Raw genomic sequence first — 57,671 nt, 5'->3', positions numbered from 1 at the left:
TACCCCGGTTCAGCCAGATGCTGTTGCCGAGCCATACATGAAAGCTAAGGAAGAACCTAAGCAAACCGGTTTGTTCGATCTGTTCGCTGCCCGTAATGCCGAAGAAGCCGGAGCCCCTGTTGTTAGGCATCAGCTTACGCCGGAGGAGCCTAAAGCTGCCGCCGAGCCTGAAGCTACCGACTTTACCTTTAAGGTAACAGAATCGGTAATGCAATACCATGCCGTTGAGCCTGTACAACCCGAGCCGGAACCAACCCCGGAACCTGTTGCCGGTGCTGACGATGACAAGACCGAGGAATCAATGGAGGAGCAACTGCGTAAATCGCGCGAGCGAATTATGAGGTTGAAGGATCTGAGTATGAAACTACGCTCAGGCAACTTACAGGAGATGGAGAACGTACCGGCCTACAAACGCAAGGAGATAGCCTTACAGCAAACACCTGCATCAAACGAGAGCCAGATATCGCGTTTCTCGTTGTTACCTGATGATGAAGGTAAAACCGAGATCAGGAACAACAACTCGTTTTTACATGATAATGTAGATTAACAATTCCCAAAACATAATTCAGGCCTCTGCACCCCGCAGAGGCTTTTTTTTGTGACTAAAAATCGCCTCAAAAAAATATACCCAAAAGTGGGTATGTAAATAGCAGGTTAAACCCATGTTATGTTACCTATTTAGACAGAAACAGTCTAAATAACTGTCAATCAGCCAAAATGTGGAAAAAATAAGGCTTTTGATATTAGATTTTGATGTGTAAAATTTCTTTTTAAATAAAAACAATTTTAGATTAGCCTCAGTAAAACAATTAAACTCAATCAATTTTAAAAGGAGTAACCTAAAATGAAAAAATTTAGCGAACTGAAAGAGCTCGTGTCTTCGCTGGAGACTGATGCCGAAAAATTTTACAGTAAAGGCAATAGCGCGGCGGGCACCCGTTTACGCAAAGGTTTGCAGGATCTTAAAAACTTAGCCCAAACTATCCGTCTGGAAGTTCAGGACACCAAAAACAAAGAGTAAGTATTAGGATCTTCTAAAGCACTGACCAATTAAAAACCGGCCGAAGCCGGTTTTTCTGTTTTTTATGCTTTTATCTTTTTTATCTCGCTGATGATAGCCTGCTCCGTAGCGGGGCTAACAGGCACTAATGGCAGGCGCAGGGTATCGGCACAAACACCTAAATGTTTTAATGCGGCTTTTACACCGGCCGGGTTGCCTTCAACAAACATCAGGCGGGTAAACTCAATCAAATCAAAGTGTGCTTTGCGGGCGGTTTTAAAATCACCGGCAAGGCATTGGCGTACCATATCGGTAAGCTCACGTGGCAGGGCATTACCTACCACTGATATTAAACCTGCACCACCCAAAGCGATCAGCGGCAACGTTACCGGATCATCACCTGATATGAACAGGAAACCCTCGGGCATATCGCGCAGTATCTGGTTAAACTGATCAAAATTACCCGCAGCCTCTTTAATACCAATGATGTTCTTAAAATCATTAGCCAGGCGTATGGTTGTTTCGGCAGCTATGTTACTGCCGGTACGGCCCGGTACGTTATATAATATTATAGGTAGCGGCGCGGCTTCGGCAACAGCTTTATAGTGCTGATAGATGCCCTCCTGCGTAGGCTTGTTATAATAAGGGCTTACTGATAGTATAGCATCATAGCCGGTAGCGTCAAAAGCTTTTACCAGCTCAACAACCTCAAGGGTATCATTACCGCCAATACCGGCAACCAATGGCACAAGGCCGTTTGCTTTTTCGGCAACAAATTTAAATATCTTCTTCTTCTCGTCCTTGCTCAGTGTGGCGCTTTCGCCGGTTGTACCTAAAACAACAAGGTATTCTACCCCGCCGTCAATTAAATGCTCGATCAGGTTGTTTAACCCGTCGAAGTCCACCTGTCCGTCTGGCTGAAAAGGAGTGACCATTGCAACCCCTGTTCCGAAGAATTTGTTCATCATTATCTCTAAAGCCCGCTAAGATAGCAAAATTGAAAATTGTTGAGCAGTTTGGTAGAGATTTTATTTGGGTCGATGGTTCATGGTCCATAGTCGATAGTCGATGGTCGATAGACCATAGCCCATGGTTGATAGTGTATGGTATTTTTATAAACATATTATACATCATCACTCTTACCATGGACTATGGTCTATCGACCATAGACTAATCCCCCCACTACACACTCACTACACATTCTGCTAAGTGCCTGTAATCAACATCGAAAAATCTTATTAACACGGTATAAATATTTCGTTATAAATCATAACTTTGCGCTCCGAATAGTATACTGTTAAAGGGATGCTATACAACACACTATAATATTTTAATATCAGGTTATAATATGCCAAACACTGGAAAAATATCGCGGATCATCGGTCCCGTAGTTGACGTAAGCTTTAGCGAAGGCACTCTTCCTAAAATTTACAGCGCTTTAGAGATCACTAAACAAAACGGTCAGAAAATTGTGCTTGAGGTACAGCAACACCTTGGCGAAGACAGGGTACGTGCCATAGCTATGGACTCAACCGACGGTTTATTACGCGGTATGCCTGTTACAGATTTAGGCTCAGGTATTAAAATGCCTGTTGGCGAAGCTATCAAAGGCCGTGTATTTAACGTAGTAGGCGATCCAATCGACGGTATTGCCGCTCTTGACAAAACAAACGGTCGTGCTATACACAACCAGCCTCCTCGTTTTGAAGATCTATCAACCGAAAGCGAAGTACTGTTTACCGGTATCAAGGTTATCGATTTGCTGGAGCCTTACGCTAAAGGTGGTAAAATTGGTTTGTTTGGTGGTGCCGGTGTAGGTAAAACCGTATTGATCCAGGAGCTGATCAACAATATCGCGAAAGCGTATTCAGGTTTATCAGTATTTGCCGGTGTAGGCGAGCGTACCCGTGAAGGTAATGACCTTTTACGTGAGATGCTTGAATCGGGCATTATAAAATATGGTGATGAGTTTATGCACTCAATGGAAGAAGGTGGCTGGGACTTAACTAAAGTTGATGCCGAAGCTTTGAAGGATTCAAAAGCAACCTTCGTGTTCGGTCAGATGAACGAACCTCCGGGTGCACGTGCACGTGTGGCACTTTCAGGTTTAACTATTGCCGAATACTTCCGCGATGGTGACGAAGAAGGTGGTAAAGGTCGTGATATCCTGTTCTTTATTGATAACATCTTCCGTTTCACCCAGGCAGGCTCTGAGGTATCGGCACTATTAGGCCGTATGCCATCAGCGGTAGGTTACCAACCAACCCTTGCTACCGAGATGGGTTTGATGCAGGAGCGTATCACATCAACCAAACGTGGTTCAATTACATCAGTACAGGCAGTATATGTACCTGCGGATGACTTGACCGACCCTGCGCCGGCCACAACCTTCGCCCACTTGGATGCTACTACCGTACTTTCACGTAAAATTGCTGAGTTAGGTATCTACCCTGCGGTTGACCCTCTGGATTCAACCTCACGTATCCTTAGCCCGGCTATCCTTGGCGATGAGCATTACAACACTGCTCAACGCGTTAAAGAAACCCTGCAACGTTACAAAGAACTTCAGGATATCATCGCCATCTTAGGTATGGATGAGTTATCTGAAGAAGATAAACTGGTTGTATCACGCGCTCGTCGTGTTCAGCGTTTCCTTTCACAGCCATTCCACGTTGCCGAGCAGTTCACCGGCTTAAAAGGTGTACTGGTTGACATTAAAGAAACTATCAAAGGTTTCAACATGATCATGGATGGTGAAGTTGACGAATACCCTGAAGCAGCCTTCAACCTTGTAGGTAACATTGAAGACGCTATTGAAAAAGGTAAAAAACTGTTAGCTGAGGCTAACGCTTAATTATAATGTGCAGATGAGTAAATATGCCAATGTGCGGATAACTGTATATTGTATATTTACTCATTAGCAATTAACATCTGCATATTTGCACATCAGCATATCTGCACATCAATAAAAGAGATGACTTTAGAAATTCTTACACCAGATAAAACAGTATTTGAGGGCGAGGCTGCTTCGGTTACCGTACCTGGTATACTGGGTGCTTTTGAAATACTTAATAACCACGCTCCTATTATTTCTATCCTTCAGGATGGTAAACTGATAGTGCGCGGTGGTTCGGTACAAAAAGAAACCTTTATTATTAAAGGCGGGGTTGTTGAAGCCGCTAATAATAAAGTTACCGTACTGGCCGAAGGTATTTCACACTAAAAATTTAAAAGAATAAGCCAAAGCCCCGGTAATTGTTACCGGGGCTTTTTTTTGCACTTATTTTTCGGGTTTTAACCATTTCAGGCAGAATTTGAATAGTTTATTATGCAAGCATAGATTTTATACCGAATACCAATTTACACTTTGGTATAATATGCTAAATATATTATTCTTAATTTTATTAATTAATCAGAATTAAATTCTGAAATAAAATAATTAATAAAATATAATATCAAATTTAAATTTTCATAAAAGCTATTGCATTAAAAAAGAGGTCTTTCTACCTTAACAATATCGATTAATTATATCTACATCGGTAACAAATTATAAAAGATAATGAGCGATACTACAGATACTTTACAGGCTGTTGAATTAAACAAATACAGCAAAACCCTTACCCAGGACCCTACCCAACCGGCGGCACAAGCCATGCTATACGGCATTGGCCTTACCGACGATGATATGAAAAAAGCGCAGGTAGGCGTGGCAAGTATGGGTTACGATGGCAACCCATGTAACATGCACCTTAACGGTTTGGCACAGGTTGTTAAAAAAGGTATTTGGGATGAGGAGCTTGTTGGCCTGATATTTAACACCATTGGTGTGAGCGACGGCATGAGCAACGGTACCGAAGGTATGCGCTACTCGCTGGTTAGTCGTGATGTTATTGCTGACTCGATTGAGGCTGTTTGCGGCGCTCAGTATTATGATGGTTTGATCACCCTGCCGGGTTGCGATAAAAACATGCCCGGCTCACTGATAGCCATGGGCAGGTTGAACCGCCCATCAATCATGGTATACGGTGGCACCATTAAACCCGGCCACTGGAAGGGTGAGGACTTAAACATTGTATCGGCATTTGAGGCCCTTGGTAAAAAGATAGCCGGCCAGATAGATGATGTTGACTTTATGGGCGTAGTTAAAAATGCCTGCCCAAGCGCGGGTGCCTGCGGTGGTATCTATACAGCCAACACTATGGCCGCGGCTATCGAGGCTATGGGTATGAGCCTGCCTTACTCATCATCAAACCCGGCATTAAGTGAAGAAAAACAAGCGGAATGCCTTGCGGCCGGTAAAGCCATCAAAGTATTGCTTGAAAAAGATATTAAGCCAAGCGACATCATGACGCGTAAGGCTTTTGAGAACGCTATCATAACCATTATGGTAATGGGCGGCTCAACAAACGCTGTATTACACCTTATCGCGATAGCGAAAAGTGTGGGCGTAAAATTAACACAGGATGATTTTCAGGAACTGACCAACCGTACCCCGCTATTGGCCGATATGAAGCCAAGCGGTAAGTACATGATGGAGGATCTGCACAAGGTGGGTGGTATACCTGCCGTAATGAAATACCTGTTAAAACTGGGTTGGTTACATGGCGAATGCCTTACTGTAACCGGCAAAACCCTTGCCGAGAACCTTGCCGAAGTACCTGAACTGGATTTTGATACCCAAAAGGTGATGCTGCCGGTTGAGCAGGCTATAAAGGCTACCGGCCACTTACAAATATTGTACGGTAACATTGCCGAGGGTGGCAGCGTAGCCAAAATAACCGGTAAAGAAGGCGAGCGCTTTGTAGGCCCTGCCCGCGTGTTCGACGGTGAATTTGAATTGATAGATGGTATAATGTCAGGACGAGTCAAATCGGGTGATGTGGTGGTGATCCGCAACGTTGGGCCAAAGGGCGCACCCGGTATGCCTGAAATGCTGAAGCCTACATCGGCCATATTTGGCGCGGGCTTAGGCAGCTCGGTAGCATTGATAACCGACGGACGCTTCTCGGGCGGCACACATGGTTTTGTGGTTGGCCACATCACCCCCGAAGCTTTTGAAGGGGGCCTGATAGCTATGGTAAAAGATAATGACATTATTGAAATTGATGCCGTTAACAATACCATGAACGTAAAACTAAGCGACGAAGAAATTGCAGCCCGCAGGGCACAATGGCAACAACCCGCGCTTAAGGCAACAAAAGGGCTGCTATATAAATACGCAAAATCAGTAAGCACAGCCGCCGAAGGTTGTGTTACGGATGAGTAAGGGTCTGAACCATTTTTCTGAACCAGAATTTTCAGAATTTGAGAATCGGCAGAATTTAATTTGAAATAAAAACATTCATTCTGTTTATTCTTAAATTCTGAAAATTCTGGTTCAAGACTGAAAATTCCGGTTCAAGACAAATTCAATACAAAAAACAAAGAGAATCACATTCGAAATTGAACATTCGAAATTCGAAATAAAACAAAATACCATGGAAGTTGCACAACAGGAAATACCTGCACCAGCCAAAACCAAAGAAACTGTAGAGGTTTCGGGTTCAGTAGCATTGCTTGAGGCTTTGATAGCTGAGGGTACCGATACCATTTTTGGGTATCCGGGCGGGGCTATCATGCCTATTTATGATGCTTTGTATGATTATAACGAGAAACTGAACCACGTACTGGTGCGCCATGAACAGGGCGGTATTCACGCCGGACAGGGTTATGCACGTACATCGGGCAAGGTTGGCGTAGTGTTCGCTACCAGCGGCCCGGGCGCTACCAACCTGGTTACCGGCCTGGCCGATGCGCAGATAGACAGCACACCATTGGTTTGCATTACCGGCCAGGTGTTCGCGCACCTGTTAGGTACCGATGCTTTCCAGGAAACCGACGTGATTAACATCACCACCCCGGTTACCAAATGGAACTACCAGGTAACTGACGCTAACGAAATTCCGGAAGTTATTGCCAAGGCATTTTACATTGCCCGCAGCGGTCGCCCAGGCCCGGTATTGATAGATATTACTAAGAATGCCCAAATACAAAAATTCAATTACGAAGGTTATACCGCCTGCAACCACATACGCAGCTACAGGCCAAAACCTATTGTGCGTAAACAATATGTTGAGCAAGCTGCCGAGCTGATCAATCAGGCTAAAAAACCATTTGTGTTGTTTGGTCAGGGTGTAATATTGGGCAGTGCCGAGCAGGAATTCAAGGCTTTTATTGAGAAAGCAGGCATTCCATCAGCATGGACCATTTTAGGTGTGGGCGCTATCCCTACCGATCACCCGCTGAACGTAGGTATGCTGGGTATGCACGGTAACTATGGCCCTAACGTATTAACCAACGAGTGTGATGTATTGATAGCCATAGGCATGCGTTTTGACGACCGCGTAACCGGCCGTTTAGATAAATACGCCAAACAAGCCAAGGTTATCCACCTGGATATTGACCCGGCCGAGATAGACAAGAACGTACAAACTACCGTACCGGTATGGGGCGACTGTAAGGAAACCCTGCCTTTGCTTACCGAACTGGTGGATGCAAAATCGCACACGGAATGGCTGGCAAAATTCAATGATTTTACCCAAAAGGAAGTTGAAGCCGTTATCCATAACGAACTTAACCCTACAACCGAAGAAATGACGATGGGCGAAGTGATCAGGGTACTGAATGAGCTTACCGGTGGCGATGCCGTTATTGTTACCGACGTTGGCCAGCACCAAATGGTAGGCTGCCGTTATGCTAAGTTCAACAAAACCCGCAGCAACGTTACCAGTGGTGGTTTGGGTACTATGGGCTTTGCCCTGCCAGCTGCCATAGGCGCTAAATTCGGCGCGCAGGATCGCCCGGTGGTAGCCATTATTGGCGATGGTGGTTTCCAGATGACCTTGCAGGAGCTGGGCACCATTATGCAAACCGGCGTTAACGTGAAGATCATCATCCTGAATAATCGCTTTTTAGGCATGGTACGCCAATGGCAGGAGTTGTTTAACGAGCGTCGTTACTCGTTTGTTGATATTCAAAGTCCTGATTTTGTACGCGTGGCCAGCGGTTACGGCATCGCGGGCAAATCTGTAAACGACCGCAGCGAGCTTACCCCGGCATTAGAGCAAATGCTGAACCACGATGGTTCATTCCTGCTGGAAGTGATGGTTACCAAAGAGAACAATGTATTCCCGATGGTACCACAAGGTTGCAGCGTATCTGAAATCAGGCTTAAATAATGCCCCTCCCGGCCTCCCCTGAAGGGGAGGTGAGATAAAACTTTCAAAAGAATTTAGATCATGACAAACACATCAAATGAAAATAAAGAAGTCCTCCCTACAGGGGAGGATTTAGGTGGGGCTAAACAGGAATTTAACATAACGGTATATACCGAAAACCAAATTGGTCTTTTAAACCGAATTGCTATTATATTTACACGCCGTAAGATCAATATCGACAGCCTGAACACTTCACCGTCAGAGATTGACAGTATACACCGCTTCACCATCGTGATAAACGAAACTGAAGATGTGGTACGTAAGCTGTGCCGCCAGATAGAGAAGCAGGTAGAAGTACTGAAAGTATACTATCATACCAATGCTGATGTGATTTGGCAGGAAATGGCGCTTTACAAGGTATCAACCAACGTAATTGCCGAGCAGGTTAGCGTTGAGCGCTTATTACGCGAAAATGGTGCCCGCGCGGTAGTGATCCGCAAGGATTATACGGTGTTTGAAACCACCGGTCACCGTGAGGAAACCGAGTCGCTGATAAAAATTCTACAGCCTTTCGGACTAATAGAGTTTGTACGCAGCGCTCGTGTAGCCATCATCAAGGATAGCGAAGGCTTTAACGCCAAGCTGCGCGAATTTGAACGCCTTGAACCAGGTGAAGAAGTGATAGAGAACGAATATTTAAACCAGGGGCAAAAGGTGTTTACGATGTAAACTATCTGTCCTTGATCAGAATTTACAAAATTTGAGAATTAACAGAATGAATATCAATCCAATAAATTCTGTTCATCCTTAAATTCTGAGAATTTTGGTTCAGAACAAAAGAATGACTGTCAGTTAATTAAAAAATTCTGTCCATTCTCAAATTCTAAAAATTCTGGTTCAAGAAATATTAAGAAATTATAAAAAATCAAACTAAACAATAAAAACGGTGATCGCTGAATAGTTGCGATCACAACAAAAACAAAAAACATGGCAAAATTAAATTTCGGCGGTACTGAAGAAAATGTAGTTACCCGCGAGGAGTTCCCTTTATCAAAAGCTCAGGACGTACTTAAAAACGAAACTGTAGCCGTTATTGGTTACGGTGTTCAAGGTCCGGGCCAGGCTTTAAACCAAAAAGACAATGGCATTAACGTAATTGTTGGTCAGCGTAAAAACTCAAAAACCTGGGATAAAGCAATTGCCGACGGCTTTGTACCCGGCGAAACTCTGTTTGAAATTGAAGAAGCCCTTGAAAAAGGTACTATCATTTGCTACCTGCTTAGCGATGCAGCACAAATTGAGCTTTGGCCAACTGTTAAAAAACACTTAACTCCGGGTAAGGCATTATATTTCTCTCACGGTTTCGGTATCACTTTTAACGAGCAAACTGGCATCATTCCTCCTGCTGATGTTGACGTATTCCTGGTTGCCCCTAAAGGTTCAGGCACTTCACTGCGCCGTATGTTCCTGCAAGGTCGTGGCTTAAACTCAAGCTTCGCTATCTTCCAGGATGCTACCGGTAAAGCATGGGATCGTGTTATCGCCCTTGGTATTGCCGTAGGTAGCGGTTACCTGTTCGAAACTGATTTCAAGAAAGAAGTATTCAGCGACCTTACCGGCGAGCGTGGTACTTTAATGGGTTGTATTCAGGGTATCTTCGCTGCACAGTACGATGTATTACGCAGCAATGGCCACACTCCATCTGAGGCATTTAACGAAACTGTTGAGGAGTTAACCCAATCATTAATGCCATTGGTTGCTGAAAATGGTATGGACTGGATGTACGCCAACTGTTCAACAACCGCTCAACGTGGCGCGCTTGACTGGTGGAAGAAATTCCGTGACGCTACTAAACCTGTTTTTGAAGAATTATACAACAGCGTTGCTACCGGCAAAGAGTCACAACGTTCTATCGACTCAAACAGCCAGCCTGATTACCGCGAAAAACTTAACGCCGAACTTGCCGAGCTACGCGACAGCGAACTATGGCAGGCAGGTAAAACTGTACGCAGCCTTCGCCCTGAAAACCAGGCAGTAGAAGCGTAACATTAGGCGAAAGCTTAAAGCATAAAGGCGAAAGCCAAAATAACTCATCCCCCTTTGCAATGCAAAGGGGGATATATTGCAAAAGCAATAACCGAGTTAACCATGTAATGCGCAACCTAACTGACTGATACCGCACATTACATATACAATAGGACAAAAAGAAAAATGGCAAAGACATTATTTGATAAGATCTGGGATGCGCACGTTGTTAGCAGCAAGGAGGGATTCCCGGATATTTTGTACATCGATACACACTTCATCCACGAGGTTACCAGTCCGCAGGCTTTTGACGGATTGCGTAAGCGTGGATTACCTGTTTTCAGGCCTAAGCAAACCGTTGCCACGGCCGATCATAACGTACCTACTTGGGATCAGCACCTGCCGATAAAGGAGGAGCTATCGCGCTACCAGGTGGATATGCTTACAAAAAACTGCGCCGAATTTGGCGTTGAGCTTTATGGCCTCGGCCATCCATACCAGGGCATTGTGCACGTAATAGGCCCTGAACTGGGCATAACCCGCCCGGGCAGCACTTATGTTTGCGGCGACAGCCATACCTCTACCCACGGCGCCTTCGGGTCGATAGCGTTTGGTATAGGTACCTCACAGGTTGAGCAGGTACTGGCCACCCAGTGCTTACTGCAATCGCGCCCTAAACGCATGAAAATTGAAGTTAACGGCACCCTGCAAAAAGGCGTGGGCGCAAAAGATATTATACTTTACATCATCAGCAAAATATCGGCTGCCGGCGGTACCGGTTATTTTGTTGAATATGCCGGCGATACCATCCGTTCGCTAAGCATGGAAGGCCGCATGACCATCTGTAACATGAGCATCGAAATGGGTGCGCGCGGTGGTTTAATAGCGCCCGACCAAACTACTATCGACTATGTAAAAGGCCGTGAATTTGCCCCTAAAGGCGAAGAATGGGATAAAGCCGTTGCCTACTGGCAAACACTTTACTCTGACGAGGATGCCAAGTTCGATTCGGTATTAACCTTTAAGGCCGAAGATATTGAGCCTATGATAACCTACGGTACCAACCCGGGTATGGGCATTGGTGTTACACAACACGTACCGGCTACTGAGGATTTTGAACCAAAGGAACAAGGCTCATACAAAAAAGCCCTTGACTATATGGGTCTGCATGATGATGAGCAGTTGTTAGGCAAACCTATCGACTACGTATTCATCGGCAGCTGTACCAACTCACGCATTGAGGATCTGCGCCAGGTGGCAGCCTTTGTAAAAGGCAAACACAAGGCAGATAACGTAGTGGTTTGGGTAGTACCCGGCTCAAAACAAGTGGAGCAGCAAGCCATAGCCGAAGGTTTGGATAAGATATTCGAATCGGCAGGTTTCCCGCTACGCGAACCGGGTTGCAGCGCATGCCTGGGCATGAACGAGGACAAGATACCGTCAGGCAAATATTGCGTATCAACCTCAAACCGCAACTTTGAAGGCCGCCAGGGACCAAACTCCCGCACCTTTTTAGCCAGCCCCCTAACCGCCGCAGCAGCAGCTATTACGGGTAGGGTTACTGATATTAGGGAGATGTTGTCGGCATCAGAATTTGCAGAATTAGTTGATTAACAGAATTCATGCAACGTGATGAACTTACATATAAGATAATTGGATGCGCAATGCAGGTGCATAATACTTTGGGCAACGGCTTTCAGGAAGTTATTTACCAAAGATGTTTAGCTATTGAGTTATTGAACGCAGGTATATCATTTGTAAGGGAGCAGGAACAAACAATTTATTATAAAGGTATTGATGTAGGTACCAGGAGAGCAGATTTTATAATTGAGGATAAACTAACGGTAGAATTAAAGGCGATAATAAATTTAGAAGATGTGCACTTAGCACAAGCAAAGAATTACACTATCGCTTACGATTTCCCGATCGGGTTGCTTATCAATTTCGGAAGCACCAGTCTTCAATATAAACTGATCTTCAATCCACGATATAATACCAACATACATTCAGCAAATTCTATAATTCAGTAAATTCTGATTTAAGATGACAAAAATTTTCAAACATATACAAACCAGCGTGGTGCCTCTGCCTATCGAGAATATTGATACGGATCAGATCATTCCCGCGCGTTTTTTGAAGGCCACTACCCGCGAGGGTTTTGGCAATAACCTGTTTCGCGATTGGCGCTTTGACGAGAACGATCAACCGAAAGAGGACTTTGTACTAAACCACCCTACCTACAGCGGTAAGGTGCTGGTAGCGGGCAAAAACTTTGGTTGCGGCAGTAGTCGAGAGCATGCGGCCTGGGCCATATCTGATTATGGTTTTGATGCCGTGGTAAGCAGCTTTTTTGCCGATATTTTTAAAGGTAACGCCCTTAACAACGGCTTGCTGCCGGTACAGGTGAGCGACGATTTCCTGAAAAAGATATTCGACGCCGTTTTTGCCGATCATACCACCGTGGTTGATATCGACCTTGAAAACCAGGTTATCAAAATATCATCAACCGGCGAGCAGGAAAGCTTCGAGATCAATCCGTACAAAAAAGCGTGTTTAATGAACGGCTACGATGATATTGACTATATACTGAGCAACAGGGCAGCAGTAGAGGAATTTGAAAAAGCCCCTAACCCCTAAAGGGGAACCGGAGAGCCGATTCAATAATTATAACATACATATTAAACACTTATTCCCCCTTTAGGGGGTTAGGGGGCAAATGAAAAAACACATTTTAGTAATACCAGGCGACGGCATTGGGCCGGAGGTTACAACCTGGGGTAAGGCGGTACTTGAAAAGGTTGGCGCGGCAGGCGGACATGAATTTACGTTTGACGAAGCCCTGATGGGCCATGCGGCCATTGAGGCTACCGGCAACCCGCTGCCTGATGAAACTTTAGAAAAAGCAAAAGCCAGTGATGCCATTTTGTTTGGTGCCATTGGCCATATAAAATATGATAACGATCCATCGGCAAAGGTACGCCCCGAGCAGGGGTTGTTGAAGATACGCAAGGAGCTTGGTCTGTATGCCAACCTGCGCCCCATCATGCTGTTTGATGAGTTGCTGGATGCATCGAGCCTGAAACCGGAGATATTAAGGGGAACGGATATCCTGTTCTTCCGCGAGTTGACCGGCGACGTTTACTTTGGCGAGAAAAAACGCAGCGACGACCGCAACACCGCGTCGGATTTGATGATCTATCACCGTTATGAGGTGGAGCGTATTGCCACCAAGGCTTACGAGGCTGCAAGTGCTCGTGGTAAACGCCTGTGCTCGGTTGATAAGGCCAACGTGTTAGAGGCTTCGCGCCTGTGGCGTGAGGTAGTGCAGGAAGTAGCCAAAAACTACCCCGATGTTGAAACAGAACACATGTTTATTGACAATGCCGCCATGCAACTGGTTAAAAACCCTAAAAAGTTTGATGTGGTACTTACCGCCAACCTTTTTGGTGATATCCTGACCGACGAGGCTTCGCAAATCGCGGGTTCAATGGGCATGCTGGCATCGGCATCTGTGGGTGATGGCACGGGCTTTTTTGAGCCTATCCACGGTTCGGCACATGACATTGCCGGGCAGGACAAGGCTAATCCGCTGGCCTCTATCCTATCCGTAGCGTTGATGTTCGAGATCAGCTTCGGCCTTAAAGAAGAAGCTAAAAAGATAACTGACGCTATCGATAAAGTATTAAAAGACGGCTACCGCACCGGCGACATTGCCGATGCCAATACCGACAAAGCCAAAATATTAGGCACCACCGCCATGGGACAAAAGGTGTTGGAATATTTGTAGGTATAGATGTGCAGATATGCAAATGTGCAGATGAGTACATGTGCCAGATAATAATTGAATTAAGAAATGATCAATGAAATCACCAAACAGCAATCGGTGAAATCATATAAAAAATCAGTGCAATCAGTAAACTATGAAGTGGAACGCTGAATTATACGACCAGAAACATGCCTTCGTATTTCAATACGGGGAGAATGTGCTTGAATTGTTGAATGCCCAACCCGGCGAGCATATACTCGATCTGGGTTGCGGTACCGGCTACCTCACGCAACAACTGCATGATATGGGCGTAATAGTTAAGGGTACCGATAGCTCGGCGGATATGATACGCCAGGCCAAGGCCAACTACCCCGGTGTTAACTTCGCTGTTGAGGATGCCACTAAATTCAAGTCTGCCGAAAAGTACGATGCTGTTTTTAGCAATGCCGTTTTGCACTGGATAAAAAATGCCGATGCCATGATGGATTGTGTGTACAAAAGCCTTAAACCCGGCGGCCGTTTTGTGGCCGAAATGGGTGGCAAAGGCAACGTACAGCACCTTATAGCGGCAACCAAACAGGTATTGCAACAGCACGGCTACCACAAGCAAGCTAAAAGCGAGATATGGTATTTCCCGTCTGTTGGCGAATATACCACCAAGCTGGAGGCACATGGTTTCAGGGTATCGTTCGCGGCGCATTTTGACCGTAAAACACCATTGCAGGATGGCGACCAGGGCGTAGCTAAATGGATCACCATGTTTGCGCCACTGTACCTGGTGGGTGTGCCCGAAGAAGAAAAACGACAAATGTTGCAGGAAGTTACCGCCCTGCTTGAACCGCACTACAACGAAGGCGGACAATGGTATGCCGACTATAAGCGTTTAAGGTTTATAGCCGTCAAGGAGATTTGAGTATTAAGATGTGAGATATGAGATGATCTATCTCACGGTAAATAAGATAAAAAAGAAATAAAATTGATATTGGTTTTTTGGTGTGGATGCAGCTATCTCATATCTAAAATCTAATATCTCACATCTAAAAAAAAGAACATGTTACACGATCCCAACCGAGTCTACATCTTTGATACCACGCTGCGCGATGGCGAGCAGGTACCGGGTTGCCAGTTAACAACCCCCGAAAAAATTGAGATAGCACGCGAACTGGAAGCGCTCGGCGTGGATGTTATTGAAGCGGGTTTCCCTATCTCGAGCCCCGGCGATTTTCAAAGTGTTGTTGAAATATCAAAAGCCGTAAAAGAACCTACCGTATGTGCACTTACCCGTGCCAACAAAGGCGATATAGATGCCGCGGTCGAATCGCTTAAATATGCCAAACGCCCACGTATACACACAGGCATCGGCTCGAGCGATATGCACATCAAGCATAAATTCAACAGCACCCGCGAAGAAATTCTGGAGCGTGCCGTTGAAGCCGTTAAATACGCCAAAAAATCTGTTGAAGATATTGAGTTTTACGCCGAGGATGCCGGTCGTGCCGATATTGAGTACCTGGCCAAAATGGTTGAGGCCGTTATTGGTGCCGGTGCTACGGTGGTAAATATACCCGATACCAACGGCTATTGCCTGCCCGACCAGTACGGCAGTAAGATCCGTTTCCTGAAAGAGAATGTGCGTAATATTGATCAGGCCATTATATCGGTACATTGCCATAACGACTTAGGTTTGGCAACAGCCAACTCTATTGCCGGTTTACAAAACGGTGCCCGCCAAATTGAGGGTACCATAAACGGCATTGGCGAGCGCGCGGGTAATACTTCTATTGAAGAAGTGGTAATGATCATGAAAACGCACCAAACTTTAGGCTTGCATACCAACATTAACAGCACTAAGTTTTATGAGATGAGCCGCATGGTGAGTACACAAATGCGCATGCCGGTACAGCCTAATAAAGCTATTGTTGGCGCTAACGCCTTTGCCCACAGCTCGGGTATACACCAGGATGGTTTCCTGAAAATGCGTGAGAATTACGAGATCATCCGCCCGGAAGATGTAGGCTTCCCGAGCGCGAGCATCGTGCTTACGGCCCGTAGTGGTCGCCATGCCTTGAAATTCCACCTGGAGCGTTTAGGCTTCCAGCTTAACAAAGAAGAACTGGCTGATACATACAAACGTTTTTTAACGCTGGCTGACAGCAAACTGGATATAAATGATATCGACCTGCAAGGTTTAATGGCTTATCGTTTAGTAAAATAATAAATGATGAGTACTGAAACCGAACATTTGCTTGATTTTGAACAGGCCTACCAACGCCTTGACGGGGTGGTTAACCATACGCCCCTGCAATACAATGCCGGCCTGTCGGCAAAATACGAGTGTGAGATATACCTGAAACGTGAAGACCTACAGGTAGTACGCTCATACAAACTGCGCGGCGCTTATAACATGATCAGCCAGTTAAATGCCGATCAGCTAAGGCGTGGCGTGGTTTGTGCCAGCGCGGGTAACCATGCGCAGGGCGTTGCCTTTTCGTGCAGCAGGCTGGGTACCAAGGGCGTAATCTTTATGCCCGAGATCACTCCAAAGCAAAAGGTAAAACAAACGCAAATGTTTGGCGGCGAAAATGTAGAGATAGTGCTTACCGGCGATACGTTTGACGATTGCCTGCGCGAAGCACTGGCCTATACCGAAGCCAACCAAATGACGTTCATTCCGCCGTTTGATACCCACCGCGTAATTGAGGGGCAGGGTACGGTAGGCGTTGAGATACTGGATAAACTACCCGATGTTGAGGCCGTGATAATGCCTGTTGGCGGCGGCGGTTTGGCTGCTGGTGTGGGCACTTACTTAAAACAACAAAACCCTGATGTGCTGCTTATTGGCGTTGAGCCCGAAGGTGCCCCATCAATGGTTGGCGCGTTCGCCCATAACGAGCCGGTAACGCTCGATCAGATAGATCGTTTTGTTGACGGTGCCGCCGTTAAACGTGTAGGTGCCATAACCTACGGCATTTGCCGCGAGGTATTGAACGATATGCTGCTGGTACCCGAGGGTAAGGTTTGTACCACCATCCTTAAACTATATAACGAGGATGCCATTGTGGTTGAGCCTGCCGGTGCATTGTCTGTTGCCGTGCTTGATTTGTGCAAGGAGCAGATAAAAGGTAAAAAAGTGGTGTGCATCATCAGCGGTGGTAACAATGATATTGACCGCATGGCCGAGATCAAAGAGAAATCACTGCTGTACGAAGGCTTGAAACATTACTTTATCGTTCGCTTTCCGCAACGCCCGGGCGCGCTTAAATTGTTTGTGAACAATGTGCTTGGCCCCGGCGATGATATTACCCGTTTCGAGTTCATCAAAAAAACCGCTAAGGAGAATGGCCCGGCGTTGGTAGGTATCGAACTAAAATCGGCCGACGACTACCCTGCCCTGCTGCAACGCATGGCCGCCCACCGTTTTGATGTTATCGAAATAAACCGCGATCAAACCTTGTTTGAGTATTTGGTGTAAGCCCAATCGGTCAAACTTAAGTAAACTATACTTTTAAAGCCGGATCACTGCCATGATCCGGCTTTGCATTTTACAATCCGCTGAACAATACCAAAACTTGAGTGTTCATATTTGCTGAAAACAAGTAAAAATGAGCAAACTTTTTTCAACCATAACCATTAAGGATGTCACCCTGCGTAACCGCATTGCCGTATCGCCAATGTGCGAGTATTCAAGCACCGATGGCTTTGCCAACAACTGGCATTTGGTGCATCTGGGCAGTCGTGCCATTGGTGGTGCAGGTTTAGTGATCAGTGAGGCCGCGGCGGTATCGCCCGAAGGCCGTATATCCTATGGCGACCTGGGCATCTGGAAAGATGAACACATTGAAAAACTAAAAGAAATAACCGATTTTATACATGAGCAAGGCGCCGTAGCCGGTATACAACTGGCACATGCGGGCCGTAAAGCCAGTCATCATAAACCCTGGGATGGCGGCAAGCTTATCCCCGCTGATCAGCCTAACGGATGGCCTACCGTAGCGCCAAGTGCCCTGCCATTTGCCGAGGCCACCGCAGCCCCTGCCGAACTGGACAAAGCCGGTATAGAAAAAATAAAGGCCGATTTTAAGGCCGCTGCCGCCAGATCATTAGCCGCCGGTTTTAAGGTGGCCGAAGTACACGCCGCTCACGGCTATCTGCTGCACGAATTTTATTCGCCATTAAGCAATCACCGTACGGATGAATACGGCGGCAGCTTTGAGAACCGCATCCGCCTGGTGCTTGAGGTGGTTGAGGCCGTGAAAGAAGTTTGGCCTGCCAATTTGCCGCTTTTCGTGCGCATATCGGCCACCGACTGGACTGAGGGCGGCTGGAACATTGATGATTCTGTAGCTCTTGCCAAAAAACTGAAAGATGCCGGTGTCGATGTAATTGATACCTCAACAGGTGGCAACGTAGCACGGGCTACCATTCCGCTTAAGCCGGGTTACCAGGTTGAATTTGCCGAAGCCATCAAAAAACAAACCGGCATACTTACCGGCGCTGTCGGCTTAATAACCGATGCCCAACAAGCCGATACCATTGTTGAAACCGGCCAGGCCGACCTGATATTCATAGCCCGCGAACTATTACGCGACCCACACTTCCCCCTACGTGCCGCCCACCAACTCAACCAGGAGATACAATGGCCGGTACAATATGAGCGCGCGAAGTGGGAGTAATTGGTTAATAGTCGATGGTCCATAGTCCATGGTAAGAAATGCCCTTCGCTATTGACTATCGACTATTCTTCCATGGACCATGGACTATGGTCTATCGACTAAAAAATTAACACAAACACCATCGACAATGGACTATGGACCATCGACCAAAATATATAACTTTACAAAACAACTAAACATAAATCAATAACTATGAAACGTACAGCAACCGCCCACTGGGCCGGAAATTTAAAAGAAGGTAAAGGCGAATTAAGCACTCAAAGCACCACCCTTAGCCAAACTCAATATTCATTTAAAACCCGTTTCGAAAGTGGTGTGGGCACTAACCCTGAGGAATTGCTGGCTGCCGCGCATGCAGGCTGCTTCACTATGGCGGTTAGCGCTACATTAACCCAGCAAGGCATCACCGCCGGCGATCTGAATACTGAGGCTATCCTTGAGCTGGATATGGTTAAGCTTGAAGTTACCGCCATTCACCTTGAGTTGAAAGCTTCGGTTATTGAGGGTGTATCTGAGGAGCAATTTAAAGAAGTTGCCGAAGGTGCCAAAGCAAACTGTATCATCTCAAAAGCTTTGAGCGTGCCTATCAGCCTGAGTGTAACCTACGCGTAATCTTATAAAACGTAATTAAACTAAGAGAGCAGATGTAGGTCTGCTCTTTTAGTTTAACAGAAGTTCGGGATAAGGATTTACCTCCTTGTCATTTCGAGCGATAGCGAGAAATCTGTACGCGTTCTCAGCAAAGCGATAGATTTCTCCTCGTTCCTCGTTCGAAATGACAAGTACTATAGGTAGCGCGTTCCGGAATTCACGTTAGTTTAAAACAAATTAAAAAAATGTCAAGTACCCGTAGTCGTGTATCTATCAGCCTGGTAATCTCTTTGGTTATCGTTGGCTTTTTGGTATTCCTTTTTCTTTACATTAAACGCCAGTTTACCGAAACCAAAACCGAGGTAAGCCAGGTGGTAATGGTGCAAAAAATAACCAGCATGGGCAAACTCGAACTGGTTAAATACGCCATGAAAGATATTGTGGAGAAGAAAGAAGTGCACACTTTTTTGCCGGATGAAAAGGTATTATTTTTAGCCGTTGGCGAAGTTACCGCCTGTATCGACCTTACCAAGGTAAAGGAGGAGGACATCATCCAAAGCAAAGACAGCGTTACCGTTACCCTGCCCGAACCTGAAATTTGCTATGCCAGGTTAGATCATCAGCAATCAAAGGTGTATGATATTACCGGTGCCTGGTTCCCGAGCAACGCGCGCGATATGGTGGAGGATGTGTACAAGATAGCCGAGAAAAAGATACTCGACGAAAGCAAAAAGATGAACATTACCGGCAAAGCGCGCGATAACGCCCAGCTTATATTTAAACCCCTGCTCGAAAGTATTTCGGGCAAAAAGGTGATCCTTAAATTCAAATAAAGGCTACTTCATTACATCCAGCACGCGGAACATCTTTTCCTTAATGCCCCGGGTAGTGCCGTTGTAATTATTTACAATGATGGAGAAGCATAGTTCACGGCCTTTATAGGTTTGATAACCGGTATAAGCAAGCACATCGGCAATGCTGCCGCTTTTCATCTTCATATCATTATAAACAGGCAGGCTCTCATAAAAGTACTTGTACCAGGGCTGCCCTTTGGCCGATTGCAGTACACGCGCCATAGTCAAAGTAGTTACCCTGTTACCCGGCGAAAGTCCACTGCCATCATAAATGTTCAGCGTTCTCACGTCGATGCCTTTGGTTTTCCAAAAATCCTGCAATACGGTTACGCCGTTGGGCGTTGTTGGTTCCTTACCTGCCTTTAGGGCGATGGTTTTCAGCAACTGCTCGGCATACAGGTTAAGGCTTTTTTGGTTGAGCCAGTAAATGATCTTGCTCAACTCCGGCGATTCAATAACCGTTAGCTGCTTAGCTATCGCGGGCGTGGTTTCGCCCTTCACGGCCAGTGTTAAGGTTGATTGCGGCTCTCCGCTTACCTTTAGGCCGAGGCGGTTCATGGTATCGGTCAATCGCAGGGCCACGTCAAAAGCTGGGTCGGGTATAGCGCCCGATACCGTTTTCTTGCTTTGATCAACCGCGTAAGTGCCCCGCAGATACATCAGCTTACCACCAACGGGCAGATAGATAAACGCCCTGTCGCCGGTACCGGCAGGCGCATTGGTGAGTTCACTTTTAAAGCTCAGGTATGGCATCAGGGGCACGGTACGGTCAACCGTAATAGCCGAACCTACCGCGCCGGTACGCAGCTTAATATCAAACTGGTTTTCGTGCCAGCACAGGGCATTAATGCCCGCGCCGTAGTAATTGCCTACATCCTGCCATATCCAGCCATCGGGCACGGCCTGGGTTCCGTAGGTACTGTCATCGCCAATAATGGCTCCGTTTATTTTTTTGATACCTGCCTTTTGTATAGTGGCAACCAGCAGGTTAAGTATATAATTCTCTTTAGTAGTATTCCAGCGCCAGCTGCCCAGAGTTGGGTCGCCGCCGCCTTTAATAATAATGCTGCCGTTCAGGGTACCATCGGGTGTAATGCTGCCGGTATAGCCAACGGTAGTTTGATACTGGTAATCGGCACTTAATAGGTTAAAAGCCGTTACCGAGGTTATGGTTTTTAAGGTTGATGCCGTGGCCAACCCCATGTTCGGGTTGGCGGCAAATACCTGCTCGCCGGTTTTGGCATCCAGTACCGTTAATGATACCGATGCGTAGCGGCACTGACTATCCTGCTGTAGTTTGCCAAAGGCCGTTTGCAATTGCTGCTGTAGCGTTTGGGCTTGAGCGTATCCTGTAACTAATAAAAAGCTAACTAACCAGCTCCGTTTTCTCATCATCCTCTTTAATGTTTCGCTTTGCAATATAGTAGATAGGTATGCCAATTAAAACTATAACAAGGCCGGGTAATGAATATTCGGGCTTGTAACGCAACAGCAATATGCAAAATGCTATACCCATCACAATATAAATAGCAGGCAAAACCGGGTAACCAAAAGCCTTATATGGGCGAGGCGCATCGGGGCGTTTTACCCGTAATATGTATATGCCGACGATGGTAAGCACGTAGAATATTACTACCACCAGCGATATCATATCCAGCAGGTTACCGTAAGTACCACTTAAACACAGTATACAAGCCAAACCACATTGCAGCCACAGGCCATACTCGGGCACTGAGAACTTATTGAGCGTACCCGTTTTTTTGAAGAACAGGCCATCCTTGGCCATAGTATAATACACACGGGCACCGGCCAAAATTAAGCCGTTATTACAACCAAAGGTAGAGATCATGATCATGAGGGCGATGATCACCGTACCAATATTGCCGAATATTACGGTTGACGCGGCTACCGCCACACGATCTTTTTCGGCCGTGGCTATTTCATGCAGCGGCAGTACCGAGGTATACATCAGGTTGGCCGATACATAAATTACGGTCACTATCAGCGTACCTAAAAACAAACTTAAACCAACATTGCGTTGCGGGTTTTTCATCTCGCCTGCAATAAAGGTTACGCTGTTCCAGGCATCGCTGCTAAAAATAGAACCCACTAATGATGCCGCTATGGCACCCAGTCCGGCGGCCATGGTGAGGCTTACGGTCGAGCCATCCTTATTCAAATTATGCAGATCCCAGGCGTTGGTCCAGTTGGCGGTCCAAACATCGCCTTTGGCCATAATAAAACCGAAAATGATCAGGCCGAACAAGCTCACCAGCTTGGTAAGCGTAAAGGTGGTTTGTATCATTTTACCGCCCTTTACACCCTTTGTATTGATGTACGTTAGCAGTATGATGAGTATTATAGATACCAGCTGCGCGGCGCTAAAGTTGAATGTTTTATCGCCCCAGTAATTAAAGCTGAACAAAATATTATCCTCACTTACGGCGGGCCACAGGTAAGCAAAAAACTTAGAGAATGCCACCCCTACCGCCGCGATAGTACCGGTTTGTATCACCGCGAAAAAACTCCATCCGTATAAAAAAGCTATCAGCTTATTGTAGGCTTCCTTAAGGTAAACATATTGCCCGCCCGCTTTAGGGAACATGGCACTCAGCTCACCGTAACTTACGGCGGCGGTAAGCGTCATGAAACCGGTTATCAGCCATACGGCTATCAGCCAGCCTGCCGAGCCTACGTTACGTATAATATCGGCGCTTACAATAAAAATACCCGACCCTATCATTGAGCCGGCAACCAGCATGGTGCCGTCAAGCAGGCCAAGTTCGTGCTTCATTCCGGAGGAAGAAGTGTTTTCTTTCATACAATTGTTTTGAGGTAAGTTAATATGTGGGTTAAGATAGTTATAAATTTCAGTAACCAAAAACCCGTAAATTATCCTGTTAGTACCAATATTTAGCTTAAAACATTCGGTTTTTCAAGTTAGGATACAGTCAGCTCACAACTTTTTAAAAAGTTTAATATCATGCTGTTGTAATATTTTTTTTACTAATTTGCATTAGCCCTTCTTTCTCTTTTCAGGGCCATTATAAACCAAATTATAACCAAATTATTTATGGACTTCTTAAACAGTTACTTAATCTATTTAATACCTCTGTTAGGCATTGTGGGTATAATAGTAATGGCCGTTAAAGCGGCCTGGGTGAGCAAGCAGCCCTCGGGCGATGCTAACATGACCGAACTGGCAGGCTATATTGCCGATGGCGCCATGGCCTTTTTACGTGCCGAGTGGAAGGTGTTGAGCTACTTTGTTGTTATAGCGGTAATATTGCTGGCATGGTCGGGCACTACGGTTGCTACGTCAAGCCCGGTTATCGCGGTATCATTTGTTATAGGCGCGTTTTTATCCGCCTTCGCGGGATACATAGGTATGCGCATAGCTACCAAAGCCAATGTGCGCACCACCGAGGCGGCACGCACCAGTTTAGCCAAAGCACTTAAAGTATCATTTACCGGCGGCACCGTGATGGGCCTTGGCGTTGCCGGTTTAGCTATTTTGGGTTTAGGATCATTATTCATCGTATTTTATAAAATGTATGTGGGCGATCATGTTAACGGTCGCGATATGGAAAAGGCGTTGGAGGTATTGGCCGGTTTCTCACTGGGTGCCGAGTCGATAGCCTTATTCGCGCGTGTGGGCGGCGGTATCTATACCAAGGCTGCCGATGTGGGCGCCGACCTGGTGGGCAAGGTTGAAGCAGGCATCCCCGAGGATGATGTGCGTAATCCTGCCACCATTGCCGATAACGTAGGCGATAACGTGGGCGACGTAGCTGGTATGGGTGCCGATCTTTTTGGCTCGTACGTAGCCACCATGCTGGCCACTATGGTACTGGGGCGCGAAATTGTATCAAACGATGCCTTTGGTGGCATAGCCCCGGTATTGTTACCTATGGTGATAGCCGGTTTAGGGTTGATATTCTCCATAGTAGGTGCATCATTTGTAAAGATCAAAAATGAAACAGACAGTGTACAGAACGCCCTGAACATTGGCAACTGGACATCCATCGTGCTAACGGCCATCGCTACCTTTTTTGTAGTGAACTGGATGTTGCCCAATGGCAACATGCACCTTACCCGCGATCTGATTCCTGGTACCGAGGAATTAAAGGAAGGCGTTAAGGAGTTTGATAAAACAGGCGTTTACCTGGCCATTATTGTGGGGCTGATAGTGGGCACGCTGATGTCAATCATCACTGAATATTATACCGCTATGGGCAAACGCCCGGTGCTGAGCATCATCCGCCAGTCATCAACCGGGCATGCTACCAATATTATAGCTGGTTTGGCTATCGGTATGGAATCAACCGTGCTGCCTATCATCGTATTGGCGGCTGGTATATTTGGCTCGTACCATTTCGCGGGTTTGTATGGCGTGGCCATTGCCGCCGCGGGTATGATGGCCACAACCGCCATGCAGCTGGCTATTGATGCCTTTGGCCCCATTGCCGACAATGCCGGTGGTATTGCCGAAATGAGCCGCCTGCCCGAAGAAGTAAGGCACCGCACCGATAACCTCGATGCCGTGGGTAACACCACTGCCGCTACGGGTAAAGGCTTCGCCATTGCTTCGGCGGCGCTTACCTCACTGGCCTTGTTCGCGGCCTTTGTGGGCGTGGCAGGTATTGAGCATATTGATATTTATAAGGCCGATGTACTGGCTGGTTTATTTGTTGGGGGGATGATTCCGTTCATCTTCTCGGCGCTGGCTATATCGGCCGTAGGCAGGGCGGCCATGTCAATGGTTGAGGAGGTTCGCCGTCAGTTTAGGGAGATACCCGGCATTATGGAGTACAAGGCCAAGCCCGAGTACGAGAAATGTGTCGACATATCAACCAAGGCCTCCATCCGCGAGATGGTAGCGCCCGGACTTATCGCGCTCATCACCCCTATTGTTATCGGCTTTGCCTTTGGCCCCGAAGTATTAGGCGGCCTGCTGGCAGGTGTTACCGTATCAGGCGTGCTGATGGGCATCTTCCAGAGCAACGCGGGCGGCGCATGGGATAATGCCAAAAAATCATTTGAAAAGGGTGTGGAGATCAACGGCGTTATCCATTACAAAAAATCAGAACCACACAAGGCATCAGTAACCGGCGATACCGTGGGCGATCCGTTCAAGGATACCTCGGGCCCGTCAATGAATATTTTGATCAAGCTAATGTCTATCGTATCATTGGTCATAGCGCCTCACCTGCATCACGAGGTAAATACCAACGAGCGCATACAAAATCAGCTTAAAGAGCAATCGCTTGAAAAACCGGCAGCTAAGCCGCAAAGCCACAGGCTGTAATAAATAGCGCTGGCATGGCTATTAAAATAACGGCCATGCCAACTTTTATATAAAGGCAACGTTTCTACATTCTACAATTTGTGGGCGCATTTTTCCCCACAATTAATATCATCTATCAATAAAAAACAGCTTATAATTACTTTAAACCACATTTGGCATAGCGGAACAGTATTTGAATAACTGTTTACATAACATATTGAAATGAATAAAATTGTAATGATTGATGATAACCCGATGGAACACTTCATCGCGGTAAAACTGCTTAAGAACACCGGTCTTTTTGAAAGCACCAAGCACGTAACCAACGGTTACGAAACCCTGCAATACATTGAGGAAAACCTGAACAATACCGACGAATTGCCGGATGTGATATTGCTCGACATAAACATGCCTGATATTAACGCGTGGTCGTTTTTAGATAAGTATAAAGCCCTGCACAGTAAGATCAGCAAGCCGATAGATATTTATGTAGTAAGCTCATCAATTGATGCTGACGATATGCTGCGCTCAAAAACCTACCCTTTTGTAAAATCGTACCTGGTAAAACCGCTAAGTGCCGATGTTTTGGTGAAAATACACGACCAATGCGCTAAGGTTTAAGCCTCAAAACGTAACAATATTAAAATATTCGCAGCATCATACACAAAAAATAACGTTTTGTTTTGCGGATGCAATCAGTTCTTTATCATATCAATAAAATTAAGTAGGTTTGGACTGATATATTAACTGACATTATATATGAGATTTAAAAAACCACTTGATTTACTACTAAAAGAAGCGGCAGCAAGCGGCGAAGGCACTTTACGCCGTACGCTTAGCAGCTTCAATTTAGTAACCATGGGTATCGGGGCTATTATTGGTGCGGGCTTATTCTCGTTAACCGGTTTGGCTGCCGCCAACAATGCCGGCCCTGCCGTTACTATTTCATTTGTTATTGGCGCTATTGGTTGCGCTTTTGCCGGCCTTTGCTACGCCGAGTTTGCCAGTATGATCCCTATTGCCGGTTCGGCCTATACGTATTCATACGCAACTATGGGCGAGTTTATGGCGTGGATCATCGGTTGGGATCTGGTGTTGGAGTACGCCCTTGGCGCCGCAACGGTATCTATCAGCTGGTCGCAGTATCTAACAAAATTCCTCCATTTATATGGCATACAAATACCGCCGCAGCTCACCATGTCGCCCTGGGAAACAGTTACCATGGCTGATGGCAGCGTAGTGAGTGGTTATTTTAACCTGCCTGCGGTATTCATCATCGTGTGTCTTTCTTTGTTACTTATCAGAGGTACAAAGGAATCAGCATTTGTGAATAACATACTGGTAGTATTAAAAGTTGCTGTAGTATTGGTGTTCATCGCGGTGGGCTGGGGTTACATCAACCCATCAAACCACGTTCCTTACATTCCTGAAAACACCGGTAAATTCGGTGAGTTCGGCTGGTCGGGCGTATTGCGTGGCGCGGGTGTGGTATTCTTTGCCTTTATTGGTTTTGATGCCGTATCAACCGCCGCTCAGGAGGCTAAAGACCCTAAACGTGGTATGCCTATAGGTATCATTGGTTCGTTATTAGCCTGTACCTTGCTTTATGTGCTTTTCTCGCACGTAATGACAGGTGTTGCCAACTATAAAGAGTTTAAAGACAGCGCTGCCCCGGTAGCCGTAGCTATCGCTAAAACACCTTACGCCTGGTTACAAAAAGCCATCATCCTGGCTATCCTTGCAGGTTATACATCAGTTATCCTGGTGATGCTGATGGGTCAGTCGCGTATATTCTATACCATGTCAAAAGATGGTTTAATTCCATCAGTATTTGCCAAGGTTCACAAAAAATTCCAAACTCCGTACAAATCAAACTTACTGTTCGCCGTATTTGTGAGCTTGTTCGCGGCCTTTGTACCGGTGCACGTGGTAGGCGAAATGGTATCAATCGGTACCCTGTTCGCATTCGTACTGGTATGTGTTGGTGTTATGGTGATGCGTAAAAGCGACCCGAACACTCCTCGTCCGTTCCGTACGCCTTGGGTTCCTTTCGTGCCAATTGCAGGTATATTAATTTGTATCTCGATGATGGTATCATTACCCGGCGATACCTGGTTACGTTTGGCCATCTGGATGATATTAGGTTTAGTTATTTACATGGTTTACGGTAAAAAGCACTCGCTTATCCGTAAGGGCCAGCTTAACCTGCCTAACGATCCGCCAAACCCGAAGTACACTGAATAATCGGTTACCCGATCATACTTAAAAAAGGTTCTGAAAATATTTTTCAGAACCTTTTTTGTTTTTAGCACTTCTACATAAACCAAAATGTAAACTGAATGAAGAAAGGCCTGTGGATACTGGCTGTTATTTGCGTTATCAACTCCATGGGCTTTGGCATTGTGGTGCCGCTGCTGTACAGCTACGGCAAAAAGTTTGGTGTAACCAGCGAAACGCTGGGCCTGCTTACCGCGGCTTTCTCCATAGCGCAATTCTTTGCCACGCCATTGCTGGGTTCCCTATCCGACAGGTGGGGGCGCAAGCCGGTGCTTGTTATCAGCCTTATTGGTACCTGTATATCATTCATTCTGTTCGCGCAGGCACGCAGTATCATTATGCTGTTTGCCGCCCGTATACTGGATGGATTAACCGGTGGCAACATATCGGTAGCGCAAGCCATGGTTACCGATGTTTCATCGCCCGATGACAGGGCAAAGAACTTTGGTATACTAAGTTCATCCTTTGGATTCGGGTTTGTGGCCGGGCCTGCATTGGGCGGCCTGCTTAGCAAATATGGTATGCACGTGCCCTTTTACTTCGCGGCGGGTATAGCGCTTATTGGTGTGCTGCTTACCATATTCGCGTTAAAGGAAACCCATTGTAAAAGCGGCGAGCAACAAGCCTACAAGTTCAGCTTTGTATCGTTAGCTACCATCCTGAAAAAAAAGACCATCGGCGTAAGCATCTTCATCAGCTTTCTGCTTACCATGGCGCAGTTTGCCATGATAGTAGGCTTCCAAACCTTTACTACCGATGAGTTGAAGCTATCACCAGCTCAAACGGGTGTGTTTTATGCGGGCTTTGGCATTACCGGCATTATTATGCAGTTGCTGGTACCGTTCTTCACTAAAATATGCAGCTCCAAATCAATTATACTGCTATTCTCCACCTTAATATGTTTGGGGGCCATGATAGTAGCGGGCCTGGCAACAGGGTTGATATTATTCGCCACGGCGGTGGGCATCTACGGCCTATTTAACGGACTGCGCAACCCCATGCTCAACGCCATCATTGCCGACAAAACAGGCAGCCATGAACAGGGAAAGATATTAGGCATCAATCAATCGTACATATCCATAGGACAAACACTGGGGCCAATAACGGCAGGTTTTGTTACGGCCATATCACTGCATAGTATTTTCTTTTTAGCATCTTTGTACATTCTGGTAGCTTTCGCCCTCAGCTTTAAGCTAAAACGCCAGGAATGCTGAAACTGACCTTAATTATAATTTATGCAGCCACTTATATTTAAAGAGGTACTATCTGTTACCATGATCCTGTTCGCTATTATTGATATTTTAGGATCGATACCAGTAATTATTGAGTTGCGCCAGCGCGCGGGGCACATACAATCTGAAAAAGCGAGTATTGCCGTACTGGTGCTTATGGTAACCTTTTTATTTGTGGGTAATGAGCTGCTGGATGTTATCGGGTTGGATATATCATCGTTCGCCATAGCAGGTTCAATCGTGATATTTATTATAGCGATGGAAATGGTGTTGGGCATTACCTTTTTTAAGGACGACCCGGAGATGGCCAAAACAGTATCGATAGTTCCGCTTGCCTTCCCATTGATTGCCGGTGCCGGTACCATGACCACGCTGCTATCGCTAAAATCACAATATCAAACACAGAATATACTGGTAGCCATAGTTATAAACACCACCATAGTTTACCTGGTACTTAAAAATGTAAAATGGCTTGAACGCCTGTTGGGCAAAGCAGGATTGAGCATATTGCGCAAAGCCTTTGGTGTTATATTGTTAGCTATCGCGATAAAACTATTCAGGAGCAATAGCGGGCTGTAAAGGCTTATTCCGGGCGGATAAGCCTTGCCACGAACATGGTGTCGGCCTTGCGTTCGTAACCTTTTAATATTTGCTGGCTTTCGAGTTTTAGCCCAAGTTCGGTGGTTAAAAACTCAACGGCATCCTCATTCTCTGCCTTAAAGGCCGAGCAGGTGATATAAATAAGCGCCTTACCGGGTTTAAGATACTTTACCACATTGCGGGCAATACTCTGCTGCAAACGCTGAAAAAAGGCTATACGTTGCGGATTGAACTGGCTGATCATCTCAGGCGTACGCCCCCAGGTGCCCGAGCCGCTGCATGGCGCATCTAATATGATACCGTCAAAAGCGTAATCGTGCATTTCCTGATCAGGGTTTTGGGTAAGGTCGAGTACCTTTTTTTGGTACTTGAGTAAACCCGCCTGCTGAAAGCGCTCGTCCAAATTAGCCAGGATAGACTCCCGCACGTCTGACACTACCAGCTTCAGATCAGGCTGTAAGCTGTGCAATAACAACGATTTACCCCCCGAGGCCGCGCAGGCATCCCACCATTTATCCCAGCGTTCGGGTTTAAAAAACTTAGCTGTTTGTTGCGATGAATAATCCTGCACCTCATACAAATGCTGCTGGCGCGGAAATATGTTTTCCAGCCTGGTACCATTAGGCAAACAAAAGCAGCCATCGCCATCATCCTTAAAGTTAATCTCGGCTTTGGTCAGTTCGGCCTTTACCTGTGGCTCATACCCGCGCAAAACGCGTATGTACAGATCGGGCTGAATAAAAAATGAACGCAAAAACTTATCCTTATCCACCTCTGCCGATAGCTGATCGGTCCAGGGGAAAACATCATCGGCCTTAAAATCGGGGTAATTGGTTTTTATAAGGGCTATCTTCTCGCTAATAGTAAAGCCAATGCAGGCAGCCCAATCGGGCTTAAAATGCTGCAGAAAGGAGTTGGTTTGCGTGTTGCATAAAAACTCGGCTACCATTAAACGTTCATCAGGCGGTAAAGCGGGTAAGGCCCTGCCCAGCCTGAAATAATTATAAACCAAGCGCCCCGCCACCTTACGATCAGTGGAGCCCATTTGTTTATTGAGGCGATAAAAGCCCGGTAAAAACTTACCTAAAGGCGTATCAGCCGGATATTCATCCAAAATACGTAGAAACGTTTTTAGCTGATTTAGTGCCTTCATTCCACCTGCTTTAATTCAAAGTTTTCGTAATGTAACAGGTTTACGTGCTTGTTTACCCAGCCCTGCCCCTTTTTATAAATAAAATCAAAGCTGTTGTGCAGCCCGGTAAATTCCTTATCGTCCAGGTTTTTTATCTTATCGCCATCATCAGCCAATAACTGACCAAAGAACATGCCCTCATCAAACGCCTTAATGGCATATTCAGATGGTTCGGCACGGTACAGGCGGCGGTAATTACGCACAAAGGTTATGGTACTTTGCGCCTTGTAGTTCACCCTGTCGGCCGAGGTGATGTAGGCGTTCAAACGCTGCATCTGGTCTGATTTCAGGAAACTGAATTTCTCCCAGTTGGGGTGCCCGATCAGCGTTACCGGGTAACGTTTGGCCAAAGTATCAAGCGAGTACAAGGTAACCTTTAAAAACGATTGATTGGTTGACGGAATAACCATAAAGTTACGGTCGAACTTGGTTAGCTGCGCCATAATTGGGCTCAGGTTTCCGCGGGCAACGGTTAGCTGCACCACCTTAACCTTTTTTTTGCTCAGGCTGTCAACCGCTTTTTTAAAGTATTTGATGTAAGGCAACTCGGCACTATAGCCCGAAGTAAGCACGAAAACCTTTTTGGTTTTGGCCTTGGCCACGGCAAACTCAGCGGCACGCAGGGCATGGTATTCCAACGGAGGAATTATAGTTACCAGATTTTCGGCATTGTAAGTTGTTGGTGCCGATGGTGACAGCGGCGAAAGGATCAGCTTTTTGTTATTACCCGGCACGGTAGTAAACACCTTCATCCCATCCGGAAATACAGGGCCTACTATCAAATCGCTACCCTTAACCTGCGGGTTTAACGCCAGGCTGTGCGATTGCGATGGCTCGTCCTTTGAGTCGAACAATTGCAGGCGATAGTTAGCGCCCTCGCCGGTAAGCGAATCAAGCGCGAGCTTAAAGCCACGGTAATAATCTAACGATAGCGAAGCTTTTTTTAAACCCGCGGCGCTGTAAGTAGCGCCGGGGTTTAAATGGTCGAGGCCAAAAGGCAGTATCATCGCAACGGTTGACACCCTCTTGTCAGATACCTTTTTGGCATCCTTGTCCTCTTTTTTATCTTTTTCGGCCTTATCGGTAGTTCCGGTAGTTTTATCAGTTGGTTTAGTTGTACCCTTACCAACCGGGCGCGTTTTTGGCGAACACGCGGCAACAAGCGCAATAACTAAAATTAGCAACCACTTATTCCCACTCAATTGTGGCCGGTGGTTTTGAACTGATATCATATACTACCCGGTTTATACCTTTTACGTTATTGATAATTTCGTTTGATATTTTGGCCAGCAGATCATACGGTAAATGGCACCAATCGGCCGTCATACCGTCAACTGATTCAACCGCTCTCAGCGCTACCGCGTTCTCGTAGGTGCGCTCATCGCCCATTACCCCTACCGATTGTACCGGCAAAAATATGGTGCCTGCCTGCCAAACCTTATCATAAACACCGGCAGCCTTTAAATTGTTGATGTAAATTGCATCGGCCTCCTGTAATATATGTACTTTTTCGGGAGTTACCTCACCTAATATCCTAATTGCCAAGCCCGGACCCGGGAATGGGTGGCGACCTAAAATATTTGGATCAATGCCCAAAGCCTTACCCACGTTACGCACCTCATCCTTAAACAGGGTGTTTAGCGGCTCAACTACTTTCAGCTTCATAAAATCGGGCAAACCACCTACGTTGTGGTGCGATTTAATGGTTGCCGATGGCCCTTTAACCGATACCGACTCGATAACATCCGGGTAGATAGTACCCTGGCCAAGCCATTTTACATCCTGAACCTCGTGCGCGGCATCATCAAATACCTCGATAAATACGCGGCCAATGGCTTTACGTTTTAGTTCAGGATCGGTTAAACCGGCCAGCGCATCGTAAAAACGTTGCTTGGCGTTAATGCCTTTAATATTAAGCCCCATGTGCTTGTACGAGTCGAGCACCAGCTCATACTCATCCTTGCGCAACAGGCCGTTATCAACAAATATACAGTGCAGGTTTTTGCCGATGGCATGGTGCAGCAATACGGCAGCTACTGATGAATCAACACCGCCTGAAAGACCAAGCACTACCTTATCATCGCCCAGTTTTTCTTTAAGCTGCGCGATGGTAGTTTCAACAAATGAATCGGGGGTCCAATCTTGCGAGCATCCGCATATATCAACTAAAAAGTTGTGCAACAATTGCTTGCCATCAACACTGTGGGTTACCTCGGGGTGAAACTGTATACCGTAGGTTTGCGAACCGGTTACATGGTAAGCGGCAACTCGTACGCTATCGGTACTGGCAATTACCTCAAAATTATCGGCCAGGCGGGCAATGGTATCGCCATGCGACATCCACACTTGCGAATCAGCCGGGATCATCTTCAGCAACGGGTTTTCGTGGTTGATGTATTGCAGGTTGGCACGGCCATACTCGCGCGTGCTTGATGGCAATACTTCGCCGCCGTTAAAATGGGCCAGGTACTGCGCGCCATAGCAAACGCCCAAAATAGGCAGTGTGCCATGAAATTTGGCGAAATCAAAGTGCGGCGCATCGTCCTGACGAACTGAATAAGGCGAACCCGAAAGGATGATACCCTTTACGCTGCTGTCAACTTCAGGAAAATTATTGAAGGGATGGATCTCGCAGTAAATGCGAAGCTCCCTGACACGGCGCGCTATTAATTGGGTGAACTGCGAACCGAAGTCAAGAATGAGGATTTTTTCTTGCATGGGCAAAGATAGGATTTAGATGCGAAATGTAAGAAATGAGTTTGAAGATAATATGAATTCAATGTGGCAGTTAACAAAAAAGCCGGCTAATTTGAGTTAGCCGGCTTTATAATTAAATCTCGCGAGGGAGATTACTTTTTCAAAAACTTGAAGTTTTTACCGATGAAGCGGGCATTCTCGCCTAATTCTTCTTCGATACGCAGTAACTGGTTGTATTTCGCGATCCTGTCTGAACGTGAAGCTGAACCGGTTTTGATCTGGCCACAGTTAAGGGCAACAGCAAGATCGGCAATGGTAGCATCCTCAGTTTCGCCTGAGCGGTGGCTCATTACTGAAGTATAACCGTTAGTTTGCGCTAATGATACCGCGTTGATGGTTTCAGTTAACGAACCAATTTGGTTTACCTTTACCAGGATAGAGTTAGCAGTATCGGTATCAATACCATCTTGCAAACGCTTAACGTTGGTAACAAACAAATCGTCACCTACTAACTGTACTGTTTTGCCGATACGGTCGGTCAGTAATTTCCAGCCATCCCAGTCATCCTCAGCCATACCATCTTCAATTGATACGATAGGGTATTTATCAGTTAATGATGCCAGGTATTCAGCTTGCTCAGCGCTGGTACGGATAGCACCTTTATCGCCTTCAAACTTAGTATAATCGTATTTACCGTTTACGTAGAACTCAGAAGCAGCACAATCAAACGCCAGGTAAATTTGCTCACCTGCTTTGTAACCTGCTTTTTCGATAGCCTGAATGATGGTTTCAACAGCATCTTCAGTACCACCAAAGGTTGGCGCGAAACCACCCTCATCACCTACCGCGGTTGACAGGCCACGATCGTGTAATATCTTTTTAAGTGTGTGGAACACCTCAGCACCCCAACGTAAAGCCTCAGAGAATGAAGTAGCGCCGATAGGCATGATCATGAACTCCTGGAAAGCGATAGGCGCATCAGAGTGCGAACCACCGTTAACAATATTCATCATCGGGATAGGTAAAGTGTTAGCGTTAACACCACCTACGTAACGGTATAAAGGCTGGCGGCTCTCTTGCGCTGCTGCCTTAGCTACCGCTAATGATACACCAAGTATAGCGTTGGCACCCAGGTTACCCTTGTTTTCAGAACCATCTAACTTGATCATGATGTCATCGATAGTATTTTGCTCAAATACATCTACGCCTTTTAATGCAGGGGCAATTTTTTCGTTTACGTTGGCAACTGCTTTTAAAACACCTTTACCCAGGTAAACAGCCTTGTCGCCGTCCCTTAATTCAACAGCTTCGTGGGCACCGGTTGATGCGCCTGAAGGTACTGCGGCGCGGCCAAGTGCACCATTTTCGGTTAATACATCTACTTCAACTGTAGGGTTACCACGCGAATCAAGTATCTGGCGTGCATGAACATCAATTATTATACTCATAGTTATTATTAGCGTTTTTTGATAAAACTTTAAACTGCGCTAAGTTAAAGCTAATTAGCTAAAACGCAATTACAATTTAGTATTTAATGATTATTTAATCGTGGATTGACGGTATATGCTCCCTCGGCTTAATGTTTTTACGGTTTATACGGTATTGCACGTTAATGGCCAGGTTATTTTTTGCCCCTGCCGATGTTAGGCTGTAGTTATACTGGTTCATCCAACCGGCCTGTATGTTCAATGCCTTGGTAAACTGATAACCCAGGGCCAGCGAAAAGCGGTTACGCTCAAAATGCGGTGCTTTGTTGTTAAAGAAAACCTCATCAAAAACGGCCACGTACCATGTTTTAGGATCAACCTTGCGGTGGTTTAGCGGTATGGCCAGGTTAAGCCTGTAACGGAAACGGTTACGGTAGCCCGAATCAAAAAAGCGTTGCTCTACACGGTAACGGTGTTCTATCTTAATACGATCCAGAAACTGATTTACTGTCATCTGCTCCCAAAGGCGGGTTTCAAGGGCGGTTGGTGGTTCGTCAAGGTGTTCGTAATCGTAAGTTATGTACCTGCCGGTACCAATAAGGGCGGTGTAGTTTTTGGCGATATCGTAACTGATGCCGCCCTTTACCTCGTAATAAAAGGCCTGGTTATAAAACAGGGAATTGGTACGGGTTTGCAGCTCGATATAGCCCCCCCATTTGTGCGCGCTATCGCCGGGTAAAACTACGGTAACAATGCCCCAGGTACCTGTTTTGCTATTTTGAGCCTTAACATTTACCGAACAAAAAATTAATATCAGAAACCAGAATAAGCCTGAAGTGGTGTTTTTTAACATCAGATTAACATTATACCACAAAAGTATTTCGACAATGTTACCTTGATGTTAAGTGCAAGGTTCCTAATATTATTTTAATGTTAATTCGATTACTCCCACTTAAAGGTTTTAACGGCGATGGTATAAATAACTACACCCCATATCAGCAATATTAACAGCTGATGGGTAACATCGCCCAGGCCAGCGCCCTCAAAGGCTACCTTGCGCATGGCATCATTTAGGTACGTTAAGGGCAATATCCTGCTTAAAGGTTGCAGCCATGCCGGGAAATTATCAATAGAAAAAAAGGTGCCCGACAGCAGGAACTGCGGCAGGGTAATAATGTTAGCGATAGGCGGCACCGAACTCTCGTTTTTGGCGATGCCGGATACGGTGAAACCAAAGCCCATGAACACAATAAGCCCGATGACCGACAGTATGAGCATATTAATTACAGTGACCACACCGTGCACCAGCGTAAAGCCAAAAGCAAAGTGACCGATAATGATAATGAACAACGCCCCGATGAGCGAGAAGCAGATACGTGCCAAAGCCTCTCCCAATACAATACTTGCCCGTTTAACCGGTGTAGCAAAAAAGCGTTTAATAACCAGCGTAATGCGCAAACTCAAAAACACGAAGGCGGTACCAAACACCCCTGTGCTCAGCAAAGAAAAACCTAACTGACCAGGCAAAATAAAATCGATGGTTTTGTAGGCGCGGCCTGTTATGGTGCTTTCGCGCACTTCGGCCATTTGGAAATTGGTGGCGGCACGTACCGCATCATCGGCATTAGTCCCGCTACGGCTTGACAATACCTCCTGCATAAATTTAATATTCACCTCATTTTTAATATTGGTGATTATCGATTTAAATATATCGCCCTTGGCTGATGATGTGGTATAATTTACATCAACTGTGTATGGTGCATTGCCGCCTGTAAGATGCGCTTTACCATCGCCGCTTTTGATGTAACCGTTGGATTTGATCTTCAATACCGCATCCAAACTACCTTTTGACAGGTTTTTATTAAGCGATTGAGTATCTAAGCCTTTATGAAGTTTGATGATAGCTGTTTGTTCAAGAGCCTTGTAGATGGGGTTAACGGTATCAGTACCCGGCGCTACGCCAACATCAACCTTTACACCGCCGCCGCCAATAAAGCCGAACACCAAAATAAATATCAGCGGGAACGCCAACGTGAAAACCACCGACGAGGGACTGCGCAGGATGGATCTTAAACTTGCCCTGGCAATAGCCAGCGTGGCCCCAACATGATCGTATTTACTCATAAACCTCATCCCAACCCCTCTCCAAACGAGAAGGACTTTTTTAATATATCTTGATTAATATAATATCTAACTAATTCCAGCAAACTGCAAACCGGCAACTGCCCATACTCACTATTCACCACTAACTAAACTACCCTCTCCACTCCTTGCCTGTCAGGTCGATAAATACATCTTCCAGCGTGGCTGCCTTAACTTCTTTTCTGCGTTCAAAGCCCGATGCTACCAGCTTGTCGATAAAATTATCAGGAGTATCAATACCTACTATTTTGCCGCCATCAACAAAGGCCACACGATCGCACAGCACTTCGGCCTCATCCATATAGTGGGTGGTGATCACCACGGTGGTTCCGCTGTCGCGTATCTTGATGATCAGGTCCCACAGGTTACGGCGTGCCTGCGGATCAAGCCCCGTGGTAGGCTCATCCAAAAATATAATACGCGGATTATTAATGAGCGTTGTAGCGATAGAAAAACGCTGCTTTTGCCCGCCCGAAAGTTGTTTGTATTTGGCCTTGGCTTTATCGGTAAGTGCCACCATCTCGAGCATCTCTAAGGGTTTCTTTTTAATACCGTACAAGCCTGAGAAAAGATCGATCAGTTCAGAAAGGTTAAGGTTTGGATAATAGCCCGCGGCCTGTAACTGTACACCAATGCGTTGTTTAATACGCTCGGCATCCGTATCAACCGAAAAGCCATCAACCACTATCTCGCCCGAAGTTTTATCGCGCAGGGTTTCAATAATTTCGAGCGTGGTGGTTTTGCCCGCGCCATTTGGCCCTAATAAACCAAATATCTCCCCCTCGTAAACCTCAAAACTTATATCCCTTACAGCCGCAAAATCGCCATAGTTTTTCACCAGGTTTTTTACGCTGATAATAGGCTGTTTTTCCATGCTGTAAAAATGGCATACATTATTGACATTCGCACAATTTTTTAACCTAATTGACGGAATTTTTACAGCGGAAGGCCTGAACCGGAATTTGTGGAATTTAGGAGTTTATAGGATGTGGGGGTGATTAGATGCGTTAGTGCTTAGACAGGCTCAGCATGACATGGCGGGTAATATAAAGTACCGCGGGCTGTCAGCCTGAGCTTGTCGAAGGGTATGCGCGGTGGGTCTGAACCGGAATTTGTAGAATTTATGGATTTACAGAATGGGTGGCGGTTAGCTGTAATTTGTGTTAATGCTTCAACAGGCTCAGCATGACGTGGCGGGTTCACATCACACCTTAATTAAAATAAACCCTCGCTTAAACATTTGTTAACATTGGTGTGCTAAGTTTGGCCACCACGGTATGCGACAAATTGCTGATACAGATCTGCTGCTAATGATGCAGGCTAATGATCATGATGCTTTTAACGAATTGTTTAACAGGTATTGGGAGAGCCTTTACCGTACCGCATTAGCTCGTTTAGGTGATGATGAGCTACCCGCGCAGGATATTGTTCAGGATATATTCATTAAAATTTGGCAGCGCAGGCATTCCTTAAACATTGAAACATCAGTAAGTGGATATTTACACAGCGCTGTAAGGTTTGGCGTAATAAGCCACTACCGCCAGCTTAAAGCTAACGAGGAGTATTTGCAGGAGGCTATGCAACGTATGAGCATATTGGAAAATGCCATAGCCGACCATACCGATTATTACGAAATGGAGCGCACCCTCGAATACGAGGTGAGCCACATGCCCGAAACTTTGCAGAAGATTTACCAACTGCGTATAGATAATTACAGCATAAAGGATATTGCCGCCGAAACCGGCCTGGCCGAGCAAACGGTTAAAAATTATATTTCGGAAGTATCGCGCCGACTACGTGTGGTAATCAAGGAAAAATATCCTGAAAAATATGCTGGTTATGCAGGGCTTATAGCTATACTGTTCATATATTCTTAACATAACTATAACTTTATTTAAAAGTACCTCAAGGTGTTTTTAGCGACATAAGGCTGAAAATACACGAAATGAACAGGTACAAATTTAAAAGGCTGCTTAAGCGCTATCAGGATGGTTCGGCTAACGAAACCGAGCGCGCTTTGGTTGAGGCCTGGTACGCGTCGTACACCCAGGCCGAGGATAAACCTTTGGCTGATGGCGTAAGGCAAAAGCTGCTGCGCAATATAAATTCGGCTATTGAGCCTGCTATCTCTATCGCGCCTCAACGCAGGTTATATCAATATATCAGGGTAGCTGCCGCTGTATTGGTATTCGCTTTGATAGGCGCTGTAGCTTACCATAAACTAAAACCCAAACCGGCGACTGTTTACAGTCTTGCATCCACCAAAAACGGACAGATACAACGCCTTGTGCTTCAGGACAGCTCGGCAGTATGGCTAAACAGCGCAACCCGCTTACGTTTTCCCGAGCAATTTGACGGCACCCTGCGCGAAATATATTTAGATGAAGGCGAAGCTTTTTTTGATGTTAAGCACGATGCTAAAAAGCCTTTTATAGTGCATACCTCAAAGGTAAAGGTGCATGTGCTGGGTACATCATTCAATATTAATGCTTACCATAACATGCCCGAGCTTAAGGTGATGGTAGCCACAGGTAAAGTAGGTGTAAGCACTAAAAACGGGCGCACCATTTACCTTACCCCCGGGCAGGAGTTGATGTATAACACCAGCACTGGCCAATACAATCAGCATAAGGTTGATATTAATGCAGCCCAGGGCTGGAAAACCGGCATTATTTACTTAAGGCAGGCAACATTTGCCGAGTTGGCAGCGGTAATAAAAAACCAGCTGGGTATAACCATAAAAGCGGGCAGCGCTGAAATTACCGGCTACCGCTTTACACTACCCATACAGGCCAATTTACCGGCCGAACAAACCTTACAAATGATAACACAAATGCATAACACCCATTACAGGAAGGAGGGTAATGATATAGTTATTTATTAAAGCGAGATAATAACCGGGCAATAAAAACATACCCGGAACAAGATATATAAAGAGCAAGCTACGGGCGGCAACCCGCGCTTGCTTATGCTAAGCAATCCCATTCAAAAAATTACAAAGCGAATAAAAATATGAATTTCTGTACAAAGTTATGGAGGCATTTTATGCGTATCACCATTTTATCAACCTGCATACTGCTCACGGTAGGCCTTGTAACGGTTAAGGCTACTGATAGTAAGGCGCAGGTGCTGCAAACAAAAGTTGACGTTCACGCGTCGGGCCAAAGCCTGTCATCTGTTATTCAGCAGATACAAAATCAGTTAAATATCAACTTTGCGTATGATGAGGAGTTTTTACAACTAAACAAAAAGAAAGTAAAGCGTGCTGATTTTTCAGCACAATCGTTAGATAAGGTATTGAGCAACCTGTTAAGCAATACCGATATCGGCTACCGCGAACAGGCAGGCACCGTTGTACTTTACCGCCAGGTGTACGGCAAGCTTAACGGTATTGTAACCGATGAGCATGGCACCCCTGTACCGGGCGCTAACGTACGCGCCAAAGGTACTACCATTGGCGCGGCTACAAAGGCTGATGGCAGCTACAGCCTTCAACTGCCCGAAGGTACCTATACCCTCGAAGCATCATTTATAGGTTACCAAACATCAACCATTAATAATGTTGAAATAAAGGGCGATAAAACAACCTCGCTAAACTTTACCCTTACCGGCGGCAGCCTGTTAAAAGAGGTTACGGTGAGTTATGGAAAACAGCGTGTGCGCGAAGTAACCGGCTCGGTAGCTGAACTGAGCGCGGCGCCTTTGCAGGATATGCCTGTGATACAGTTTTCGCAACAAATGCAGGGCAAGGTTGCCGGTGTGCAGGTAGCGCTAAGCAGCGGGCAGCCGGGCAGGGGTATTGATTTTCGTATACGCGGCGCGGCATCATTTTATGCCAGCAATCAGCCGCTTTTTGTAATTGATGGTATGCCTGTTACGGGTAGCATCAACAACATCAACCCATCCGAGATTGAGAGCTTCAGTATACTTAAGGATGCCTCGGCAACGGCGCTATATGGTTCGCGCGCGGCAAATGGTGTTGTTTTAATTACCACCAAACATGCCAAACCCGGCGATGCCAAAATAGTGTTCAATGCCAACTATGGCGTTCAAAAAATTCCGGGTGAGCGTGTGCCCAAAATGATGGACGCGCGCGGCTTTGCCCAGTACATGAATGAAAAGTTTGAAGATGCACGCCTGTACGAAGGCAGCACTGCCGCTACACCTGCCGAGTACCAAAACCCTGAACAATATGGCGAAGGTACCAACTGGTTTAAGTTACTCACCCGTGCCGCGCCTATCCAAAATTACGACCTCACCATACAATCAGCAGGCGAAAGATCAACCTCAACCATTGTGGCCGGCTACCAGGAGCAGCAGGGCGTATTAATAAACACCGGCACCCGCCTTTTCTCGTTACGTATGAACCAGGATCTGTCGTTAGCTAACAATAAGCTAAAGGTAGGCTTTAACCTGGCGCCAAGCTACAGACTTGACCATAACGTGCGTTTAAATACCGATGGCGTTGGTGGTTTGTTCGAGCGTATATTCGAGGCCAGTCCGTTAAAATCCCCCTATAAAGAGGATGGCACGCTTGACCGTAACACCAGTTCGCCGGGCATGGTGGCTTATATTAACCCGCTGGCGCAGTTCACCCTCACTAATGATGATTATAAAACAACCCGCATTTTAGCTAACGCTTATTTAAACTACGAGTTTTTAAGCGGTCTTAGCTTTAAAGCCAATGTGGGTGTTGATAAGGGTAATGAAACTCGTCAGTATTTTCAATCGGGCTTAGTAACCTCAACCGAGGGGCAAACAACCGGTACCAGCAGTGCCAACGATAATGGATCGTACACAGCTGAGGGAAACCTGGTATACAACAAAACCTTCGCTAACGACCATAACTTTGAAGCGCTGGTAGGTTACTCGGCACAAAAATACAGCGGCACCAGCAATACCTTAACCGGTTTGGGTTTCCCTAATGATGATATTCCATACCTATCGGCAGCGGGCAGTATTTCAAGCGGTAGCAGCGGTTATAATGCTTACTCATTGCTATCAACCTTTGCCCGCTTAAATTACAATTACAAAGGCCGTTACCTGTTACAGGCTGCCATGCGCCGCGATGGTTCGTCGCGCTTTGGCGAGGATCGTAAGTATGGTACCTTCCCATCCATATCAGCAGGCTGGATAGTTAGCGATGAGGCATTCATGCAAAACTTCCGCTTTTTAGATATGTTGAAGATCCGTTCGAGCTATGGTATAACAGGTAATAACTTTTTCACCAATAACTACGAGGCACAGGCCACTATCGGTAAATATTATTATGCTTTGGATGGCGCTTCAGTTATCGGCCAAACCAACAACAGGCTGGCTAACAGAAACCTGCGCTGGGAGCGTAATAAACAGTTTGACATCGGTTTAGATCTGGCTATACTGAATAACCGCCTATCGTTCACTTACGATTATTATCACAAGGTATCTGACGGTTTGATCATGAACAGGCCGATACCCCAAGCTTCGGGATATGGCAGTATTTTAGATAACGTGGGCATTGTAGAATTGTGGGGCCATGAGTTTACCGTAAACTCTGTTAACACTACAGGTAAATTTAAATGGAGCACTAACCTGAATATCTCTATCGACCGTAATATTATTAAAGACCTGGTTGACCCTGGCTTTATCCGCAGAAATAATACGGTTACTTCTGATTACTATCGCCAGCAGGAAGGCCGCCATTTTGGTGAGTTTTATGGTTTTATTAATGATGGATTATATAAGGATGCGGCAGATCTGGCTAACTCGGCCAAATACGGCAGCACGTCTGACGTGGGTACGCTTAAAATGCGCGACCTTAACGGCGACGGTGTTATTGATGATGTTAACGACCGTACCTTTATTGGCGACCCGACCCCATCACTCACCGGTGGTTTAACCAATAACTTTATTTATAAAAACTGGGATCTGAATATCCACATGGCCTTTTCGGTAGGTGGCGATATTTTGAATGCCGCTAAATGGGCGTACCAAACTAACCTTGATGGCTCGCGTGTAATGTTAGCCGCCGCTGCTGATCACTGGCGCTCGCCCGAAAACCCGGGCTCGGGGGTGTACCCGCGTACCAAAACCGGCACTACCGGTATAGGCCGTTCGGTAAATACCCAATGGGTTGAGGATGGCTCTTACTTAACCGCTAAGAATATATCGTTAGGTTACCGTTTTGATCTGAAAAGCAAATCGGTGCTTCGCAGCCTGCGCGTTTACAGTTCAGTTCAGCAAGCATTTGTATTAACCAAATACAGCGGCATGAACCCCGAGATAAACTTTGCCGGACTTGACCCAACGCTGGGTATAGGTATTGACGAGAACGCCTACCCTATTCCACGCACCTTCTCATTCGGTATTTCGGCAACATTTAAATAATCGGTTAATCATTAATAAACGTACAAATGAAAAAGATATATATACTGCTTGCCCTTGCTTTGATCGTTACATCGGCATGCAAAAAAAGCTTTATCGACCTTGCCCCGGAGGATCAATATACAGATGAATCGTTCTACAAAACTCCTGAGCAATTTAACCAGGCTGTTATAGGTGCCTATGTTAAACTAAGGGATGTAATGCTGAATGATTATTTCACTTGCGAAATGCGGTCAGACAATACCATCTACCAGCCATACCCAAGCAACCGCGGTACGGCTTACATACACCGCGAAAACATTCCCGATTTTACAAATACCTCAACCAACAGTTATGTGAATGCGGTTTGGGAGCACTGCTATTCGGGCGTATCGCGTGCAAATGTGGTAATTGAAAAGCTTGCCGATGCAAGCTTCGCCGCCGAAGTAAAAGCGCCTATTGACGGGCAGGCCAAATTTTTACGCGCCTTTTATTACTTTAAGTTAGTGCGCCTTTACGGTGGGGTACCGCTGTTTGTTAAAACAGTTACCAATGCCGAGGATGCTTTCCTGATCCGCTCAACTGCCGATGAGGTTTACAATCAGATCATTGCTGATGCTAAGGACGCCATTGCCGAATTACAGCCACCTGCTAAGTTCCCGCAATCGGGCCTGGCTACCAAGGGCTCGGCCACTATGCTGCTTGCCGAGGTGTACATGACGCAAAAAAAATGGGCCGAAGCCGAAACCTTGCTGAACACCCTGCCAGCCATGGGTTATGCCCTAAATGCTAACTATGGCGATGCCTTTGCCGTAACCAATAAAAACAGCAAGGAGTCGATATTTGAGGTACAATACCTGGGTGGTACCGTACTTGGCGTAACGCCAAACCCGCTGCCGTTCCATTTTTTACCGCGAAGCACCAATACAGCCATCATAACAGGCATAGCTATCAATAACAGCTCGACCGGCGGCTGGAATACTCCGACTCAGGATCTGATAGATGACTTTGAACCTAATGACGCGCGTTTGGATGCATCAATAGGTATAGCAGAGGGTACTTATAATGCCAGCGATCTGTTTGTTTATTCAGCTAACAAAAGCATTATCAACTATACACCCGCCGATGGTAAAGTTGGTGTACCTTACATCAAAAAATACATCCATCAACCTTTTGCGGCTGTAACCGGATCGAGCGATAACTTCCCGGTATACCGTTACTCAGATGCTTTGCTGATGCTGGCCGAAGCACAAAACGAGCAGGGCAAATCGCCGCTCGCGGCCTTGAATACCGTGCGTGACCGTGCCGGATTGGACGATATAACCACCGGCGGCCAGGCCGAACTGCGCACCATAATTGAGCATGAGCGCCGTGTTGAGCTGGCCTTTGAGAACCACCGCTGGCACGATCTGGTTCGCGGCGGCAAGGCTGTACAGGTAATGAATGCCTTTGGCCAAAGGCTTAAGCAGGAGGTAAACTACCTTACACCCGATGCCTACAACGTAACCGACTACAAGTTGCTTTACCCAATACCCCAACCCGAAATTGATATGAATCCCGGCAAAATGTTGCAAAACCCGGGTTATTGATATTTCACAACACAGAGTAGCGGCAGGCATTACCGCTACTCTTTTTTACTTTAAGATTTGATCTCTCACAATATGAAAACAAAATTAACCCTCACCGCCGCGCTTGTAAGCCTTTTAGCCGGTACCGGCATAGCAACGGCGCAAACCCCGCCCGAAACCGTTTTAAATACACCGGGCAAACCGGCCACTACCAAACCCGGCAATTTTTCGATAGCGGTATTGCCTGATACGCAATACTACCTGGCCCAAGCCCAGTTGGGCGGCAACTTTGATATGTTTAAGGCGCAGATAAAGTGGATACAGGATAATCAGCAAAAGGAGAATATAGCCTATGTTGCCCACATGGGCGATATTACCGAGCATGGCGATAACCCGGTAACCAACCGGGCTGAATGGTATATGGCTAAAACGGCCTTGTACGGTTTAGAAACTCCGGTAAGCATACCTTACGGACTGGCTGTGGGTAATCATGATCAGTTTCCGTCGCAATACCCGGTAAAGGGTACTACCACTGGTTACAACCAGTATTTTGGTGTTAAACATTTTGAGGGCAGGCCATACTATGGTGGCCACTACGGCGAAAATAACGATAGCCATTATGACCTATTTACTGCCGGTGGTGTTGATTTTATTGTAGTTTTCCTGGAGTTTGACGCGCATAACGAGGATCAGGCTAACCTGTATGCCTGGGCCAATGAGGTATTAAAGAAGAACGAAAAGCGCAAGGCCATAGTGGTAAGCCATTCCATCCTGTTTTATAACCCGGTAAAAGGGTCGAACGAACCACAGGCACCCCTTAATGCCGAAGGCAAAGCGATATATGAAAGCCTGAAAGGTAACCCCAACCTATTTATGATGCTTTGCGGCCACGTAGGCGCTAATGGCGAAGGCTACCGTACCGATATTTATAACGGGCATACCATTAAAACCTTTTTGAACGATTACCAAAGTCGCCCGGGTGGGGGTAACGGACTGATGCGTTTATATACCTTCTCGGTAAAAAATAACACCATCAGCGTACGCACCTTTTCGCCTTACACCCATGAGGAAGAAACTGATGGCGACAGTAAATTCACAGTGCCTTTATTTTAAAGAACATATCATGAAAAAATTATTTATAAGCCTTGTTGCTTGCTTATTTATTGGCACGGCTGCGCAGGCACAGGAGAAACATGTGGTACTTATTAGCATTGATGGCTTGCGCCCAGAGTTTTATATGGACCCATCGTGGGGAATGGTGAACATTCGCCAGGGAATGCAAAGCGGCTCGTATGCCGAGGGGGTACGCGGCAGTTTCCCAACGGTAACTTATCCATCGCACACCACCATTGTAAGTGGTGTATTACCTGCAAAACATGGCATTTATTATAACACACCGGTTGAGCCTTTAGGTATATCGGGCAAATGGTTTTGGTATTATAAGGATATTAAGGTGCCTACTTTATGGACGGCCGCTAAGGCCGCCGGACTAACCACCGCCGGCGTAAGCTGGCCGGTAACCGTTGGCGCGCCCATAGATTATAACCTGCCTGAATTCGTTATCCTCCCTAAAAATAAGGGCGAAAAGAAAGACGAGATCAAGGCGCTATATAATGAATCGAACCCGAAAGCGCTGTTTGATGAGGTGCAGGAAAACGCTATAGGCAAGTTTAGTGAGTTTGGCGCAACGCTTGATTATTATAATAACGATCAGAACAAGGCCCGCATGGCTGGTTATATTCTGCGTAAATATAAACCCGCGTTTTTAGCCATACACATTGGCCTGACAGATCATTTTGAGCATGAGCAGGGTCGTGATGGTGATAAGGTACGTTCAGCTGTTGTGGGTGTTGACGTAGCCGTAAAAACCATTATTGATGCCGTTGAAATGGCCGGCATGACCAAGAACACAACCTTTATACTCACCGGTGATCATGGTTTTGTTGACATACATACGCAGTTTAACCCCAACGTTATGCTGGCCGGTATTGGTTTGTATGATAATGAGAACAAAGAAAACTGGAAAGCTTATTTTCAGGCCAGCGGAGGCTCGGCCTTCCTGCACCTGCGCAACCCGAAGGATAAAGCTACATTAGAGAAAGTGAACAAGGCATTAGCCGAACTACCTGATGGTGTAAAAAAACTATTCCATGTGCTTGATAAAAAAGCCCTTGCCGATGCACAGGGCGACCCTAACGCAGCATTGGCTTTAGCGGCATACCAGGGCGTTAGCTTTGGCGCGGCGGCAAAAGGTAACATGCTTACCGCGGCCAAAGGTGGTACCCACGGTTATTTGCCTACTGATTTTAAGCAGATACAAACCGGTTTTGTAGCCTTTGGTAACGGCATAAAACCGGGCGTGGTATTACCACTCATAGGTCAGGAAGATATAGCCCCCATTATAGCCAAACTTTTAGGTATTGATATGAAGGGTGTGGATGGGATACTTTACCCGGGATTGTTTAGCGCTAAGTAAATAACATCATCTCGAGATCACTATTCGGTAAGAAAGTTTTTATCATCCGGCAATTTCCATAATGGCTAAAACAGGGTTGCTCCAAAAGAGCAACCCTGTTTGTATACAAAGCTACATAGCCCTGTCTTTTATCCTTCTTCTACAAAAACCCTTACTTCATCTCATTTTTTTTGAATAGCTTGGGCTATTGCATTGGTTTGCGGATTATTTGCAAAAACTCATGGAATTTAAAAAATTTACCATTGCTATACACTGTTTGGTTTGGCTGCTGTTGCTGGTGCTGCCCTATGCCTCTACCGACCAGGTTTTCAGGGCGCTCGACCCTGAATCAGATCTGAAATATTTATTGCTCTGTCTGATGCTGAGCATCGTACTGTTAAGCACCTTTTACATCAATTATCTTTATCTGATACCCCGGTTTCTGCTCAGCAAAAAGTACGGGCAATATTTTATCTATCTCGCTCTGGCCATAGTGGTTGTACTTTCCGTATCCGGAGGGTTGTTCTTTTTACCTGATCTGGATTCAAAAACATTCGCTACAATTGATCCTATTGTTGAGAAGCTGATACCGGTGATAATCATCAACGCTATATCCCTGTGGTTCCTGGCTATCATCTCCTCTATCCTGTGGATGGGTTATAACCGCTTGAAGCAAACAGAAAGTGAACGCCTTTCCGCGCAGATCGCCTCACTCAAATCGCAGATCAATCCTCATTTTTTGTTCAATACCCTGAATAATATTTACGCCACCGCCATTGACACCTCACCGATGGCGGCCGACATGGTTGATAAATTATCAGAAATGATGCGGTATACCATGCGCGATATACAACAGGATTTTGTGCCCTTGGAGGATGAGATCAATTACAGCAACAACTTTATCGAGCTGCAAAAGCTACGGTTGGACAGAAGCGTGATACTTGAATACATCATCCCTGAAAACGTGCCGCCGTTGCAGGTAGCCCCCATGTTGCTTATCCCGTTTATCGAAAACGCGTTTAAGCACGGGGTTAATTCGGAACAAAAAAGCCTGATCAGGATCACGCTGACGGTTGAAGGGACTGAACTGCGCCTCAACGTGGTAAACAACAAGGTAGATGTGCAAAAGGACACCACCGAAAAAAGCGGCCTGGGCATAGAGAATACCCGGCACCGGCTGGAGCTCATTTATCCATCAAAGCATTTGCTGGTGATAAAAGACAGTGCAAAACAGTTTTCAATATCCTTACACATTGACCTGCAATGATCAACGCTATAGCAATAGATGATGAACCGCTTGCCTTAAAGGTGATCATATCCCTATGTGAAAAACATCCCGACATCAACCTGCAAAAAACATTTACACAGCCCGGTGAAGCGCTAAAGCATCTGCGAAAATTTCCTGCCGACCTGATATTTTGCGATGTACACATGCCCGCAATGACGGGGATAAACCTGGTCAAATCCCTCGAGCAAAAAACACTGGTGATATTTACAACGGCCTTTAGCGAATACGCGGCGGTTAGCTATGAGCTTAACGCGATAGACTACCTGCTGAAGCCGATCAACCAGAAAAGGTTTACCCAGGCCATCGCCAAAGCGCAGGAGTATTTGGATTACCTGGATAAGCGGGAGCCGGTTAAGGATCAGCATATATTCGTGAGGGCTGATTTTACGCTGGTGAAGATCCCCGTTGCGGATATAATGTACATAGAGGGTCTGGCCGATTATCTCCGTATTTACATTAATGGCCGTAAGACCATCGTCGCCCGAATGTCCATGAAGGAGATGGCAGACAAACTCCCATCCAATGATTTTATCAGGGTGCATCGCAGCTTCATTATCCCCATGTCAAAAGTGAAAGGTGTACGCGGTGCCATGATCCAGCTGAATGGGCAGGAAATACCCATAGGTAAAACTTATGCTGAGGAGTTCTTTGCCCGGTATAATACCTGAAAATATTGTTATAAAAACTTGATCAATACATGCCTCGGGCCAAATGGCTCGGGGCATTTTTTTTGTATTTGTAATGATCAGAAAGCGTTGTTGATCACTCCATATCCTGACGTTCTTCGCAGAATTCCTATCGTTCATCTCATTAATTTCTGTGAGCTGGTTTTTGAAAACACCTTTGTTCCGTTGACCATCAAACGCAATGAAACACAGAACAATATACATCAATTAAAAACGCTAACTCACGATCATGCACAAAATCGCATTAAACCTCCTCTTACTATGCTGCACCACACTATCGCTGGCACAATCCCGGTTCACGGTAAACGGAACGGTGACCGACAAAAAGAACGGTGAAACCATGATAGGCGCAACTGTTTATGCATTGGGCAACGCCAGCGGTACGGCCACCAATGCTTACGGTTTTTATTCGCTAACCCTCCCTGCCGGCACACATCAGCTTGTATTCCGTATGGTTGGCTACCAAAACGATACAGTAACCATTAACCTCACCGCTAACGTAAAGCTTAACCATGCACTGGCCGACAACTCTACCGCGCTGACCGAAGTAGTGGTAACCTCGAAAAAAGATAATGATAACATCCGCGAAGCACGCATTGGTGTTGAAAAGCTGACACCGGCCAGCGTAGCTAAAATTCCGGTCATTTTTGGTGAAAAGGACATTATCAAAACCATTCAGTTATTGCCGGGCGTAAAATCGGCAGGTGAAGGCGGTGCCGGTTTCTTTGTACGTGGTGGCGCGGCCGACCAAAACCTGATATTACTGGATGAAGCGCCGGTGTATAATGCCTCGCACCTGCTGGGTTTCTTCAGTACATTCAATAGCGATGCGCTAAAGGATGTTACCCTTATCAAAGGCAACAGTCCCGCACAATATGGCGGCCGCCTTTCATCCGTGCTTGATGTAAAAATGAAGGACGGAAGCAACCAAAAGTTCAATGGCTCTGCCGGTATCGGCCTGATCAGCAGCCGGGCAAGCTTTGAAGGCCCGATCGCTAAGGACCGTGGTTCATTTATTATTTCGGCGAGGAGGACTTATGTGGATATGTTCCTGAAACTATCTGAAGAAGACAAAGACAATAAGCTGTATTTCTATGACCTGAACGCCAAGGCCAGTTACCGCATTAATGATAAGAACCGCATCTTCTTCTCAGGCTACATGGGGCAGGACGTGCTGGGCTTCGGTAAAACCTTTCTGGTTGACTGGGGAAACAGAACAGCTACCTTACGCTGGAATTATGAGATCAGCCCTAAATTATTCTCAAACACATCATTCATCTACAGCAATTACAATTACAAGATGAATTTTGGCTCTACCAGTAAAACCACCGAGCTGAGATCAAAGATACAGGACGTTAACCTGAAAGAGGAAATGACATGGTACCTCAACACTAAGAATACCATCAAATTTGGTTTTAACGTAATAAAACATAACCTGATACCGACCAGAACCACTACCGGAAATACTGTAACCGGCAATAAGAAAGGGCGCTCGGCATACGAGAATGCGCTGTTCGTTAACAGAACATGGCTGGTGACCGACAGGCTGACCATTGACCATGGTGTGCGTTTCTCATTTTATACTTTACTGGGTGGCGATACTTACCGCATGTATAACAACGGTATTCAAACAGATAGTGTGGTACTGGCATCAGGCAAAACGGGAAAAACCTACATCAACCCTGAACCACGTGTTCAGTTCAACTACACCATAAATGATGTGAGCGCCATTAAAGGTGGCTATGCCCGCAACTCCCAACACCTGCATTTATTGAGCAACAGTACCAGCTCATCACCTACCGACCAATGGTTTGGTGACAGCTACAACGTTAAACCGGAGGTTAGCGATCAGTTCAGCCTGGGCTATTCACGCAATTTCAATAACAGCAAGTACCAAACCAGTGTGGAGGTGTATTACAAAGACATGAAGAACCAGATAGATTACAAAGATGGTGCGGACATTAATACCTCCCGCGATGTGGAAAGCGAATTGCTGTTTGGTAAAGGCAGAGCTTATGGCGCGGAGTTTCTGGTCAAAAAAACGCAGGGCCGTTTTACAGGCTGGGTGGGTTATACGCTATCCAAAACCGAAAGGCAGATCAACGGGATCAACAACAACCGCTGGTACAACGCCCGCCAGGACCGTACGCATGATATTTCTGTGGTCGGCGTTTACGACCTGAGCGCCAAATGGTCACTTTCCGGTCTTTTTGTGTATGGCACGGGTAACCCGGTTACCTACCCGAAAGGTAAATACCAGATAGGCGATAAGAGTGTATTTATTTATACCGACAGAAACGGCGATCGCCTACCGGCCTACCACAGGATGGACCTGGGTGCAACCTATACTAAAAAAACCAAAAGAGGGCGCGAGGTATCCTGGAACTTCAGCTTGTACAATGCCTACGGCCGGGCTAACGCTTACACAACCATTTTTGAGGACCATGAAACCGATAAATCAAGAACGGTAATTAAACAGACCTCGCTTTTCCGGTTCGTCCCTTCTGTTACCTACAACTTTAAATTTTAACAAAACATCATGAAAAATATATTTATCATGGCCGCGGCATCTGCCCTGCTGCTTATATCTTGTACCAAAGAAGTAAACCTGCCTTTAAAAACAGTTCCGCCGACAATAGTTATCGAAGGCAATATTACCAACGAGAAAGGTCCGTATACGGTGCTTCTCCGCAAAACGGTAGATTTTAATAACAAGAATACCTATCCTCCGGTTGAGGGCGCTACCGTAACCATATCTGACGATGCAGGCTCGATCGATACATTGACCGAAACCTCTCCCGGTGTTTACCAAACAGCAACGCTTGTTGGTACACCCGGCAGAACCTATACGCTGAATATGCTGGCTGAAGGCAAGAGTTACAACGCCACCTCAACCATGCCACAGCCCGTTGTGCTGGATAATGTCAAGTTCGAGCTTTTTACCAGCAAAGGTGATTCGGGCAAACCGGAATATTCTGCCCTGCCGGAGTTCACAGACCCGGCTAATGTGGCCAATACCTACCGCTTCATTATGCGGGTAAACGACACGCTGAACACGGAGTATTTTGTTTTGAATGACAATACATTTAATGGTCAGAAGAATGAATATATCTTATTCGACCCCGGCGCGGAGATCAATGCCGGCGATACTGTGGAACTGGAATTTCGCTGTACCGACAGGAACAACTACCTGTATTTCTTTACGCTATCGCAATTCAATTCTGACGGACCATATAACACAACGCCTACTAACCCGCCATCAAATATTAAGGGCGACCCTGCGTATGGTATATTCTCTGCGCATACCGTGCAGCGGAAGACTACCGTGGTAACGCCTTGATTAAGTTAAGTACCCCTATATCTGCCCACACACGCTTTTGGGTGTGGTATATAACCCGGTGAACAGGCAGGAGTTTTTCTGCCTGCTTCATCTCATTCAGCGCAAAATACTTACACTTTGATAAAGGATGATACGCTGCTTAAAGTATAAGATATTAAAAATGATCACGCCAATAATAGCCAGGCTATCATCAATAAATGATTTGTTTGGCGATAACGATACCAACGTGAATAAGCAGCGATGGTATGACCATTTCTTCCTGCTCCTGCCTGCCGCCGCCCTGATCCGTATGATACTGACTATCCTGATGATCACAGCAGTGGCAGGTAAGGGCTGCGCGCAGGAAACTTTGAAAGACACCGTAGTTACCTGGGATCTAGAAACCTGCCTCCGCTATGCAAAGGAGCATAACATAGCACTAAAGCGCAGGGTACTGGATAAGCGCACCAGCGATCAGGATCTTATCCTCGCCCGTGCCGCCCGCTGGCCCGACCTGTATTTTTCTGCAACCCGTTTTGTTGATCATGGCAACACTGCGCTTATTGGTGAGTCGGGGTGGAGCGGCGAGGGCGACTCGGGCATGAGCTCGACCTGGACATTGTTTCGCGGCGGATATATGAGCAACGATATCAGGCAGAAAGGCTTACAGGTAGAATCGGCCAAACTAACTATTATGCAGCAAGAGAATGATTTGACGCTACAAATTATTCAACAATACCTGAATACCCTGCTGGATAAGGAAAGTATTACCTATGCCCGCACATTAACGGGAACTTCGGCGGCACAGGTAGATCAGGCGCGACTAAAGCTCGCCGCGGGCAGCATCGCCAAGAAAGAGCTGATGCAACTGGAAGCGCAACTGGCTAATGACCGTTACCTGCTCATCACCTCAGAGAACGCCCAGCAGCAGGATCTCATCAACCTAAAGCAATTGCTGCAATTACCCGTTAGTACGAGGCTTGACATTGTAGTGATCGACCCATCCCCCTTGCTCACCATACCCGAAAGTATAACCACCGTTCAACAGGAGGCTTTCCAAAACCGGCCGGAGATCAGAAATGCCAGCCTTGGTATCGCTATAGCGGATGCCGGGTTGGCTAAGGCCAAAGCAGGATACTGGCCAACTATCAGTTTATCGGGTTCCGTTGGGTCGAGATATTTTGGTTCTTCTACTACCGCCCCCAGGCAGGTACAAGATGATTTTAGCCAGCAGGTAAGTGTTAACATATCGGTGCCCATTTTTACCCGTAAGCTTAATTCGGTAAATGTAGCGAAAGCCCGCATCGGCAGGGAACAGGCGCAGCTGGGGCTTACCGAAACCAAAACCACCCTATTGCTTATCATTGAACGGGCCTATTACAACCTCATCAGCGCTAAAAACCAGTTCAAGGCTGCTGCTTCGGCTTTTAATTATAACAACGAGGCTTACCGTGTGGCTGTTGACCAACTGCGGACGGGGCTGATCAATATGGTAGAATTTCTGCAACAAAAAACGCTATACCTCCAAGCGCAGCAAAGATACCTGCAAGCCAAATACACAGCGGGTTTAACCCAACGAATCTATGAGTTCTACAAACAGTCGGGCCAATAAATATTGAAAACATGACGAAAGGCATTAAAATAGTTTGGGTGGTCATTATACTCTTATGCGGAGCATTGGGCTGGTTCTTTTTTCTTCGGGATGAACAAAAAGCGCTACCGCTGCCCACCGAAAAACCGACCTATGGCTATATAGCGGAAAGCGTTACCGCAACAGGCACCATTCAACCGCTGGACACCGTATCGGTAGGTACCCAGGTATCGGGCGTGATCAGTGTGCTGAACGCGGATTATAACTCGGTGGTAAAAAAGGGGCAGCTACTGGCACAACTGGACAGAACGCTTTTAAAAGCGACATTAGATCAAAATGCCGCTACCCTGCGCCAGCAGCGCAGCCAGTTGGCCTTTGACAAAAGCAATTTTGAACGCCAGAAACAACTTTACGCCACCGGATCAACCAGTACAATAGAGTATGAACGGGCTTTGAACGCCTACAATGCCGCGGCATCGGCAGTAGAGAACGCGGAAGCGCAGCTCCGGTCATCAAGCAGAAATCTCTCCTTTACTGATATTTATTCGCCTATTGATGGTGTGGTGCTTTCGCGTAACATCAGCATCGGGCAAACGGTGGCGGCCATGTTCAACACCCCTACCTTGTTCGTCATCGCCAGGGATATTACCAAAATGCAAGTGCAGGCATCAATTGACGAAGCGGATATTGGCCAGGTGCGCCAAGGGCAGCGGGCCCTATTTACTGTTGACGCTTTTATGGATGATAACTTTAAAGGCACGGTGGCCGAGGTAAGGTTACAGCCTCGGGTAAGCTCTAACGTGGTGTCTTACTCCACCATTATCAATGCGCCCAATGAGGCCATGAAACTAAAACCGGGCATGACCGCCAATATCATCGTCTACACTAAAGAGCTTCAGCGAGCCTTACGCATCCCGGCAAAAGCATTGAATTTTTCGCCTGATTCAGCTTTGGATAATCAGTATAAGATCATTCCGCTGACAGATCAGGTACGAGCTAAAAGCCCCGCACAGCGATATGTATGGGTAAAAAAGGGAGATACATTGACCGAGCGACAGATCACGGTCGGCATAAATAATAACGCTTATGTGCAGGTGCTATCCGGTTTGAGTACGCGCGATGAAGTTGTTACCTCCCTGCCTGCTCCGGGATCAACTATTGCCGAGCAGATCACATCAGTTCCAGTACAAAAGAAAAAATGATGAACGATATACTGGTATTAGATAATATTAAAAGGGATTTCCGGCGGGGAGATGATATGATTCGTGTACTTAAAGGTATATCATTCCACATAGGCGCCGGGGAATTCGTGACCATTATGGGCAGCAGCGGCTCGGGCAAAACAACCTTGCTCAATACCCTGGGCTGTCTGGATAAACCAACGGAAGGCACTTATCTGCTTGATGGTACCAATGTGGGGCTGCTTAGTCGCGATGAACTGGCCCGCTTGCGTAACCGCAAAATCGGCTTTGTATTTCAGGCCTACAACCTGCTACCCCGAACAAGCGCACTCGATAATGTGGCACTGCCCCTTTTCTACAATCCTGCTATCAGTGCTTCGGAACGTAAAGAGCGTGCCGCCGCCGCGCTGGAAGCGGTTGGGCTGAGGGAACGGATGCAGCACACGCCCAACGAACTCTCAGGCGGGCAGCAACAGCGGGTAGCTATAGCACGCGCATTGGTTAATGAACCGGTGATGATACTGGCTGATGAAGCGACCGGAAACCTCGATACACGAACATCATACGAGATCATGGCACTGATGCAGGAACTGAATACTGTACAGGGCAAAACCATTGTTTTTGTAACCCATGAGCCGGATATCGCCGCCTTTAGCAGCCGTACCATTGTGCTAAGGGACGGGCTCATAGTAAAAGACAATGACAACCCCGATATACACCCCGCCAGACAAATGCTGGAGGAGTTACCACTTATGGATGATTATTGAAAAATGAAAATATTTAACCACATACAACTGGCTTACCAGGCCATGATGCGCAACAGGATGCGTGGCATACTCACCATGTTGGGTATTGTTATCGGTGTGGCGGCTGTTATTGTTATCGGTGCTGCCGGTGAGGGTGCCAAGTACTCCATCAAGGCTACCCTGGCATCCATGGGTACCAACCTGATCATGGTAACGCCGCTTAGTAACGACCCGGGCGGCACACGCTTACAGAGTGAAGAACTGCAAACGCTTACCTTAAAGGATATCAAGGCCATTGAAGAAAGAAGTCTGTACGTTAGTGCCATATCCCCCTCATCACAATCCGAAGGTCAGGCGATACACGGGGCGTTGAACTGGCCGACCACCATTGAAGGTGTTAACGAAAAATTTCTGCCGATCAGGAACTGGTCATTAAAAAGCGGCACCATGTTCACCGAAAAGGATGTAAAGACCTATGCCAAGGTTTGCGTGCTCGGGCAAACGGTGGTCAATCATCTTTTTTCTAAAGGGATTGATCCAATAGGTAAAATCATTCGTTTTGGTAAACTGCCCTTGCAGGTGATCGGTGTACTGAATATTAAAGGGCAAAGCGCTTTCGGGCAGGATCAGGATGACGTCATTCTCTCACCTTACACCACAGTACAAAAAAGGGTGACCGCCTCGGTTTACTTTGGTGGTATCTACGCTTCGGCCAAATCGGAAGCACTTTCTGACGCGGCGACCAAAGAGATCGTCGATCTGCTCAGGTTGACCCACCGGCTCAGAGCTGAAGAATCCAACGACTTTGAAGTGCTTACACAAGTCGAGATGCTGCGCACACTAAACACCGTTACCGGTTTGCTGACCATTCTGCTGATGGGCATAGCCGGTATATCGTTGCTTATCGGGGGCATCGGCATCATGAATATTATGTATGTAACCGTTAAGGAACGTACGCGTGAAATCGGCTTGCGCATGTCCATCGGCGCGCGAGGGCGGGATATCCTGAGCCAGTTCCTGATAGAGGCTGTGCTCATCAGCGTGAGCGGTGGCATAACGGGTATTATACTCGGCCAACTCAATGCGCTCATTGTTGAAAAACTAATGCACTGGCCCGTGGCTGCTTTAACTTACCCGATGCTGATCTCTTTTTCCTTTTGCACGCTCATCGGCATCTTCTTTGGCTACTACCCTGCCCTCAAGGCTTCAAGGCTCGACCCGATAGAGGCCCTGCGGTATGAATAATCCGATCATTAAACCATAAAGTAATGAAGAACCTTTTTAACCGCACTACTGTCCGCTACCTCCTCATTTTGCTACTGGCTTTTTTGCTAACGTTATTGCTCAAAGAGTTGGCGAAAGCATAAGTCGCTTTTTGGAATCGGGGATGAAGGCGAATCTCAATTTATTGGATCATATCTAAGCAAGCTTTTTCCGCAGCCATTTCCTTACCGGCTCATCATACAGTTTCAATGCAGCGTAGGCTAAAACTATGGCTCCTACTAAAATAAGCAGGGCGTAAGGCCATACCTGTGC

General features: G+C 46.3%; 48 protein-coding genes (2 of these 48 only partly in view). 37 read left to right on the top strand and 11 right to left on the bottom strand.

Annotated elements, in window-relative coordinates; all coding sequences use genetic code 11:
• A protein-coding gene (ftsZ, locus tag IM792_RS06670; protein WP_194101057.1) for a cell division protein FtsZ crosses the window boundary here: on the top strand, positions 1-547 show its final stretch. It extends 1,049 nt beyond the left edge of the window; 547 of the gene's 1,596 nt are visible here — the last part of the coding sequence; the start codon falls outside the window, past its left edge; the stop codon is at positions 545-547.
• Positions 548-844: 297 nt separating this feature from the next.
• The gene (locus IM792_RS06665) at positions 845-1,021 is read left to right on the top strand and encodes a histone H1 (RefSeq protein WP_194101056.1); all 177 of its coding nucleotides are present in this window, start codon (positions 845-847) and stop codon (positions 1,019-1,021) included.
• A 62-nt stretch (positions 1,022-1,083) separates the two neighbouring features.
• Here the strand turns inward: IM792_RS06665 and dapA are convergent, their stop codons facing one another.
• Entirely contained in the window at positions 1,084-1,965 is an 882-nt protein-coding gene (gene dapA, locus IM792_RS06660) for a 4-hydroxy-tetrahydrodipicolinate synthase (RefSeq protein ID WP_194101425.1), read from the bottom strand.
• Positions 1,966-2,348: 383 nt separating this feature from the next.
• Here dapA and atpD point away from each other — a divergent pair, with 383 nt between their 5' ends.
• The 16 genes from atpD (at position 2,349) to IM792_RS06580 (ending at position 20,084) form a co-directional block, all read left to right on the top strand.
• Positions 2,349-3,854: a F0F1 ATP synthase subunit beta gene (gene atpD, locus IM792_RS06655; RefSeq protein WP_194101055.1), complete on the top strand. Its 1,506-nt coding sequence runs from the start codon at positions 2,349-2,351 to the stop codon at positions 3,852-3,854.
• Positions 3,855-3,974: 120 nt separating this feature from the next.
• Positions 3,975-4,223 carry an ATP synthase F1 subunit epsilon gene (gene atpC / locus IM792_RS06650; protein ID WP_194101054.1) on the top strand — a complete coding sequence of 83 codons (249 nt, stop codon included), beginning with the start codon at positions 3,975-3,977 and terminating at the stop codon, positions 4,221-4,223.
• A 336-nt stretch (positions 4,224-4,559) separates the two neighbouring features.
• Positions 4,560-6,266, top strand: a complete 1,707-nt coding sequence (gene ilvD, locus IM792_RS06645) for a dihydroxy-acid dehydratase (protein WP_194101053.1) — start codon at positions 4,560-4,562, stop codon at positions 6,264-6,266.
• Positions 6,267-6,477: 211 nt separating this feature from the next.
• Positions 6,478-8,217 carry a biosynthetic-type acetolactate synthase large subunit gene (ilvB, locus tag IM792_RS06640; RefSeq protein WP_194101052.1) on the top strand — a complete coding sequence of 580 codons (1,740 nt, stop codon included), beginning with the start codon at positions 6,478-6,480 and terminating at the stop codon, positions 8,215-8,217.
• A 60-nt stretch (positions 8,218-8,277) separates the two neighbouring features.
• Entirely contained in the window at positions 8,278-8,925 is a 648-nt protein-coding gene (ilvN, locus tag IM792_RS06635; RefSeq protein WP_228084967.1) for an acetolactate synthase small subunit, read from the top strand.
• A 258-nt stretch (positions 8,926-9,183) separates the two neighbouring features.
• Complete coding sequence (gene ilvC, locus IM792_RS06630) at positions 9,184-10,242, top strand: ketol-acid reductoisomerase (protein WP_194101051.1); 1,059 nt, start codon at positions 9,184-9,186, stop codon at positions 10,240-10,242.
• Positions 10,243-10,407: 165 nt separating this feature from the next.
• The gene (leuC, locus tag IM792_RS06625; RefSeq protein WP_194101050.1) at positions 10,408-11,835 is read left to right on the top strand and encodes a 3-isopropylmalate dehydratase large subunit; all 1,428 of its coding nucleotides are present in this window, start codon (positions 10,408-10,410) and stop codon (positions 11,833-11,835) included.
• Between the two features lie 8 nt (positions 11,836-11,843).
• Positions 11,844-12,251: a GxxExxY protein gene (locus IM792_RS06620; protein ID WP_194101049.1), complete on the top strand. Its 408-nt coding sequence runs from the start codon at positions 11,844-11,846 to the stop codon at positions 12,249-12,251.
• A gap of 13 nt (positions 12,252-12,264) precedes the next feature.
• Entirely contained in the window at positions 12,265-12,858 is a 594-nt protein-coding gene (gene leuD, locus IM792_RS06615) for a 3-isopropylmalate dehydratase small subunit (protein WP_194101048.1), read from the top strand.
• A gap of 79 nt (positions 12,859-12,937) precedes the next feature.
• Complete coding sequence (gene leuB / locus IM792_RS06610) at positions 12,938-14,008, top strand: 3-isopropylmalate dehydrogenase (RefSeq protein ID WP_194101047.1); 1,071 nt, start codon at positions 12,938-12,940, stop codon at positions 14,006-14,008.
• Positions 14,009-14,141: 133 nt separating this feature from the next.
• Positions 14,142-14,900 carry a methyltransferase domain-containing protein gene (locus IM792_RS06605; RefSeq protein ID WP_194101046.1) on the top strand — a complete coding sequence of 253 codons (759 nt, stop codon included), beginning with the start codon at positions 14,142-14,144 and terminating at the stop codon, positions 14,898-14,900.
• A gap of 138 nt (positions 14,901-15,038) precedes the next feature.
• On the top strand, positions 15,039-16,202 hold the full coding sequence (locus tag IM792_RS06600) for a 2-isopropylmalate synthase (protein ID WP_194101045.1): 1,164 nt from the start codon (positions 15,039-15,041) through the stop codon (positions 16,200-16,202).
• A 6-nt stretch (positions 16,203-16,208) separates the two neighbouring features.
• A complete protein-coding gene (gene ilvA / locus IM792_RS06595; protein WP_194101423.1) occupies positions 16,209-17,459 on the top strand; it encodes a threonine ammonia-lyase IlvA in 1,251 nt (416 codons plus the stop codon).
• A 130-nt stretch (positions 17,460-17,589) separates the two neighbouring features.
• Complete coding sequence (namA, locus tag IM792_RS06590; RefSeq protein WP_194101044.1) at positions 17,590-18,660, top strand: NADPH dehydrogenase NamA; 1,071 nt, start codon at positions 17,590-17,592, stop codon at positions 18,658-18,660.
• Between the two features lie 192 nt (positions 18,661-18,852).
• Positions 18,853-19,272 carry an OsmC family peroxiredoxin gene (locus tag IM792_RS06585; protein ID WP_194101043.1) on the top strand — a complete coding sequence of 140 codons (420 nt, stop codon included), beginning with the start codon at positions 18,853-18,855 and terminating at the stop codon, positions 19,270-19,272.
• A gap of 224 nt (positions 19,273-19,496) precedes the next feature.
• A complete protein-coding gene (locus tag IM792_RS06580; RefSeq protein WP_194101042.1) occupies positions 19,497-20,084 on the top strand; it encodes a DUF4230 domain-containing protein in 588 nt (195 codons plus the stop codon).
• Between the two features lie 3 nt (positions 20,085-20,087).
• On the opposite strand, the gene dacB is transcribed toward IM792_RS06580, so the two are convergent.
• Positions 20,088-21,500, bottom strand: coding sequence for a D-alanyl-D-alanine carboxypeptidase/D-alanyl-D-alanine-endopeptidase (dacB, locus tag IM792_RS06575; protein WP_194101041.1), 1,413 nt, complete (start codon positions 21,498-21,500; stop codon positions 20,088-20,090).
• Positions 21,472-22,926 (bottom strand): amino acid permease, encoded by a 1,455-nt coding sequence (locus IM792_RS06570; protein ID WP_194101040.1) that lies wholly within the window; start codon positions 22,924-22,926, stop codon positions 21,472-21,474. Before IM792_RS06570 ends, dacB begins: the two co-directional genes overlap by 29 nt.
• A 252-nt stretch (positions 22,927-23,178) precedes the next feature.
• Between IM792_RS06570 and IM792_RS06565 the strand changes: the two genes are divergently transcribed.
• The 5 genes from IM792_RS06565 to IM792_RS06545 all read left to right on the top strand — a co-directional run bounded on the left by IM792_RS06565 (position 23,179) and on the right by IM792_RS06545 (position 29,480).
• Positions 23,179-25,413: a sodium-translocating pyrophosphatase gene (locus IM792_RS06565; RefSeq protein WP_194101039.1), complete on the top strand. Its 2,235-nt coding sequence runs from the start codon at positions 23,179-23,181 to the stop codon at positions 25,411-25,413.
• Positions 25,414-25,614: 201 nt separating this feature from the next.
• Positions 25,615-26,013 carry a response regulator gene (locus IM792_RS06560; RefSeq protein WP_194101038.1) on the top strand — a complete coding sequence of 133 codons (399 nt, stop codon included), beginning with the start codon at positions 25,615-25,617 and terminating at the stop codon, positions 26,011-26,013.
• Between the two features lie 138 nt (positions 26,014-26,151).
• Positions 26,152-27,636 (top strand): amino acid permease, encoded by a 1,485-nt coding sequence (locus tag IM792_RS06555; RefSeq protein WP_194101037.1) that lies wholly within the window; start codon positions 26,152-26,154, stop codon positions 27,634-27,636.
• A 95-nt stretch (positions 27,637-27,731) separates the two neighbouring features.
• Positions 27,732-28,883, top strand: a complete 1,152-nt coding sequence (locus tag IM792_RS06550; RefSeq protein WP_194101036.1) for an MFS transporter — start codon at positions 27,732-27,734, stop codon at positions 28,881-28,883.
• A gap of 21 nt (positions 28,884-28,904) precedes the next feature.
• Positions 28,905-29,480, top strand: coding sequence for a MarC family protein (locus IM792_RS06545; protein ID WP_194101035.1), 576 nt, complete (start codon positions 28,905-28,907; stop codon positions 29,478-29,480).
• Positions 29,481-29,484: 4 nt separating this feature from the next.
• Here the strand turns inward: IM792_RS06545 and IM792_RS06540 are convergent, their stop codons facing one another.
• The 7 genes from IM792_RS06540 to IM792_RS06510 all read right to left on the bottom strand — a co-directional run bounded on the left by IM792_RS06540 (position 29,485) and on the right by IM792_RS06510 (position 37,833).
• Positions 29,485-30,654 carry an RsmB/NOP family class I SAM-dependent RNA methyltransferase gene (locus IM792_RS06540; RefSeq protein WP_194101034.1) on the bottom strand — a complete coding sequence of 390 codons (1,170 nt, stop codon included), beginning with the start codon at positions 30,652-30,654 and terminating at the stop codon, positions 29,485-29,487.
• On the bottom strand, positions 30,651-31,895 hold the full coding sequence (locus IM792_RS06535; protein ID WP_194101033.1) for an ABC transporter substrate-binding protein: 1,245 nt from the start codon (positions 31,893-31,895) through the stop codon (positions 30,651-30,653). The genes IM792_RS06540 and IM792_RS06535 overlap by 4 nt, the downstream gene beginning before the upstream one ends.
• A complete protein-coding gene (gene guaA / locus IM792_RS06530) occupies positions 31,882-33,411 on the bottom strand; it encodes a glutamine-hydrolyzing GMP synthase (RefSeq protein ID WP_194101032.1) in 1,530 nt (509 codons plus the stop codon). Before guaA ends, IM792_RS06535 begins: the two co-directional genes overlap by 14 nt.
• A gap of 131 nt (positions 33,412-33,542) precedes the next feature.
• A complete protein-coding gene (gene eno / locus IM792_RS06525; RefSeq protein WP_194101031.1) occupies positions 33,543-34,838 on the bottom strand; it encodes a phosphopyruvate hydratase in 1,296 nt (431 codons plus the stop codon).
• Positions 34,839-34,932: 94 nt separating this feature from the next.
• Positions 34,933-35,670 carry a DUF2490 domain-containing protein gene (locus tag IM792_RS06520; RefSeq protein WP_194101030.1) on the bottom strand — a complete coding sequence of 246 codons (738 nt, stop codon included), beginning with the start codon at positions 35,668-35,670 and terminating at the stop codon, positions 34,933-34,935.
• 89 nt (positions 35,671-35,759) lie between these two features.
• Complete coding sequence (locus tag IM792_RS06515) at positions 35,760-36,941, bottom strand: ABC transporter permease (protein ID WP_194101029.1); 1,182 nt, start codon at positions 36,939-36,941, stop codon at positions 35,760-35,762.
• A 130-nt stretch (positions 36,942-37,071) separates the two neighbouring features.
• Positions 37,072-37,833, bottom strand: a complete 762-nt coding sequence (locus IM792_RS06510; RefSeq protein ID WP_194101028.1) for an ABC transporter ATP-binding protein — start codon at positions 37,831-37,833, stop codon at positions 37,072-37,074.
• Positions 37,834-38,236: 403 nt separating this feature from the next.
• Here IM792_RS06510 and IM792_RS06505 point away from each other — a divergent pair, with 403 nt between their 5' ends.
• The 14 genes from IM792_RS06505 to IM792_RS06440 all read left to right on the top strand — a co-directional run bounded on the left by IM792_RS06505 (position 38,237) and on the right by IM792_RS06440 (position 57,380).
• Positions 38,237-38,836 carry a sigma-70 family RNA polymerase sigma factor gene (locus tag IM792_RS06505; RefSeq protein WP_194101027.1) on the top strand — a complete coding sequence of 200 codons (600 nt, stop codon included), beginning with the start codon at positions 38,237-38,239 and terminating at the stop codon, positions 38,834-38,836.
• A gap of 68 nt (positions 38,837-38,904) precedes the next feature.
• Positions 38,905-39,843 carry a FecR family protein gene (locus IM792_RS06500; RefSeq protein ID WP_194101026.1) on the top strand — a complete coding sequence of 313 codons (939 nt, stop codon included), beginning with the start codon at positions 38,905-38,907 and terminating at the stop codon, positions 39,841-39,843.
• A gap of 161 nt (positions 39,844-40,004) precedes the next feature.
• The gene (locus tag IM792_RS06495) at positions 40,005-43,325 is read left to right on the top strand and encodes a TonB-dependent receptor (protein WP_194101025.1); all 3,321 of its coding nucleotides are present in this window, start codon (positions 40,005-40,007) and stop codon (positions 43,323-43,325) included.
• A gap of 26 nt (positions 43,326-43,351) precedes the next feature.
• Positions 43,352-44,890, top strand: a complete 1,539-nt coding sequence (locus IM792_RS06490) for a RagB/SusD family nutrient uptake outer membrane protein (protein WP_194101024.1) — start codon at positions 43,352-43,354, stop codon at positions 44,888-44,890.
• Between the two features lie 72 nt (positions 44,891-44,962).
• A complete protein-coding gene (locus tag IM792_RS06485) occupies positions 44,963-45,982 on the top strand; it encodes a metallophosphoesterase (RefSeq protein WP_194101023.1) in 1,020 nt (339 codons plus the stop codon).
• A gap of 10 nt (positions 45,983-45,992) precedes the next feature.
• Positions 45,993-47,345: an ectonucleotide pyrophosphatase/phosphodiesterase gene (locus tag IM792_RS06480; protein ID WP_194101022.1), complete on the top strand. Its 1,353-nt coding sequence runs from the start codon at positions 45,993-45,995 to the stop codon at positions 47,343-47,345.
• Between the two features lie 220 nt (positions 47,346-47,565).
• Positions 47,566-48,591, top strand: a complete 1,026-nt coding sequence (locus IM792_RS06475) for a histidine kinase (protein ID WP_194101021.1) — start codon at positions 47,566-47,568, stop codon at positions 48,589-48,591.
• On the top strand, positions 48,588-49,280 hold the full coding sequence (locus IM792_RS06470) for a LytTR family DNA-binding domain-containing protein (protein WP_194101020.1): 693 nt from the start codon (positions 48,588-48,590) through the stop codon (positions 49,278-49,280). The genes IM792_RS06475 and IM792_RS06470 overlap by 4 nt, the downstream gene beginning before the upstream one ends.
• Before the next feature lie 247 nt (positions 49,281-49,527).
• The gene (locus tag IM792_RS06465; protein ID WP_194101019.1) at positions 49,528-51,828 is read left to right on the top strand and encodes a TonB-dependent receptor; all 2,301 of its coding nucleotides are present in this window, start codon (positions 49,528-49,530) and stop codon (positions 51,826-51,828) included.
• 9 nt (positions 51,829-51,837) lie between these two features.
• Complete coding sequence (locus IM792_RS06460) at positions 51,838-52,638, top strand: DUF4249 domain-containing protein (RefSeq protein ID WP_194101018.1); 801 nt, start codon at positions 51,838-51,840, stop codon at positions 52,636-52,638.
• A 127-nt stretch (positions 52,639-52,765) separates the two neighbouring features.
• Positions 52,766-54,229: a TolC family protein gene (locus tag IM792_RS06455; RefSeq protein ID WP_194101017.1), complete on the top strand. Its 1,464-nt coding sequence runs from the start codon at positions 52,766-52,768 to the stop codon at positions 54,227-54,229.
• Positions 54,230-54,240: 11 nt separating this feature from the next.
• The gene (locus IM792_RS06450; RefSeq protein ID WP_194101016.1) at positions 54,241-55,410 is read left to right on the top strand and encodes an efflux RND transporter periplasmic adaptor subunit; all 1,170 of its coding nucleotides are present in this window, start codon (positions 54,241-54,243) and stop codon (positions 55,408-55,410) included.
• The gene (locus IM792_RS06445; protein WP_228084966.1) at positions 55,407-56,156 is read left to right on the top strand and encodes an ABC transporter ATP-binding protein; all 750 of its coding nucleotides are present in this window, start codon (positions 55,407-55,409) and stop codon (positions 56,154-56,156) included. Before IM792_RS06450 ends, IM792_RS06445 begins: the two co-directional genes overlap by 4 nt.
• A gap of 3 nt (positions 56,157-56,159) precedes the next feature.
• Positions 56,160-57,380: an ABC transporter permease gene (locus IM792_RS06440; protein ID WP_194101015.1), complete on the top strand. Its 1,221-nt coding sequence runs from the start codon at positions 56,160-56,162 to the stop codon at positions 57,378-57,380.
• 174 nt (positions 57,381-57,554) lie between these two features.
• Here the strand turns inward: IM792_RS06440 and IM792_RS06435 are convergent, their stop codons facing one another.
• Positions 57,555-57,671 carry the 3' portion of an acyltransferase gene (locus IM792_RS06435; RefSeq protein WP_194101014.1) on the bottom strand. It continues 990 nt past the right edge of the window, so 117 of the gene's 1,107 nt are visible here — the last part of the coding sequence; the start codon falls outside the window, past its right edge — the gene reads right to left on this strand; the stop codon is at positions 57,555-57,557.

The organism is Mucilaginibacter sp. JRF (assembly GCF_015223065.1).
Taxonomy (GTDB): domain Bacteria; phylum Bacteroidota; class Bacteroidia; order Sphingobacteriales; family Sphingobacteriaceae; genus Mucilaginibacter.
Note: the sequence above shows the minus strand (reverse complement) of the source record. Positions and strands in the feature narration are given on the sequence as shown.

Bases quoted from the DNA above. Each gene is read 5' to 3' on its own strand.
- IM792_RS06505 (WP_194101027.1), top strand. From the start codon at position 38,237: ATGCGACAAATTGCTGATACAGATCTGCTGCTAATGATGCAGGCTAAT.
- IM792_RS06495 (WP_194101025.1), top strand. From the start codon at position 40,005: ATGCGTATCACCATTTTATCAACCTGCATACTGCTCACGGTAGGCCTT.
- IM792_RS06445 (WP_228084966.1), top strand. From the start codon at position 55,407: ATGATGAACGATATACTGGTATTAGATAATATTAAAAGGGATTTCCGG.
- IM792_RS06460 (WP_194101018.1), top strand. From the start codon at position 51,838: ATGAAAAATATATTTATCATGGCCGCGGCATCTGCCCTGCTGCTTATA.
- IM792_RS06465 (WP_194101019.1), top strand. From the start codon at position 49,528: ATGCACAAAATCGCATTAAACCTCCTCTTACTATGCTGCACCACACTA.
- guaA (WP_194101032.1), bottom strand. From the start codon at position 33,411: ATGCAAGAAAAAATCCTCATTCTTGACTTCGGTTCGCAGTTCACCCAA.
- IM792_RS06540 (WP_194101034.1), bottom strand. From the start codon at position 30,654: ATGAAGGCACTAAATCAGCTAAAAACGTTTCTACGTATTTTGGATGAA.
- IM792_RS06480 (WP_194101022.1), top strand. From the start codon at position 45,993: ATGAAAAAATTATTTATAAGCCTTGTTGCTTGCTTATTTATTGGCACG.
- dacB (WP_194101041.1), bottom strand. From the start codon at position 21,500: ATGATGAGAAAACGGAGCTGGTTAGTTAGCTTTTTATTAGTTACAGGA.
- atpC (WP_194101054.1), top strand. From the start codon at position 3,975: ATGACTTTAGAAATTCTTACACCAGATAAAACAGTATTTGAGGGCGAG.
- IM792_RS06580 (WP_194101042.1), top strand. From the start codon at position 19,497: ATGTCAAGTACCCGTAGTCGTGTATCTATCAGCCTGGTAATCTCTTTG.
- IM792_RS06455 (WP_194101017.1), top strand. From the start codon at position 52,766: ATGATACGCTGCTTAAAGTATAAGATATTAAAAATGATCACGCCAATA.
- ilvB (WP_194101052.1), top strand. From the start codon at position 6,478: ATGGAAGTTGCACAACAGGAAATACCTGCACCAGCCAAAACCAAAGAA.
- namA (WP_194101044.1), top strand. From the start codon at position 17,590: ATGAGCAAACTTTTTTCAACCATAACCATTAAGGATGTCACCCTGCGT.
- IM792_RS06440 (WP_194101015.1), top strand. From the start codon at position 56,160: ATGAAAATATTTAACCACATACAACTGGCTTACCAGGCCATGATGCGC.
- ilvD (WP_194101053.1), top strand. From the start codon at position 4,560: ATGAGCGATACTACAGATACTTTACAGGCTGTTGAATTAAACAAATAC.
- IM792_RS06565 (WP_194101039.1), top strand. From the start codon at position 23,179: ATGGACTTCTTAAACAGTTACTTAATCTATTTAATACCTCTGTTAGGC.
- IM792_RS06450 (WP_194101016.1), top strand. From the start codon at position 54,241: ATGACGAAAGGCATTAAAATAGTTTGGGTGGTCATTATACTCTTATGC.
- IM792_RS06515 (WP_194101029.1), bottom strand. From the start codon at position 36,941: ATGAGTAAATACGATCATGTTGGGGCCACGCTGGCTATTGCCAGGGCA.
- leuC (WP_194101050.1), top strand. From the start codon at position 10,408: ATGGCAAAGACATTATTTGATAAGATCTGGGATGCGCACGTTGTTAGC.
- IM792_RS06545 (WP_194101035.1), top strand. From the start codon at position 28,905: ATGCAGCCACTTATATTTAAAGAGGTACTATCTGTTACCATGATCCTG.
- dapA (WP_194101425.1), bottom strand. From the start codon at position 1,965: ATGAACAAATTCTTCGGAACAGGGGTTGCAATGGTCACTCCTTTTCAG.
- IM792_RS06470 (WP_194101020.1), top strand. From the start codon at position 48,588: ATGATCAACGCTATAGCAATAGATGATGAACCGCTTGCCTTAAAGGTG.
- IM792_RS06510 (WP_194101028.1), bottom strand. From the start codon at position 37,833: ATGGAAAAACAGCCTATTATCAGCGTAAAAAACCTGGTGAAAAACTAT.
- ilvC (WP_194101051.1), top strand. From the start codon at position 9,184: ATGGCAAAATTAAATTTCGGCGGTACTGAAGAAAATGTAGTTACCCGC.
- IM792_RS06570 (WP_194101040.1), bottom strand. From the start codon at position 22,926: ATGAAAGAAAACACTTCTTCCTCCGGAATGAAGCACGAACTTGGCCTG.
- IM792_RS06475 (WP_194101021.1), top strand. From the start codon at position 47,566: ATGGAATTTAAAAAATTTACCATTGCTATACACTGTTTGGTTTGGCTG.
- eno (WP_194101031.1), bottom strand. From the start codon at position 34,838: ATGAGTATAATAATTGATGTTCATGCACGCCAGATACTTGATTCGCGT.
- IM792_RS06605 (WP_194101046.1), top strand. From the start codon at position 14,142: ATGAAGTGGAACGCTGAATTATACGACCAGAAACATGCCTTCGTATTT.
- IM792_RS06620 (WP_194101049.1), top strand. From the start codon at position 11,844: ATGCAACGTGATGAACTTACATATAAGATAATTGGATGCGCAATGCAG.
- IM792_RS06490 (WP_194101024.1), top strand. From the start codon at position 43,352: ATGAAAAAGATATATATACTGCTTGCCCTTGCTTTGATCGTTACATCG.
- ilvA (WP_194101423.1), top strand. From the start codon at position 16,209: ATGAGTACTGAAACCGAACATTTGCTTGATTTTGAACAGGCCTACCAA.
- leuB (WP_194101047.1), top strand. From the start codon at position 12,938: ATGAAAAAACACATTTTAGTAATACCAGGCGACGGCATTGGGCCGGAG.
- leuD (WP_194101048.1), top strand. From the start codon at position 12,265: ATGACAAAAATTTTCAAACATATACAAACCAGCGTGGTGCCTCTGCCT.
- atpD (WP_194101055.1), top strand. From the start codon at position 2,349: ATGCCAAACACTGGAAAAATATCGCGGATCATCGGTCCCGTAGTTGAC.
- IM792_RS06585 (WP_194101043.1), top strand. From the start codon at position 18,853: ATGAAACGTACAGCAACCGCCCACTGGGCCGGAAATTTAAAAGAAGGT.
- IM792_RS06555 (WP_194101037.1), top strand. From the start codon at position 26,152: ATGAGATTTAAAAAACCACTTGATTTACTACTAAAAGAAGCGGCAGCA.
- IM792_RS06600 (WP_194101045.1), top strand. From the start codon at position 15,039: ATGTTACACGATCCCAACCGAGTCTACATCTTTGATACCACGCTGCGC.
- ilvN (WP_228084967.1), top strand. From the start codon at position 8,278: ATGACAAACACATCAAATGAAAATAAAGAAGTCCTCCCTACAGGGGAG.
- IM792_RS06560 (WP_194101038.1), top strand. From the start codon at position 25,615: ATGAATAAAATTGTAATGATTGATGATAACCCGATGGAACACTTCATC.
- IM792_RS06665 (WP_194101056.1), top strand. From the start codon at position 845: ATGAAAAAATTTAGCGAACTGAAAGAGCTCGTGTCTTCGCTGGAGACT.
- IM792_RS06485 (WP_194101023.1), top strand. From the start codon at position 44,963: ATGAAAACAAAATTAACCCTCACCGCCGCGCTTGTAAGCCTTTTAGCC.
- IM792_RS06500 (WP_194101026.1), top strand. From the start codon at position 38,905: ATGAACAGGTACAAATTTAAAAGGCTGCTTAAGCGCTATCAGGATGGT.
- IM792_RS06550 (WP_194101036.1), top strand. From the start codon at position 27,732: ATGAAGAAAGGCCTGTGGATACTGGCTGTTATTTGCGTTATCAACTCC.
- IM792_RS06520 (WP_194101030.1), bottom strand. From the start codon at position 35,670: ATGTTAAAAAACACCACTTCAGGCTTATTCTGGTTTCTGATATTAATT.